Below are 56703 nucleotides of genomic sequence, written 5' to 3' on the forward strand. Positions count from 1 at the left end.
CACGCAGGATGCGAAAAGTCGATCCCGCCAGTGCAATCACCAACAGCAGCAGCGCGGCAAAACCCAGTTGCAGGCCCATGGTTATTCTCCATCCGGCGCCGCGTCAGCCGCGGCCACTTTCAGCACTAATCCCTTGCGTGCCACCACCCGGACCTGTTGCCCGGGTTGCAGTGGCGTGGCGCTGAGTACTTGCCACTTTTCGCCTTGCAGGTGCACCCAGCCGTTGCAGGCATTGCCGGGCTGCAACGACATCACCGGGGCCACGCTGCCCACCAGTCCGGCATCGCCACTGACGGTTTGGCGCGGTCGGGTTTTCAGGGCGTGGATCACCAGGAATATCAACAACAACGCGCTGATCAGCCCCAGGCCGATCATCAGCGGCACAGGCACTTCGGTGTTGCTCAGGATCACCGCGCCGATGACGAACATCACAATCCCGCCCAACCCGATCACGCCGTAATTGGGCAAGGCGGCTTCGGCGATCAGGAACGCGATGCCGAATGTGATCAGCCAGATTCCGATGGGGTTGGGAATCAGCACGATTGTGTCCGTCGCGAACGCCGACCCGCTCAGGGCCAGCAGTAGTGCGACTGCACAGCAACGAATGTTCACTTGACCCTCCTTGTAGGCGCGAGCCTGTTCCGGGCGGCGTTCCGACGATGAACCTGAGAGCGCCTCGCGATCCGTTCAGTCCGCGTTCCCGCTGACGCCCATCGCTAAATACAGTCTAGTCGAGTGGTGGGTTGTACGAATTTTGTACAGTTGTCGACGGTGTTCCGGTGGGCAGATTTCCCACGCGAAGACGCCAGCGGGCCTAGACTTTTCAATGGTGAGAACAGGTTTATTCATTGTCCGTGAACGTTGTTGCGGACACCGAGGTGCATCATGCGTATGGCAAGAACCATGCAGCGCAGCCTGGAAAAGGCGCACTGCGAATTTGACATCGTTACCCACCCACACTCGGCCAGCAGCCTTGAAACGGCGCGGGTCGCGGGCATTCCTGCCGAACGGGTGGCCAAGTCGGTGATCCTCGACGACCACCACGGTCATTTCCTGATGGCCGTGCTGCCGGCGAGTCGTCACCTGGACCTGAGCAAAGTGCGCAGCAGCGGCGAGTGGCAGATCACCCGGGAAAGCACCCTGGCGCATCTGTTCGAAGACTGCGAACGCGGCGCGGTGCCGGCGTTGGGTGAGTCCTATGGCCTGGACATGGTCATCGACCCCTTGCTGACCCGGCAGAACGACATCTATCTGGAGGCAGGCAACCACAACAACCTGCTGCACATGAGCGTGCCGGAGTTCCTGAAAATGGTGCCGCATGCCGAGGTGCGGGAGTTGAGTAGTTGAGTAATGTGTCGTCTGTGACACCGCCATCGCGAGCAGGCTCGCTCCCACAGGAGTATCGAAAATCCTGTGGGAGCGAGCCTGCTCGCGATTGACCGCGTAGCGGTCACCAAATCATCAGCCATTTCCAAGGAGCTAGACATGGAATCCCCAACCCACAGCCTTCCCTCCCTGTTCAAACAACTCGGCCTGCCCGATGACGCCGAAAGCATCGATAAATTCATCGCCACCCATTCACCGCTCAAGCCTGAACTGCATTTGGCCGACGCCTTTTTCTGGAGCCCGAGCCAGGCGCAGTTTTTGCGCGACGACATTCTGGATGACGCGGATTGGGCGGAGGTGGTGGATCAACTGGATGTGCTGCTGAGGAAAGGACGAGGCGGTTAAAAACCGATCATCTTCCTAAAAATTGTTTCAAAACTTGACCAACTTTCCCCTCAAATGACATATTGATAGTTAGCAAACTAACAGTGTGTCTTTCCGCTCGTGCCAAAAAACCTCGACGCTCTCCAGATGAACATCAGCAGCTCCATGGTGGTAGCCGCCCGGCATTGGCGGAAGATCTGCCAGACCACGCTGGTCAACTATGGAATCTCCGAAGCCTGCGCCGTTCCGTTGTTGATGATCGGGCGGTTGGGCGAGGGTGTGCGGCAGGTGACCGTGGCGCAGGCGGCCGGGATGGAGAGCCCTTCGCTGGTGCGGCTGCTCGATCAGTTGTGTCATGCCGGCTACGTTCGTCGCACCGAAGATGCCCATGACCGCCGCGCCAAATGCCTGAGCCTGACCGACACCGGTCGGGAGTTGGTGCAGGCCGTCGAAATCGAGTTGGTGCGCTTGCGTAATGAAGTGCTGGAAGGCATCGCCCCGAGTGATCTGGAGGCAGCTTTGCGGGTATTGAAAGCGTTTGAGGCGGCCAACGCTCCGTCGGTGGTGAACCCTTGAGCGGATTTTTTACCGGCGTTCCCCCGGCGCGGGACTGGTTCTACGGCGTGCGCACTTTCGCGGCGTCGATGATCGCGCTGTACATCGCCATGCTCATGCAAATGCCGCGTCCGTATTGGGCGATGGCCACGGTTTACATCGTTTCCAGTCCGTTTGTCGGCCCTACCAGTTCCAAGGCGTTGTACCGCGCGGTCGGTACGTTTCTCGGTGCGGCGGCGGCAGTTTTTTTCGTGCCGATGTTTGTTCAGAGCCCCTATGTGCTGGTGGTCGTTATCGCGCTGTGGACCGGGGTTCTGCTGTTCCTGTCGTTGCACCTGCGTACCGCCAACAGCTACGCGTTGATGCTTGCCGGTTACACCCTGCCGCTGATCGCCTTGCCGGTGGTGGATAACCCGTTGGCGGTGTGGGATGTCGCTGAAGCGCGGACTGAAGAGATCTTCCTCGGCATCGCCGTCGCGGCGGTGGTCGGCGCGATGTTCTGGCCGCGGCGGCTGGCGCCGGTGTTCAACGATTCGGTGAACAAATGGTTTGCCGATGCCTCGACCTACAGCCTGCGATTCCTCAGCCGCAACGTGCAGCCGGACGAAGTCAGCGCGCTGCGCTCGTCGATGGTCGCGACCTTTAACACTCTGGAATTGATGATCGGCCAGTTGCCCCACGAAGGCGCGCGCCCGCAAACCGTGCGCAATACCAAGGAACTGCGCGGCCGAATGATTCATCTGCTGCCGGTGATCGACGCGCTCGATGACGCGCTTTACGCCCTTGAGCGGCGCACGCCGGAGCTTGTGGATAAGTTCGCGCCATTACTGGCCGCCACCACCGAATGGCTCAACCACAAAGACGCCGACCTCGGTCGCTGGCAAGCGCTGAAAGATCAACTCGAAGCGCTGCAACCCACTGCCGAAGCGCTGGATGACCGCAAGCAATTGCTGTTCTCCAACGCGCTGTACCGTCTCGGCGAATGGGTCGATTTGTGGCAGGACTGCCGCAGCCTGCAATACGCCATACAGTGCGAAAGCCAGGACAGTTGGCGCGCGGTGTACCGGCATTGGCGCCTCGGTCGCCTGTCACCGTTTCTCGACCGTGGGCTGATGTTTTATTCGGCGGCGTCCACGGTCACCGCGATCATTGTCGCCTCGGTGTTGTGGATTCTGCTCGGCTGGACCGACGGCGGCAGCGCGGTGATTCTGGCGGCGGTGGCGTGCAGCTTCTTCGCGTCGATGGACGACCCGGCGCCGCAGATTTACCGGTTCTTTTTCTGGACGGCGATGTCGGTGCTGTTCGCCAGTCTTTACCTGTTCCTGGTGCTGCCTAACCTGCATGATTTCCCGATGCTGGTGCTGGCGTTCGCCGTGCCGTTCATTTGCATCGGCACCCTGACGGTCAAGCCGCAGTTTTACCTGGGCATGCTGCTGACGCTGGTCAACACCTCGTCCTTCATCAGCATCCAGGGCGCTTACGACGCGGACTTCCTCAGCTTCGCCAACTCCAACCTGGCCGGCCCGGTCGGTTTGCTGTTTGCGTTTGTCTGGACCCTGATCGCCCGGCCGTTCGGCGCAGAACTGGCGGCCAAGCGCCTGACCCGTTTCAGCTGGCGCGACATCGTCAGCCTCACCGAGCCGGCCTCCCTGGCCGAGCATCGCCGCTTGGGTGTGCAGGTGCTCGACCGTTTGATGCAGCATTTGCCGCGCCTGGCCATGACCGGCCAGGACACCGGCATCGCATTACGCGAAGTGCGCGTGGCGCTGAACTTGCTCGACTTGCTGGCCTACACGCCGCGTGTGTTCGGCGTACCGCAAACATTGCTGCACCAAGTGGTGGCCGAGGTCGGCGAGTATTTCAAAGCCTGCCTCAAGGCTGGCGAACGTTTGCCGGCGCCCAGTGCGTTGTTGATGACCATGGACCGCGCGCGCCGTGCCCTGAACCGCGAATGCGATGACGGCGCCCGTCTGCACCTGCTGCACGCCCTAAGCGGCTTGCGTCTGGCCTTGCTGCCCGGTGTGGAATTCCTCGGCACCGGTGACCTCGAAGAACCGCTTCCCCATGGCATCGATGGAGCGCCTTTATGATCGGTGATCTGGATATCAGCGGGGTGTTCCTGCCCACGCTGCTGGTGCTGATGGGCATTACCTATGTGATTTACCTGCTGGTGCACGGGTTGCTGACGCGCCTGCACTTTTACCGTCTGGTCTGGCACCGGGCATTGTTCAACGTGGCTCTCTACGCCTTGCTGCTCGGCGCCGTGGACTCACTCAGTCGATACCTGATGACATGAAAAAACCTTTTCTGACCCTTGGTCGCGTGGTCCTGACCCTGCTGATCGTGACCTTCGCCGTTGTCGTGGTCTGGCGCATGGTGATGTATTACATGTTCGCGCCGTGGACTCGCGACGGGCACATTCGCGCCGACATCGTGCAGATCGCCCCGGACGTGTCCGGGCTGATTCAGCAAGTGGACGTGCGCGACAACCAGTTGGTCAAACGCGGCCAGGTGCTGTTCAGCATCGATCAGGACCGTTTCAAACTCGCCCTGCGCCAAGCCAAAGCAGCGGTCGCCGACCGTCAGGAAACCCTGGCGCAAGCGCAACGCGAAGCCAAGCGTAACCGTGGCCTCGGCAATCTGGTGCCGGGCGAGCAACTGGAAGAAAGCCAATCACGAGTCGCCCGCGCCGAAGTGGCGCTGATGGAAGCGCAAGTGGCAGTGGACAGCGCCCAGCTCAACCTCGACCGCTCGACCATCCGCAGCCCGGTGGATGGCTACGTCAACGACCGTGCGCCGCGTGCGCAGGAATTCGTCACCGCCGGGCGCCCGGTGTTGTCGGTGGTGGACAGCAATTCCTTTCACATCGACGGCTATTTCGAAGAAACCAAACTCGACGGCATCCACGTTGGCCAGAGCGTCGACATTCGCGTGATCGGCGACCGCGCCCGCCTGCGCGGCCATGTGGAAAGCATCGTCGCGGGCATCGAAGACCGTGACCGCAGCAGCGGCAGCAACCTGCTGCCGAACGTCAACCCGGCGTTCAGCTGGGTGCGGCTGGCGCAGCGGATTCCGGTGCGGATCGCCTTCGATGACGTGCCGGCGGATTTCCGCATGATTGCCGGGCGCACCGCGACGGTGTCGATCATCGGCGACCAGCAGCAGGAGTCGGCCAAATGAGCAGGGCCTCGGGTTTGGCGATTGCCGGATTGAGTTTGCTGTTGTCGGCGTGCCAGACGGTCGGGCCGGATTATCAACTGCCGGAAGAGGCCGCTGTTCACCGCGAAGATTTTCAGGGCGAACTGGCCGTGGACGGCAAACCGGTGGTCTCGGCGCCGGTGCCGGCCGATTGGTGGCGGCTGTATCAGGATCCACGGCTCAATCAACTGGTCCAGCAAGCGTTGGCGTCCAACACCGATCTGCGTGTGGCGGCCGCCAGCCTGCTGCGGGCTCGCGCGCAGGTCGATGAAGCCGAGGCCGCCGGAGGCTGGAGCGGTGGCATAAAAATGGGCGCCGAGCGTTTGCAGGAGTCCGGCGAAGCGTTCCTGTTGCCTGAGAAAGTGCCGGTGGCCAACATCGGTGATATCGGCATCAGCGCTTCATACCAGTTCGATCTGTTCGGCACGCTCAAGCGCGGCATCGAAGCCGCCAAGGCCAATGCCGATGCGACCCAGGCCGCCGCCGATACCGCACGTATCACGTTGGTGGCCGATGTGGTGCGCGCCTACACCCAGGTGTGTGCGGCTAATGAAGAACGGGAAATTGCCCAGCACTCCCTCGACCTGCAATCGCAGAGCACCACATTGATCCAGCGCCTGCGCGACGCCGGTCGAGGTGATGAAACCCAGGTCACCCGTTCGCAAACCCAATTCAAGTCCCTGCGCGCCGAGATGCCGCGCTACGAGGCTGCGCGTCAGGCCGGGCTGTTCCGCCTGTCGATGCTGCTGGCCAAACCGGTCGATCAATTGCCGGCCGGCACCGCCAGTTGCGCGCAGCTGCCGAAAATCGCGCAATTGGTGCCGGTGGGCGATGGCGCCTCACTGCTCAAACGTCGCCCCGATATCCGCCAGGCTGAGCGTCGGCTGGCCGCTGCGACGGCCGGTATCGGTGTCGCCACCGGTGAGCTGTACCCGGACATCCGCATCGGCGCGACCATCGGCACCGTCGGCATTCTGGAAAACCTCGGCGAACCCTCCACCAATCGCTGGGGCTTCGGCCCATCGCTGAGCTGGAGCGTGCCGACCAACGGGGCCCGGGCGCGAATCCGCGAAGCTGAGGCCGTGACCCAGGCGACGCTGGCGCACTTTGATGGTGTCGTTCTCAACGCCATACGTGAAACCCAGACCAGCCTGGCGCAGTACTCGGCGTTGCTGCAGCGTCGAGAAGCCCTGGCGGACGCCGAACAATCGGCGAAGCTGGCCGCCGACCAGACGCACCGTTTCTTCCAGGCCGGCCGCGAGTCGTTCCTGGCCGACCTGCAAGCGACCCGCACCTACACCGACGTCACGGCACAACTGGCCGCCGCCAACACTCAGGTTGCGTTGAGCCAGATCGATCTGTTCCTGGCGCTGGGCGGCGGCTGGGAAAGCGGACGAACGCAAGGCTCGAATACCGGCAAACCCTGAGGCCGTTGCTATGCTTTGACTTGATGAGGTCGCGCGTCGAACTCATCAATCAAGGCTCGCGTTGGTCATGGGGATTCCAACAATGAAAAACCCTTATGCTCCCGGCTTCTGGTGCGCTATTGCGGCGTTGGTATTGCTGTCGGCCACCTATTTCTACGGCATCATGCTGGCCCACCAGATCGACAAGGCGCTGGTGTTTCTCGATAGCGCGGCGGCGCTGATCGCGGTGATGGCGATCGTGGTGGTGGCCTGGGCTTCGTTCCAGGGTCAGCGCATCAAAAAAAGACAACTCGAACAAGGCAAGACCCTGGTGCTGATCTGGGACACCAAGGTCGCTTTGCGCCGGGTCGAAACGGTGTTCGATCGTTACTTCTGGGGCAGTTACTGGCAACCGGGGCGCACGTTCCAGGAAGTCATGGGCGAACTCACCGGCACACCGCTGGAAAAAAGCCTCGAAACCTTGAAGAAGCAATGCCTGGCCCTCGACAAACAAGTGTCCGAGGACGACTGGCACTGGTTGAATAACGCCCGTGAACTCTCCGATGTCGCCGCCGCCATGGCACGCGAACGCTATCAGCTGGATTTCTGCGACCCGCGCGCGGACGTGACGGGCGGGGCGGTGATCAATCGGGATTTTGAAGTGCTGGTTTATACGTGGACGGCGCGGCTGAAAAGCTTTGATCATCAGCTGGATGAGATGGAAGTGCAGTATTCCTGAATTGATGCTGGCTGGACTGACGCCATCGCCGGCAAGCCGGCTCCTACAGGTTTCGCGTCGTGCGCGATATTCGTGAACGACACAAACCCTGTAGGAGCCAGCTTGCTGGCGATGGCGATTTCATTTCCGCCGAAACCCTCAAACCCTCCGCGCGGTCCATAGACACTCTTTAACCTTTAAACATTGGGCCGCCCGGTGCGCCTGATGCTAATCTCCTTCGCACTTTTCGCGCAGTCGTGACCGCAACCCGAAATGGGTTCAGGGAAGACGACCACACTCAAACAACGGACATTGAACGGGTCATTCATGAATAAATCAGCAGGCGTGCTTCTTGGAATCGTCGTGGCCATCGGTGCAATCAGCGCCGGCGGTGCCTGGTTCACCGGCACCAAACTCGAAGGGGTGCTGAACACCTCGATCGCCGACGCCAACAAAGAGCTGCAAGCCGCGCTGGTCGGTTCCAACGGCACCGCGTCGCTGGAACTGGTATCGCTTGAACGCCACGTATTCAGCAGCACCGCGCACTACCGCCTCAAGGGCGAGGGCGAGATGTTCGGCGAAGCACCGGTCGAACTGCTTTTCGCCGACCGCATCGAACACGGTCCGCTGCCGCTCTCGCGCCTGATGTCGCTGAAATTGCTGCCGGTCATGGCCACCAGTCACTACGAACTGGAAAAGACCCCGGTCACCGAGAAGTGGTTCGCCGCTGCCAAGGACAAATCGCCGCTCACCGGCGTGGTCAACATCGGCTATGACAACGCCACCAACGGCACCCTCGAACTGCTGCCGCTGGATGTCGCGCTGGACGACAAGTCCCACCTGAAATTTTCCGGCCTGAACCTCGAGGTCGCCGCCAACGCCCAGGCGCAGAAAGTCAAAGCCAGCGGCTACATGGACAACTTCACACTGACCACCGTGGCTGAAGACCAGACACCGGTGAAAGTCGAATTGAACGGCCTGACCCTGGCCAGCAATCTCGTCAAAAGTACCTACGGCTTTTACACCGGCGAGAACACCGTCGAGCTGACCGACAGCAAGACCACGTTTGGCGCGCAGCAGTCGGTGCTGGGCATCAAGAAATTTGAAATGAAGAACCAGACCGAAGAGTCGGGCACCAGCGCTTCCGGGCGTGCCGATTACAAGATCGGTGAAGTGTCCCTGAACGGCAAGACGGTCGGCTCCGCACAGATGGCCATGAGCCTGAAGAACCTCGACATTCCATCCACGATGTCGTTGATGCAGATCTACCAGACCAAACTGCAACCGTACGAGAAGGCCGCCGCCGAAGCGGTTGCAGCTGGCGAACCTGCCCCCGAACTGGTCTTGACCCCGGAAGAAGAGGCTCAGGTGAAAACCGGTCTGGAGAAACTGCTGGCAGCCGGCCCGCAAGTGGCTCTGGAAAACCTGTCGTTCACCACCGCCAACGGTGAAAGTCGCGCCAACCTGGTGCTCGACCTGACCAAGCCACAATCTTTGGACCTGACGCCGGATCAACTGATCAAACAGTTGATTGCCCTGCTGGACGTCAATATCCAGGTGTCCAAACCGATGCTGGTTGATTTGCTCAGCGTCCAGAGCCAGATCGACGGCCAGGCCGACGTCAAGGTCGTTGCCGATCAAGCCACGGCCACCGCCGACATGTTCGGCGCCATGGCGGTCGGTACGCAGTTCGCCACGCTGGACGGCACTAACATCGTCAGCAAACTGCACTACGCCAACAACCAGGTGGAGTTCAACGGCCAGAAAATGACCCTCGAAGAGTTTATCGGCTTTGTGATGAGCAAACTCGGTGGTGCAGGCGTTGTTCAGTAACACCTAGACGTCCCGAATCAGCCGCCATGCCTCGTCAACCGGCAGCGGCTGCTTCATCTGCTCGGCCAGCATTGCCATCGCCCGCTCTTCATCGCAGGCGATGGCGGCGGTTACCACACCATTCTTGCCGAACAGGCCGATAAAGGGTGGATGGTACGGATCACCCTTGAACTCGACTTCGTCCCAGGCTTCGGCGTGACCGAGGTAGTCGTAGTTCTTGCCGAAGTGCCAGGTCCAGAAATACGGCACATCCAGGTAATGCTCATCACCGCCCAGCATGTTCATCGCTGCGATCCGCGCCTGTTGTTGCGCCAGGCGCCAATGTTCGATTCGTTGCGGTTGGCCATTGAGCGGGAAGGTGGCGATATCGCCAGCCGCCCAAAGCCCTTCGGTCACGCGCATCCCGCCGTCGACCTTCAGTGACTGATCCTTTTCCGTTGGCAAATCCTTGAACGGCCCGGTGGCCGGGCTGACGCCAATGCCGACCAATACCAAATCCGCCGGAAAGCGCTGACCGTTATCCAGGCGCACCGCTTCGACCTTGTTCGTGCCTTCGATCTGCGCGGCTTCGCCCTCCGTATGAAACACCACGCCGTGGGCCACGTGGTGGGCAAGAATCGCCTTGCCGACCGTTTCGCCGAACTGTTTGGCGAAGGGCACCGCGTGGCGGGCCAGGACGGTGACGTCCAGGCCGTATTCGCGTAGCGCCGCAGCGGATTCCATCGCGATAAAACTGTCGCCGATGATCACTGCCCGCTGGCCGGGTTTGGCGGTGCTCAGAATCCGTTGGGCCTGGTCTTTCGAGCGCAGCAAGAACACCTGAGGCAGGTCGGCGCCGGGAATGTCGAGAGCGTTCGGTGTGCCGCCCGTGGCGATCAGCGCGGCGTCATAGATCAATGTCTGGCCGTCCTTGAGCTGCACCGTCCGGTTTTGTGCATCCAGCCTCGCCACTTCACCGTTTATGCGATCGATGCGTTGCTCGCGATAGAAGTTTTCATCGCGCAGGGGCGGGACTTCTTCCGGCGGCATTTCCCCGGCGATCACGAATTTGCTCAACACCGTACGGTCGTAACCGGCGCCAGGCTCGCGGTCGATCAGCAGCACACGGCCGCCGAAACCCTTTTCGCGCAGCGCCGCCGCACCCGCCGTGCCAGCGGCGCCGGCACCGATGATCACAAACGTACGTTCGTCATCGGCCGGCGGGGTGTGAGCATCGTCCAGCGGCTGATCGTCGACCCAGACTTCGTCGTCGCGCACCTCCAGGGGATAGCGCTTGAGGCTGTCCAGCGACGGCGGTTCACACAGCGCGCCGTCCTCGATCCGGTAAGCGGCCTTGTGCCACGGGCAAATCAGACGCCCATGACACAGCGCACCTTCGGCCAGAGGCGCCCCGGCATGCGGGCATTCGCCCTGATAGGCGCGCAATTGGGCGCCGACCCGCAGCAAGACGATCTTGGTGTCGCCAATCCGGACTTCCAGGCCTCGGTTTTCGGACACATCGGCAAAACGGGCGACGCGGTGCAGTGCCATGATCGTTCTCCAGGCAAGCGTTTCACTTATGAGTTTGGCGCTTATCCCGAGGTTCAGCCAATTCCCACTGCCACCGCGCGAACGGTCCGGCTATAGTTTGCACGCCGACCACGGCCCCACCCGCACAAGGTGCTCCGGTATGACCCGATTGACCTCTCTGAACCCTTGGCTGGCGGCCGTTGCCGTCGCCCTTTGCGTGCAGTTTCCGGCGCAGGCCGCAGAACGCTTCACCGTCAGCATTCCCGGTGTCACCGACAACCGCCTGTTCACTTCGGCGGCGGCCAGCGATGCGGCCGGTTGTGGCGGCAAGAACCAGTCCCCGGCCCTGAGCTGGACCGCAGGCCCTGCGGGCACCCAGAGTTACGCCATCGTCATGCACGACCCGGACGGTCAGAAAGGCTTGGGTTCAGACCACTGGATTCATTACGGCATCAAATCCGCGACCCGCCAGATTCCGGCCGGTGTTGGCGCCAAGTCTGCGTTTGAAGGCGTGGGCGGCAGCAACAGCAAAGGCACCATCGGCTACATCGGTCCTTGCCCGCCGGTCGGCGACAGTTCCCACCACTACATCATCCAGCTCTACGCCCTGGACCTTGCTCCAGACGCGTTGCCGGCCGGTCTGACCCGTGCGCAGTTGCTGGAAAAAATCAAAGGTCATGTGCTGAAAAACAGCAGCGTGGTGCGGCGTTATCACCGCTGAAGTTTTTTTCAGCGGGTTTAACCCGAACCGGTGAGGCTGCCCGTCTCAGAGGATGAATGGATCAATTTCCTCCTGAGGTCAGCCCCCATGTCCCTCCCTCTGCATTTCCTCCGCCCGGCCGCCCAGGGTTTCACCGTCGGGTTGCTGCTGGCCGTTGCCGGTTGCGGTGTTTCGTCCAAGCCTGAATCCCCTTCAGTTGCGTCTCCTGCACAACATGAGCTGGTGCGCAGTGAGGCGATCATGGCCGATGCGACCCTGGCCAAACGCAGCATGAGTCCGGCACCGATGGCGAGTTTCGCGCCAGAATCTGCGCCGCCGGGTTATCAGGATGAGCAGCGCGAGCAGTATCAGGCGCTGGCGGATAACCCGATTCACAGCGTCGCCGAGGCGCCGGTCTCGACCTTCAGCGCCGACGTCGACACCGGCGCTTATGCCAATGTCCGCCGCCTGCTCAATCAAGGTCGACTGCCACCCGAAGGTGCGGTGCGCCTGGAGGAGATGGTCAATTACTTCCCCTACGACTACGCGTTGCCCACCGATGGCTCGCCGTTTGGCGTGACCACTGAACTGGCGCCGTCGCCGTGGAACCCGCACACCCGCTTGCTGCGTATTGGCATCAAGGCATCGGACCGTGCGGTGGCTGAACTGGCCTCGGCGAATCTGGTGTTTCTGGTGGACGTGTCCGGCTCGATGGACCGTCGCGAGGGGCTGCCGCTGGTCAAAAGCACGCTGAAATTGCTGGTCGATCAATTGCGGGCGCAGGACCGGGTGTCGCTGGTGGTCTACGCCAGCGATTCGCGCGTGGTGCTGGAGCCTACTTCCGGACGGGAAAAAGCGAAAATTCGCACAGCCATCGATCAATTGACGGCGGGCGGCTCCACCGCCGGGGCGTCGGGCATCGAGCTGGCCTATCAAATGGCGCAGCAAGCGTTTATCCCCAAAGGCATCAACCGCATCCTGCTGGCCACCGACGGTGACTTCAACGTCGGCATCAGCGACTTCGACAGCCTCAAGCAAATGGCTGTGGATAAGCGCAAGACTGGCGTTTCCCTGACCACCCTGGGTTTTGGTGTGGATAACTACAATGAACACCTGATGGAACAACTGGCCGATGCCGGCGATGGCAACTATGCGTACATCGACAACCTGCGCGAGGCGCGCAAAGTGCTGGTGGATCAGCTCGGTTCGACCCTCGCGGTGGTGGCGAAGAACGTGAAACTGCAAGTGGAGTTCAACCCGGCGCAGGTCAGCGAGTATCGGTTGCTGGGCTATGAGAATCGCGCGTTGAAGCGTGAGGATTTCAGCAACGATAAAGTCGATGCCGGTGAAATCGGTGCAGGGCATACGGTCACGGCGTTGTACGAAATTGTTCCGAAGGGTGAGAAGGGCTGGTTGGAGCCATTGCGCTATGGCAACGCTGAGTCAGCCACCTCTGCAAATTCTGGAGAATTGGCGATGCTGCGTGTGCGTTATCAGCTGCCGGAAGGTGGGAACAGTCGCTTGATCGAACGGCCGATTGCCGCTGGTTCGGAAGGCAAGGCCAGTGATGACCTCAGATTTGCGGCGGCCGTGGCAGCGTTTTCCCAACAGCTCAAGGATGGGCGTTATACCGGCGATTTCAGCTTGAAGGACACGCAGACGTTGGCTCGCGGTGCGCGGGGTGATGATCCATTCGGTCTGCGTTCTGAGTTCGTGCAATTGGTGGAACTGGCGCAAAGCCTGCGAACCACCACTGCATCCAACAGCGAACCGGTTAAAGGAGGCTACAACTGACATGTCTGCTCTTGAACCGAGCGACGAATCACTGCTGGCCCGTTACCGAAAAGGCGACGGGCCGGCGTTCGAGATTCTGTACGCCCGTCACCGGCAAGGTCTTTATCGTTTCCTGCTAGGCCTCAGCGGCAAATCCGAACTCGCCGAGGAGGTCTACCAGGAAACCTGGCTGAGCCTGATCCGCAGCACCAGTCAGCCACAAGGCCGGGCGAATTTTCGTACCTGGCTTTACCAGATCGCCCGCAATCGCCTGATCGATCACTGGCGCAAACACGGAATCCACAACCCCTTGCACGACAGCTATGACGAACAAACCCACGCCCTGGTCGATGACGCCGCCGATCCCGAACAACTGCTGAGCCTGAGCCGCGACAACCAGCGCCTTGAATCCGCCCTGCAAACCTTGCCCACCGACCAGCGCGAAGTGTTCCTGCTGCGTGCCCATGGCGATCTCGACCTGCCGCAGATCGCCACCCTCACCGAAACACCGCTGGAAACCGTCAAGAGCCGCTTGCGCTACGCCCAGCAAAAACTGCGTCGGCTGCTGGCCGAGGAGGTACTGACATGACTGACGCCCGTAAAACACCAGACGATGAAATGCTTCAGCATTTCCGCGAGCATTCGACCGGCGAGCCGCCGAGCCATCTTGATGCGTTCATCCTGGCCGCCGCACAGCGTGAAGTCCCCGCACCGAAACCGAATCTGTGGCAGCGCTGGGTTCAGGCTTGCCATAAGCCTCGTTGGCAAGTGGCGTTTGCCAGCCTTGTCGGTGTCGCGCTGATGCTGGCGCTGGTGCAACGCACGCCGGAGCAAGTACCGAGTTACGACTTCGCCCCCAAAGCATCTGCCCCGGTGGCCAAAAAAGAGGCAGCGCAAGCACCGTCGTCAGTTGCGCGCTCGCTGGCTGCCCCCGCCGCGCCGATGGCCGATTTTGCCGCCCCCGCGCAGAGCGAATCGATCAGTGTCGAAATGGCTGATGAAGCAAAAGTCAGCAAACGCGCCGCCGCGCCGGTGAAAACCCTGGATGAGCAATTGCGTGAAGTGGTTCGCCTGCAAAACGCCGGTCAGGCACGTGAGGCGGATGAATTGTTGGCGACATTGCACAAACGCTTTCCCAAGGAAAATCTCGCGGCCCGGCTTAAGGAATTGAAGAAAAACTGAGGACGGCGGTGCTCTGCGATTTGGCATCCACCCCCGAAAGCGCGCACTATCGGCCTATAGCCGATGCGTTGGAGGATGCCGTGGCAAAAAAAATCGACCGCATCGCCCAAATGCTCAACTGCCCGGTCAAGGGTGAGGAACTGCGGCGAGCAGTGACCGAGAGTCGTAAGGAATTTCTTCTGGCCAAGCAGGCAGAAGAAGCTCTGGAGGAGGACGTCCTTGATGAAGAAGAGTTTGAGGACGACGAAGACGATGATTACGACGAGTTTGACTGGACGACTGAATGAAAAAACCGCTTGGGCGGTTTTTCATGGCCCACAAAAAAGCCCCAGACCCTAAGGCCTGAGGCTTTCTCGTTTCTACTATATGGTGCACCAGGCGGGATTCGAACCCACGACCCCTGCCTTCGGAGGGCAGTACTCTATCCAGCTGAGCTACTGGTGCAAGCGGGCGCCATGATACTCATATGCACTGCGGGCGTCCATGCTGCTGAATCGACTGCGCTTTTTCAAAGCGTAACCTGCGTTTGCTACGTTGATCAGAAAAATTGAGCAAATGCGGCGTTTTCGTTCTTTTTTTCGAACAGCCTATTGTCCTTTACCCCCTTTGATCCTAGGATTCGTTTGAGATTTCAAACGCTCTTGTCTGGGTGCTGAACCGCACGAGTACATTCCGTGCGCTATTTATGTGCTTCAGCCCGGTGAATGATTTCCCTGACGGCAGCCTTTGAGGCGCCTTTCTACAATCATAATTTGCTCCGCGCGTGCCGCGGTGCTGTTAAGGAAAGCCGACATGCAGCTTAAAGACACCCAGTTGTTCCGCCAGCAAGCCTTCATCGATGGCGCTTGGGTTGATGCGGACAATGGTCAGACGATCAAGGTCAACAACCCGGCAACGGGCGAAATTCTGGGCACCGTGCCGAAAATGGGCGCTGCCGAAACCCGCCGTGCGATCGAAGCTGCTGACAAAGCGCTGCCGGCCTGGCGTGCACTGACCGCCAAGGACCGCGCCAACAAGCTGCGTCGCTGGTTCGAGCTGATCATCGAGAACCAGGACGACCTGGCTCGCCTGATGACCCTGGAGCAGGGCAAGCCATTGGCCGAAGCCAAGGGCGAAATCGTTTACGCCGCTTCCTTTATCGAGTGGTTCGCCGAAGAAGCCAAGCGCGTCTACGGTGATGTGATTCCGGGCCACCAGCCAGACAAGCGCCTGATCGTGATCAAGCAGCCTATCGGCGTGACCGCTGCAATCACCCCGTGGAACTTCCCGGCTGCGATGATCACCCGTAAAGCCGGCCCGGCCCTGGCCGCCGGTTGCACCATGGTGCTCAAGCCTGCTTCGCAAACTCCGTTTTCCGCTTTCGCTCTGGCTGAACTGGCTCAGCGTGCCGGCATTCCTGCGGGCGTGTTCAGCGTTGTTTCCGGCAGCGCCGGCGACATCGGCAGCGAGCTGACCAGCAACCCGATCGTTCGCAAACTGTCCTTCACTGGCTCGACCGAAATCGGTCGTCAGTTGATGGCTGAATGCGCCAAGGACATCAAGAAAGTGTCCCTGGAGCTGGGCGGCAACGCGCCGTTCATCGTGTTCGACGACGCGGACCTGGATAAGGCCGTCGAAGGCGCGATCATCTCCAAATACCGCAACAACGGCCAGACCTGCGTCTGCGCCAACCGCCTGTACATTCAGGATTCGGTCTACGATGCGTTCGCTGAAAAACTGAAAGTGGCTGTGGCCAAACTCAAGATCGGCAACGGTCTGGAAGTGGGCACCACCACTGGCCCGCTGATCGACGAAAAAGCCGTGGCCAAGGTGCAAGAGCACATCGCTGACGCCATTTCCAAAGGCGCAACTGTTCTGGCTGGCGGCAAGTCGATGGAAGGCAACTTCTTCGAGCCGACCATCCTGACCAACGTGCCGAACAACGCAGCCGTGGCCAAGGAAGAAACCTTCGGTCCATTGGCGCCGCTGTTCCGTTTCAAAGACGAAGCCGACGTGATCGCGATGTCCAACGACACCGAATTCGGCCTGGCCTCGTACTTCTATGCTCGCGACCTGGGTCGTGTGTTCCGTGTGGCGGAAGCCCTGGAATACGGCATGGTTGGCGTCAACACCGGGTTGATCTCCAACGAAGTCGCGCCGTTCGGCGGCATCAAGGCGTCGGGCCTGGGCCGTGAAGGCTCCAAGTACGGCATCGAAGATTACCTGGAAATCAAATACCTCTGCCTGGGCATCTAAGCTCGAGGGCATAAGCCCGGCAAGGCATTGCTTCAAACGCAAAGGGCACGAGAGCGCTGACCCTTTGCGTGCTTCAACCGGAATTTTCTCTGTGGCCGGGAACGCTGTGGCAGTCGATCATCGCATGCTGCCTCAGTTGCCTCCCCGCTGCATTTTCCTTGAACCACGCCGCCCGATGAGCGGTGAATGAGGACTTTATGAGCAAGACTAACGCTTCCCTGATGAAACGCCGCGAAGCCGCTGTACCACGCGGTGTTGGCCAGATTCACCCGATCTTCGCCGAGTCCGCGAAGAACGCCACCGTGACCGACGTTGAAGGTCGCGAGTTCATCGACTTCGCCGGCGGTATCGCCGTGCTGAACACCGGCCACGTGCACCCGAAAATCATCGCCGCCGTGACCGAGCAGCTGAACAAGCTGACCCACACCTGCTTCCAGGTACTGGCCTACGAGCCGTACGTAGAAGTGTGCGAAAAAATCAACGCCAAGGTGCCAGGTGATTTCGCCAAGAAAACCCTGCTGGTGACCACCGGTTCCGAAGCCGTTGAAAACTCCATCAAGATCGCCCGTGCCGCCACTGGCCGTGCCGGCGTGATCGCCTTCACCGGCGCTTACCACGGTCGCACCATGATGACCCTGGGCCTGACCGGTAAAGTCGTGCCTTACTCGGCCGGCATGGGCCTGATGCCAGGCGGCATCTTCCGCGCGCTGTACCCGAACGAACTGCACGGTGTGAGCATCGACGATTCGATCGCCAGCATCGAACGCATCTTCAAGAACGACGCCGAGCCGCGTGACATCGCTGCCATCATCATCGAGCCGGTTCAGGGTGAAGGCGGTTTCTACGTCGCGCCTAAAGAGTTCATGAAGCGCCTGCGCGCTCTGTGCGACCAGCACGGCATCCTGCTGATCGCTGACGAAGTGCAGACTGGCGCTGGCCGTACCGGCACCTTCTTCGCCATGGAACAGATGGGCGTTGCCGCCGACCTGACCACCTTCGCCAAATCCATCGCTGGCGGTTTCCCGCTGGCCGGTGTGTGCGGCAAGGCCGAATACATGGACGCCATCGCTCCAGGCGGCCTGGGCGGCACCTACGCCGGTAGCCCGATCGCTTGCGCCGCGGCCCTGGCCGTGATGGAAGTGTTCGAAGAAGAGCACCTGCTGGACCGCTGCAAGGCAGTCGGCGAGCGTCTGGTCACTGGCCTCAAGGCCATCCAGGCCAAGTACCCGGTGATCGGCGAAGTCCGTGCCCTGGGCGCGATGATCGCAGTCGAGCTGTTCGTCGATGGCGACAGCCACAAGCCGAACGCTCCAGCGGTCGCTGCTGTCGTGGCCAAGGCTCGTGAAAAAGGCCTGATCCTGCTGTCCTGCGGCACCTACGGCAACGTTCTGCGCGTCCTGGTACCGCTGACCTCGCCGGACGAGCAACTGGACAAAGGCCTGGCGATCATCGAAGAGTGCTTCGCCGAGCTCTGATCACCGAGTGTGACCTGATCGACAAAAAACCCGCTTCGGCGGGTTTTTTCGTGACTGCAGAACCTGCCGCACTTTTTCAAATGGCCCGCATTGACTAAGGTGCAAGCAGTGCAAATGGAGTATGCAGATGACCGCTGTAGTTTTGCCCGCCGTACCGCGTGTGCTGATTGCCGAAGCTGACCCCTGGTCCCGCGACTTGCTCAAGCAGGTGCTGTTGAAAGTGCGCTGTGACGCGCGGCTGGATCTTTGTGCCGACGGTCAACAGGCGTTGGAGCTGCTGGCGGAAAATCCGTATGACCTGGTGATCGTCGACTGGGAATTGCCCGGTGTCGATGGTTTGAATGTCTTGCGCAATGTCCGCCAGCGCAAACGCAATCCGCCGTTGCCTTTTATTCTGATGAGCACCCGCAACGACAGCGCCAGCGTGCGCGAAGCCTTGCCCCTGGCGCCCTCGGCGTACCTGACCAAACCCCTGAACATGGAAAGCCTGACCCACCGTCTGCAGGATCTGCTGCTGAACGCCGGGGAACAGGTGTCGTGTGAGGTGCCGGCGTTGGCGCCGGGCATGAGCTTGTCGGCGTACCTGGAGTGTCGTCGTGAGTTTACCGACGGTGCGCCGCTGATGACCGACGTGGAACTGGCGGTCAAGCGCAGCCTTAATCCCAACGGTCTTGACCTGAAGTTGCTGGAAGATGAAATCCGCATTGATCCACAGATCACTGCCGTCCTGATCGCCGCCGCCAACAGTGCAGCCCAGCATCACGGCGCTGCGGTACAAACCCTGTCCCAAGCGCTGCATCGGCTGGGCACCGGGCAGAGCATGAATCTGATTTTGGGGTTGGCGCTCAAGCGCAGTGCGCGGCTCAGCGATCCGCTGCTGGCCGATTATGCTGAGCGTTACAGGAACCTCTCGCTGCACACCGCTGAATACGCCCGGACATTGGCGCGCTTGCTGGATCTGGATCAGGAGCGCTGCTACTGCGCAGGCATGCTGCATCGCTTGGGTGACCTTGCGTTGCTGCGGTGTTTGCAGGAATGGAAGCAGTCCGGTGGAGAGCTGGATGAATGGGAGGAGGTCGGTGATGCACTGGCCGAGTTCGGTGCAGCCTATGGTTCGGCGCTGCGTACGCGCTGGCGCCTGCCTCTGGAGCTGCGAGAACTGATTGCGGCGGTCTATCAGCTCGGTGGCGGGGTTTACTCGCGCGAAGCGCTGGTGATGAACATGGCGGCGCAGTTGGCGCGATTGAATGAGCATGAGGGCATTGAGGAACTGGCCAAGAGCCGGACGGCGCGGTTGCTCAAGATTGGCTTGCCGGAATTGATACGTTTGCGCAAAAAATAAACCTGTCTCCAAACCCTGTAGGAGCCGGCTTGCTGGCGATCCGGACAACGCGGTGTGGCTGATTAACTGCGGTGATGCCATCGCCAGCAAGCCGGCTCCTACAGGGATCTGTGTTGGGGTTGTCAGCCGGAGATGATCCGGTTCTTGCCCTGGCGCTTCGCTTCGTACATCGCCGCGTCCGCGCGGGCGAACAGGCTATCCAGGTTTAAATCTTCGGCCGTCAGGCTGGTCAATCCCTGGCTGACGGTGATGCCGAACGTCTGGTCGTCATGGCTGAAGCTCAACCGCTGAATCTCCCGTTGCAGGCGCTCGGCCACTTGCATGGCCATATCCGGTGCGCAACCGGGGAACACCGCCGCAAACTCCTCACCACCAATGCGTCCGAACACGTCACCGCGCCGTAAAGCCGCTTGCCCGCATTCGGCGATCCGTTGCAGCACGTTGTCGCCTTCCGGATGGCCGTAGGTGTCGTTGATCAATTTGAAGTCATCGATGTCCAGCAACAGAAACGCCAACGGCGTGCCTTTTTTTCTTGCCTGTTCGAATTCAAGGTGGGCGCAGTCGAAGAAGTGGCGGCGGTTGCTGCTCTGGGTCAGGACATCGGTGGTAGCCAGGCGATGCAACTCGCTTTCCATCTGCTTCTTGTCGGTGATGTCTTCGGCAATGCCGACGATGATCAGCGGTTGACCCGGTTCGGCTTGCCGGTTGATGAAGCACTTGTCGCTGAGCCAGCGCACCTGGCCGTCGGCGGTAATGATGCGGTACTCACGGTCTTCGACGGCGCCTTTGACCAGCACTTCGGCGAGGCTGCGCTCGGCGTACTCCAGATCGTCGGGGTAGATGCTGTCGCGCCACTGGTTGGCGTCGGCCAGCAACAGGCCGGCGGGGCGACCGAAAATCCGTTCGTAGGCGGGGCTCACGTAGAGCACCTGGCGGGTTTCCCAATTGAACGCCCAAAGCACCGCGTTAACGCTCACCAGCAGCGAGCTGAACAGCTGTTCGCGTTCGCTCAGGCGCGCGACTTCGCCTTGGGCATGCATCAGCGCCATCAGGGTTTGCGCGGCTTCCGGCCACTGGGGTAGGGATGAGTCTTGCAGGTTCTTATTGACCATCGACACAAATCTCAAGGACGTGCCGCGTGTTCGACAGCGGCCACAACAAAGCCCGCCGTAGTGGCGAAGTGTCTTTGAGATAGGGGATTTGGAGCTAAGTTCCGAAGGGTGCGCCCGCAAACGGGGCGCACCGATCAACGGTGTCAGGCGGTAGCGGCAGGGCGCAGGGAATAGGTCTTCAATTGGTCGGCGAAGTCGCGCAGGGATTGAATTCCGCTGGCTTCGGCTTCGTGTACCCAATCCTTGATGGCTGCCAGCATGTCGTGACCATTTGAGCTGGTCTTGACCCAGATCTGCTGCAAGGCCAGTCGTTTCTCGTAAATTACCTTCAGCGCCTGACTGTGCTCGAGCATGGTCTGGATGCGCAGGTGATGTTTGTCATCGAGCAGGCTGGTTTCCCGCGAGAGCAGGCGTTTGGCCCTGTGGAATTGGTGACGGACCGAGTGATCGACCTTTTCCAGCTCTTGTTTGACCAGCGGCGCGATCACCAATTTGCGGTACTGGGCCATGATCTGGAAGCGGTTGTTGAGGATGGCCATGGCGGTGTCCATGTCCAGGTTGCCTTTGCCTTCGACCCGGTGGGCAATCGGCGCAACTCGTTGAACCTTGGCCAGGCGCAGGAAACTGAAGACCTGGATCCAGGCCCAGCCGAGGTCGAATTCCCACTTCTTCACCGACAGTTTTGCCGAATTAGGATAGGTGTGATGGTTGTTATGCAGTTCTTCACCGCCGATCAGGATGCCCCAGGGCACCAGATTGGTCGCCGCATCGCGGCATTCGAAGTTGCGGTAGCCGACGGCGTGGCCCAGGCCATTGACCACACCGGCGGCCCAGACCGGGATCCACATCATCTGGATAGCCCAGATGGTGATGCCGATGGTGCCGAACAGCAGCAGGTCGATGACGGCCATGATCGCCACGCCCAACAGCGGGTAACGGCTGTAGAGGTTGCGTTCGATCCAGTCTTCGGGGCAATTCTTGCCGTAGATGCGCAGGGTCTCGGGGTTTTCCGCTTCGGCTCGGTACAGCTCGGCACCTTTGCGCAGAACGGTGGACAAGCCCTTGATGACCGGACTGTGCGGGTCATCGACGGTTTCGCATTTGGCGTGATGCTTGCGGTGGATGGCGGTCCACTCGCGGGTGTTCTGCGCCGTGGTCAGCCACAGCCAGAAGCGGAAGAAATGTTTCAGGCCGGCATTGAGCTCAAGCGAGCGATGGGCTGAATAGCGATGCAGATAGACCGTCACGCCGATAATCGTGACGTGGGTCATCAGCAGGGTGACTGCCACCAGTGACCAGGGCGACAAGCCGAGAAAACCTTCGTACCACATAGGCTATAGCGCCCTCGATAAAGAAAAAAACAGCCGTTGCATTATCACTAAGCCCACAGATAAAACCAGTCGCCCTTTCAGATAAGAGTGGCTTGATGTTTCATTAACCTATAATTCCAACCCTTTTGTAGGGACATGGACGGCCGAATGTCTGCCACCTATCGCGATGCCATGCGTGCATCGCTGCTTTACCTGCTGCTTTCCGTCGTCTGGCTGGAGCTCAGTGGTTATTTATTGAACAGTTTCTTCGATAGCTCCGATGAGTTACTGCGATGGCAACTGATCAACGGTTACGTTTGGGTGGTGCTCAGCGCCGGGCTGATCTTCCTCGCCCGGGCGCGATTGTTCCGTTGCCTGGGGATCGGCGCCAAATTGCGTGAGCGCAATGAAGACCGGGAGCGTTTGCGTCAGGCCGCCGCCGTGTTCGATTGCACCCGCGAAGGCGTGCTGGTCACCGACCGTAATGGGGTCATCGTCCATGTGAACCGCGCCTTCATGGAGATTACCGGCTACCAGTGCGAAGAAGTGTTGGGCCAGCAACCCAGCCTGTTCAAGTCCGGCCACCACCCGGCGAGTTTCTACCAGACGATGTTCGCCACGCTCAACCGTTGCGGCGAGTGGAGCGGCGAGATCTGGAACCGTCGCAAAAACGGCGGGATCTACCCGCAATGGCAGACGATCCGCCTGATTCATGACGACCACGGCAAGCTCAGCCACTACGTCGCGGTGTTTTCCGACATCAGCGCGATCAAGGATTCCGAGCACGAACTCAAGTACCTGGCGCATCACGATCCACTGACCGATCTGCCCAACCGCCTGCTGTTCACCGACCGTGCCGAGCAGGCATTGGCGTCGGCGCAAATCCAAAAGCGCGGCTGTGCGTTGCTGATGATCGATCTGGATCATTTCAAGATGATCAATGACAGCCTCGGGCACACGGTCGGTGACCAATTGCTCAAGGCCGTGGCCGAACGCTTGAAGGCCATGTTCGGCCCGGGCATCACGCTGGCGCGGCTGGGCGGCGATGAGTTCGCCGTACTGGCTGAAAGTTGCCCGCAGCTGGTGCATGCCGCGGCACTGGCCCAGCGGATCGTCGACGGTCTCAAGGAGCCGTTCCACATTGACGGTCATCGGCTGTTTATCAACGCCAGCATCGGCATCAGCCTGTTCCCCGGCGATGCCTTGAGCGCTGAACAGCTGCTGCGCAACGCCGACTCGGCCTTGTTCAAGGCCAAAAGCGCTGGTCGCGACGGTTACGCGCTCTACACCGAAGAATTGACTGCTCATGCGCAACAGCGGGTCGAGACGGCATCCGAATTGCGCCGCGCGCTGGAGCAGCAGGAATTGCGTGTGTATTACCAGCCGGTTCACGACCTCAAGACTCGTCGCCTGGTCGGTGTCGAGGCGCTGGTGCGCTGGGAGCATCCGCAGCGAGGGTTGGTGTCGCCGGCGGAGTTCATCCCCATCGCCGAGCGCACCGGATTGATCGCCGAGATCGATGCCTGGGTCATGCAGCAGGCTTGCCGGCAGATGTGCCACTGGCAGCAGGCCGGGGTGGCGTTGTCGTTTGTCGCGGTGAATGTTTCATCGCGCTTGTTCGCGCGCCGTGAGCTGTATCAGCAGGTGGCGCAGGTGCTGCGCGACACCGGGCTGGATCCCGCGTATCTGGAGCTGGAAGTCACCGAGAGTGCGGTGATGGATGACCCGGAAGTGGCCCTGGAGCAGATGCATCGTTTGCGCGAGCTCGGCGTACGGCTGGCCATCGATGATTTCGGTACCGGCTATTCGTCACTGTTGCGACTCAAGCGTTTGCCGGTGCAGAAACTCAAGATCGACCAGGGCTTCGTCGCCGGATTGCCCTGGGATGACGACGACGCGGCCATCGTGCGCGTGATCATCGCTTTGGCGCAAAGCATGGGCATGCAGGTGCATGCCGAAGGGATCGAGCAGGTCGAGCAGGCGGGTTTCCTGCTGGAGCAGGGTTGCGATCTTGGCCAGGGCTACTGGTTCGGCCGACCGGTGCCGGCGGGGCAACTGGACTGGATGCACGCCCCCGAGATCCACTGACCACACAAAAATTACCGCCACACGCAGACCTCTGTAGGAGCATGGCTTGCCAGCGAAGGCGGTCTCGATAGTTAGGTGAGTTTCAAGGGCCTCTTCGCTGGCAAGCCATGCTCCTACAAGGATCGTGTAGGGGCTGATTTTTGGATCCTTGATCCGTCGCGCAGACGTAAACCCTCGTCCCGGCAAATAATTTCTTTTGGTTATATAAACATTCTTAAATAGTCTTTTTAAGAATATCCGCACCTATCTACTATTGGCCTCACGCCGCAAGCAGTGCCGCCCACTGCCAGGCAACCTCTCAGTTGAAGGAGCAGCACCATGAGCGCATCCCTACGTAGCGTTGACGGTCAAGACGAAGCCACCATCTTGCGTGAGATCCAGAGCGCCCTGCGCGATCTGCGATTTGGCGCCGTGGAAATTACCGTACACAACGCTCAAGTGGTCCAGATCGAGCGTAAAGAGAAATTCCGTTTGCAGAACCCGAGCACCAAGTCGAGCTAAGCAACCGGCAACCGATTCCAGCACTTCATAAAAAAAGCCAACACACCAAGAATTCCAGGAGCTTTCACCATGTCGTCGATTCGTCATTTCGCTTTGGCCGCACTGGCCAGTGCCCTTTTTGCTGGTTCTGCGGTTGCCAAGGATTATGAGCTGCTCAACGTGTCGTACGACCCGACTCGTGAGCTGTATCAGGATTACAACGCCGAGTTCGTCAAGTATTGGCAGAAAGACCATGCTGGCGACACCGTGAAAATCCAGCAGTCCCACGGTGGCTCGGGCAAGCAGGGCCGTGCGGTGATCGACGGTCTGCGTGCCGACGTAGTGACCCTGGCCCTGGCCGGTGACATCGATGAAATCGCCAAGCTCGGCAAGACCCTGCCGGCGGACTGGCAGACGCGTCTGCCGGAAGCGAGCACGCCGTACACTTCGACCATCGTGTTCCTGGTGCGTAAAGGCAACCCTAAAGGCATCAAGGACTGGGGCGACCTGATCAAGAACGACGTGTCGGTCATCACTCCGAACCCTAAAACCTCCGGCGGCGCACGCTGGAACTTCCTCGCGGCCTGGGCCTACGGCCTGAAAGCCAACGGTGGCAACGAAGCCAAGGCCAAGGAATACGTACAAACCCTGTTCAAGCACGTACCTGTGCTGGACACCGGTGCTCGCGGTTCGACCATCACTTTCGTCAACAACGGTCAGGGCGACGTGTTGTTGGCCTGGGAAAACGAAGCCTTCCTGGCGCTGAAAGAAGACGGCGGCGCCGACAAGTTCGAGATCGTCGTGCCTTCGCTGTCGATCCTGGCCGAGCCTCCAGTGGCGGTCGTCGACAAAAACGCCGAGAAAAAGGGCAACGAGCAGATCGCCGAGGCGTACCTCAAGCACCTGTACAGCCCGGCCGGTCAGGAAATTGCCGCGAAAAACTTCTATCGTCCACGTGACAAGGAAGTCTCTGCCAAGTACGCCCAGCAGTTCCCGAAACTGGAACTGGTGACCATCGACAAAGACTTCGGCGGCTGGAAAACCGCGCAACCGAAATTCTTTAATGACGGTGGCGTGTTCGACCAGATTTACTCGGCGCAGTAACCTGACTCAAGCCACACAACGAGCCTGATGCTTAGGCGCGTACCAAGTGGGAGCGGGCTTGCTCGCGAAGGCGGTGTGTCAGGCGACGTAACTGTTGACTGATATGCCCTCTTCGCGAGCAAGCCCGCTCCCACAGGTGCGTTTAGCAGATTGCTTTCAACCAAGGACTTTTATGTCGCGTCGTATCTCCCCCGTCATACCCGGCTTCGGGCTGACGCTGGGCTACACCTTGGTGTACCTCAGCCTGATTGTGCTCATACCACTGGCGGCGATGTTCGTGCATGCCGCTCAACTCACCTGGGATCAGTTCTGGGCGATCATCTCGGCGCCCCGCGTGCTGGCGGCGTTGAAGCTGAGCTTCGGCACCGCGCTGTACGCCGCGATCATCAACGGCATCATCGGCACGCTGCTGGCCTGGGTGTTGGTGCGCTATACCTTCCCGGGTCGCAAGGTCATCGATGCGATGATCGATTTGCCCTTCGCATTGCCCACGGCCGTGGCCGGTATCGCGCTGACTGCGCTGTACGCGCCGAATGGTTGGGTGGGTCAGTTTGCTGCGGACTTGGGTTTCAAGATCGCGTATACCCCCCTCGGCATCACGCTGGCGCTGACTTTTGTAACGCTTCCATTCGTAGTACGTACGGTACAGCCAGTATTGGCCGATATCCCGCGTGAAGTGGAAGAAGCGGCGGCGTGCCTCGGTGCAAAACCACTGCAGGTTTTCCGCCATATCCTGGTGCCCGCGCTGCTGCCTGCCTGGTTGACCGGTTTCGCGTTGGCCTTTGCCCGCGGGGTCGGCGAGTACGGTTCGGTGATTTTCATCGCCGGCAACATGCCGATGAAAACCGAGATCCTGCCGCTGCTGATCATGGTCAAGCTCGACCAGTACGATTACACCGGCGCTACCTCCATTGGTGTACTGATGCTGGTGGTTTCCTTCGTCCTGTTGCTGCTGATCAACTTGCTGCAACGCCGTATTGAAACCCCATAAGGAGGCGCAGAAATGTCCCAATCATCTATTGCTGCTGCTTCCTCGAACGCTGCCCGCCGTGGCAGTGCCACGTCACGGCGAATCCTGATCGGCCTCGGCTGGCTGGTGTTTGCCCTTTTCCTGTTGCTGCCGCTAGTGATCGTGGTGTCCCAGGGTTTGAAGAATGGTCTGGGTTCGTTCTTCACCGCGATCCTTGAACCCGACGCGCTGTCGGCGCTGAAACTCACGGTCATCGCCGTGTTGATTTCGGTCCCGCTGAACCTCGTGTTCGGCGTCAGCGCCGCGTGGTGCGTGAGCAAATACTCGTTCCGCGGTAAAAGCATTCTGGTGACCCTGATCGACCTGCCGTTTTCGGTATCGCCGGTGATCGCCGGTCTGGTCTACGTGCTGATGTTCGGTGCGCAGGGGCTGTTCGGCCCGTGGTTGCAGGATCACGATATCCAGATCGTCTTCGCCTTGCCGGGCATCGTGCTGGCGACGATTTTCGTCACCGTGCCGTTCGTGGCGCGTGAACTGATCCCGCTGATGCAGGAACAAGGCACGCAGGAAGAAGAAGCCGCGCGCCTGCTGGGCGCCAATGGCTGGCAGATGTTCTGGCACGTCACCGTGCCCAATATCAAATGGGGCCTGATCTACGGCGTGGTGCTGTGTACCGCGCGGGCGATGGGTGAGTTCGGGGCGGTGTCGGTGGTTTCCGGGCACATTCGCGGGGTGACCAACACCTTGCCGTTGCACGTTGAGATCCTCTACAACGAATACAACCACGTGGCCGCGTTCGCTGTGGCGAGCCTGTTGCTGATCCTGGCGCTCTTCATCCTGCTGCTCAAGCAGTGGAGCGAAAACCGTATTAACCGCCTGCGCGCCAGCGCCGCGGAGGAATAATTCATGTCGATCGAAGTGCGTAACGTCAGCAAGAATTTCAATGCGTTCAAGGCCCTCAATGACATCAGCCTGGACATTCAAAGCGGCGAACTCGTGGCGCTGCTCGGCCCGTCGGGTTGCGGCAAGACCACGCTGCTGCGGATCATCGCCGGTCTGGAAACCCCGGATCAGGGCAACATCGTGTTCCACGGTGAAGACGTTTCCGGCCACGACGTGCGTGATCGCAACGTCGGGTTCGTGTTCCAGCACTACGCGTTGTTCCGCCACATGACGGTGTTCGACAACGTCGCGTTCGGCCTGCGCATGAAACCGAAAAACCAGCGCCCGACTGAAAGCCAGATCGCGGCGAAGGTCCACGAATTGCTGAACATGGTGCAACTGGACTGGTTGTCGGATCGCTACCCGGAACAACTCTCCGGCGGCCAGCGTCAGCGTATCGCGCTGGCTCGGGCCTTGGCGGTCGAACCGAAAGTGCTGCTGCTCGACGAACCGTTCGGTGCCCTCGACGCCAAGGTCCGCAAGGAGCTGCGTCGCTGGCTGGCACGGCTGCACGAAGACATCAACCTGACTTCCGTGTTCGTGACCCACGACCAGGAAGAGGCGATGGAAGTGGCCGACCGTATCGTGGTGATGAACAAAGGCGTGATCGAGCAGATCGGTTCACCGGGCGACGTCTACGAAAACCCGGCCAGCGATTTCGTTTATCACTTCCTCGGCGATTCGAACCGTCTGCATCTGGGCGAAGACAAACACGTGCTGTTCCGTCCGCATGAAGTGTCGCTGTCGCGGCATGAACTGGAGGATCATCACGCGGCCGAAGTGCGCGATATCCGTCCATTGGGCGCGACGACCCGGGTGACGTTGAAGGTCGAAGGGCAGAGTGATTTGATCGAAGCGGAAGTGGTGAAGGATCACGACAGCCTGATCGGTCTGGCGAAGGGCGAGACGTTGTTCTTCAAGCCGAAGGTCTGGCAGAAAGTCGCCAACATCTAAAGCAAAAACTTCGCGGGCAAGCCCGCTCCCACAGTGGTTGGGGTTGTACACAAATTATGTGATCGACCCAGAACCCTGTAGGAGCGAGGCTTGCCCGCGAAGGCGTCCTACGCAGCAGCGCGCTTCGGATTGACCCGAACACCCCCTACCCGCGCCTCGATCTGCTCTTTCAAATCCCGCCGCATCCCCAACAAAAACGCCAACTCAACCACCACAAACAACGGCCCGACAATCAACCCCGTCACATCATCGACAAACGCCGGTTTGCGTCCTTCGTAATGATGCCCGACAAACTGAATCGCCCAGCCGATCACAAACATCCCGACGCCGCTCGCCAGCCACACCAGTGTGCTTTGCTGTGCCAGCACATGACCCGCCCAAACGCACAGTCCGAGCAGCACCGTCATCAGCACGCCTAAACGCAGTTCCAGGCGCAGGTAGAACCACGCCGATGCCAGCGAGACCAGCACCGCCGGCGAAAGCCAGCCTGCGGCCCATTGCGGCCGCGACAGCAACACCGCGACAGCGACCACGATCAGCGGAATACCGATAAAGTGGCTGGCAATATTGCGCGGATCACGGTGGTAGGCGGCGTATTGACTGAGATGGTCAACGAGGCTTTTCATTGTTATTCCTCCTGTAGGGTGATTGATCATGCCCCGGGTTCACCGCTCGCTCTGTCAGCCAGGCGACAATCTCCAGGAGTTTTCATGGACATGCAGGTTTGGCGTTCGCGCCTGGAAACGGGGCAGTGGTTCAGTCATCTACCTGTTCCTCTACAGAATAGTCTGTTGGCCAGCGCCAAGGTACGGCGGCTGGCGTCGGGGCAGCGGCTGTTCAAGCGCGGCGATCCGCCGTGCGGCTTGTACGCGGTGCTCGAAGGTTCCGTTCGAATCGGCGCTGTCAGCGAGCAGGGCAAGGAAGCGTTGTTGAGCCTGGTGGAGTCACCGCACTGGTTTGGCGAAATCTGTCTGTTCGACGGCCAGCCGCGCACCCACGATGCGTTCGGCGTCGGCCAGTGCATCCTGTTGCACATCCCGCAAACCGCGCTGCTGGCCTTGCTTGATGAGCAACCGGTGTACTGGCGGCAACTGGCGTTGCTGATGAGCCAGAAACTGCGCCTGACCTTCATCAACCTCGAACAGTTGAGCCTGATGCCGGCGCCTGCACGGTTGGCGCATCGCTTGCTGATGATCGCTGACGGTTACGGCGAAATCGCCCCGCCGCGGCGTGTGCTGCAACTGCCGCAGGAACAGCTGGCCTCAATGCTGTCGCTGTCACGCCAGACCACCAATCAGCTGCTCAAGGAATTGCAGGGGCAGGGGATTTTGAATTTGAAGTACGGTGAGATTGAGATTCTGGATGCTGAGCGGTTGCGGGCGTTGGCGATTTTTTAAGGTTGCCTGGTGTTTGGGGGTGTATCCGTTATTTTTGGTATGGCGGCTATTGGTTTCGCCCTTACGGCGAGTCACTTTGGAAAAGCCCCAAAGTAACCAAAAGGCTCTTGCCCCTTTCGTTCGGTGCCTCGCTAATGCTCGCCATGCCCTCGCTCCGGTCCTGCTCCGTGGGCCCGCCGCGATCGGCCATCCTTGGCCGTGCGCGGCTAACCCGGCATCCATGCCGGGTTGCCCACTGCGCAGAACCTCCACTCAGCCTCTCGAGGGGGCGACCACCGCCACAGCCGCCGAGGCGGCCTGAAAGCCGACCTGGCTCTTCGGTCGTGTGCACACTCCTGCACTGTGGTGGCCGCACTAATTTTGGTTTTTTGCACATTCCCCTGTAGGAGCCGGCTTGCTGGCGATGGCGTCCTTTCAGGCGATAGATGTCTCGACTGACCCACCGCTATCGTCGGAACGCCGCCCGCAGCAAGCCGGCTCCTACAGTTGATCGTATTTATCCAAACGCATATGCATTTCCACTGTAGGAGCCAGCTTGCTGGCGATGGACGTCAACGATAACGCGGGCTGTCTGAATGAACGCGTTGCCCGGTCGTTTTTCGCGGGCAAGCCTCGCTCCTACAGGGAATCGCGTTTGCTTTTGCTTCTCACCACTCATCAGGCCGAGCGTTAGCTCGCCTTCAGCTTTTGATCTGGACGCAGCGCCCCCTCGAGAGGCCGAGTGGAGGTTCTGCGCAGTGGGCAACCCGGCATGGATGCCGGGTTAGCCGCCCCCGGCCATGGATGGCCGATGGCGGCGGGCCCACGGAGCAGGACCGGAGCGAGGGTATGCCGAGCCTAGGCGAGGCACCGAACGAAAGGGGCAAGAGCGCTTTGGTTACTTTCGCGCTTTTCGAAAGTGACTCGCCGTAAGGGCGAAACCAATAGCCGCCCTCACCGCAGAAACGGATATGTACCCCAACCCACAAACCCAACCCGCCGGTCACAGTAAAGGTGGGCTTTGTCCGCGAAGGCGCCTAGCCTGTGACGACGACAATCGAGGTGTGCCATGCGTGTGCTGTTAGTGGAAGACGAACCGGAGACCGCCAAACTCCTGGCCAACGGCCTGAGCGAAGCGAGTTACTCGGTGGATGTGGCGCTCAACGGCATGGACGGCCGTCGCTTCATCGAGACCGGTGAATACGAGCTGATCATTCTTGACGTCATGCTACCGGGGTTGAACGGCTGGCAATTGCAGCAACAGATCCGCAAGCTCGGCGAGACGCCGGTGCTGTTTCTCACCACCAAGGATGGCATTGAAGATCGCCTGCGCGGGTTGGAGCTGCATGAGGACGATTATCTGCTCAAACCGTTTGCCGTGAGCGAACTGGTGGCACGGGTGCGCAAGTTGGTGCGGCGTAATCGTTGATGGGGATGTGGTGAATTGACGGACGCCTTCGCGGGCAAGCCTCGCTCCTACCCGGCCCAAGCCCTAACTTGTAGGAGCGAGGCTTGCCCGCGAAGAGGCCGAAACAGGCAGCACAAATTCACATCACCGCAACCCATCCCGAAACTGCCCCGGCGTCATCCCCGTCCAGCGCTTGAACGCGCGGCTGAAACTGCTCGTATCCGCAAACCCCAACAGATAACTGATCTCGCTCAACGAACATTGCGGGTCGCGCAGGTGCAGCAGCGCAAGGTTTTCACGGCTTTCATTGAGCAGCGTGTCAAACCGGCAACCCTCGTCTGCCAAATGCCGTTGCAGGCTGCGCAAGCTCAAGTGCAAGGCCTTGGCGATGTGTTCTGCGCTGGGCTCGCCCTCGGGCAGTTGCTCTTCAATGGCGTCGCGGACCTTGCGCTCCCAGGTCAGCGGTTTGAGCTGCGCCAGCGTGCGTTTGAGTACGGTTTCGTTGTGTTCGGCCAGTTCCGGGTTGGCGTCGTCCAAGTGACTGTCGAAGTCCACCAGCGCAAACTCCAGCCGGTCTTCGTCGGCCGAAAAGTGCACCGGTGAGCGGAAGACTTTGTGCCATTGATGCGCGTCGGCCGGTTCCGGGCGACGCAGGTACACCGCGAGCGGCGCGTAGTCGCGGCCCAGTCGGTTGCGGCAGGTGCGCACGTAAATCGCGGTGAAAGCGTCGATGGCTTCGAACGCTGGCGCCGGGTTGCCTGGCGGGATTTTCAGGCGGAAGCGATAGCGATCCTCGGTGCGGCTCAATTCAAGATCCAGGGCATCGCTGACCACCTGGTGATAACGCACGATGCGCTCGAACACTTCGCGCAAACTGCCGCTGGCCACCAGCGCATAGCCGAGTGCGTGAAAGGTGGTCGGGCTGACGAATCGCGATACCCGCAAGCCGATCGCCGGATCGCCGCTGACCTGCACCGCGATTTCCCACAGCCGCGTAGTGCCGGACAACGGGTAACGGGCGTTCGGGTCGTCCATCAATTGCGGGTCGAGCCCCGCCTGGTGGCACAGCGCGGTGCTGTCGAGGCCCAGCGCATCGAGTTGCTTGCGCAGGGCGCGGGTCCAGCTGGCGAGGGAGGTCGGTTCAGTCATGCTGATTGGCGCTTCCAGTCAACAGGTTGGCGTCCAGGGCTACCGCCTTGTGAAGGTTCACACGGCAGGATGCGAACATCAATAACCAGAGGATGGAAGCATGGACGGTACTTCTGCAAGTCCCCAGCGACTGAATGCAGCTCAGCGATCTGCGCATATTCGCGAAGTGGTGTTGGCCAAAGGCGTCGAACTGCGTAAACGCTACCCGATTCTCAACCATCAGGACGCCTTGGGCGCGGGCATTCTGGCCTTTGCTTTGGCGGGAATGATCGGTTCGGCAGCGCTGTACATCAGCGGATACATGGCCTGGTGGGCATGTCTGCTGCTCAACGCGTTCTTTGCGTCGCTGACCCACGAGCTGGAACACGACCTGATTCATAGCATGTACTTCCGTAAACAACGCGTGCCGCACAACCTGATGATGGGCCTGGTGTGGTTGGCGCGGCCGAGCACGATCAACCCGTGGATTCGCCGGCATCTGCACCTCAATCACCACAAGGTGTCCGGCACTGAAGCCGACATGGAAGAGCGCGCGATCACCAACGGCGAACCCTGGGGTTTTGCGCGGCTATTGATGGTCGGCGACAACGTGATGTCGGCGTTCATCCGCATGCTGCGGGCCAAGACCTGGACTCACAAGTTCAGCATCATCAAGCGTGCGCTGAAGGTCTATGCGCCGCTCGCGCTGGTGCATTGGGGCGCCTGGTACGTGTTTCTCGGCTTCCATGCCGCCAACGGTATCGCTCATCTGCTGGGAGCACCGATTGAATGGTCGGCAACCACGCTCTCGGTGATGCAGGTGATCGATATCGCGGCAGTGGTAATCATCGGCCCGAACGTGCTGCGCACGTTTTGCCTGCACTTTGTCAGCTCGAACATGCATTACTACGGCGATGTGGAGCCGGGGAACGTGATCCAGCAAACCCAGGTACTGAACCCGTGGTGGATGTGGCCGTTGCAGGCGTTCTGCTTCAATTTCGGCAGCAGCCACGGGATCCATCACTTTGTGGTGAAGGAACCGTTTTACATCCGCCAGTTGACCGTGCCGGTGGCGCACAAGGTGATGCGTGAGATGGGTGTGCGGTTTAATGATTTCGGGACGTTCGGGCGGGCGAACCGGTTTGTTCGTAAAGAGGAAATTGAGGCGCAAGCTGTAGAGGGGGTTCGTGTCTGAGGGCCTCTTCGCTGGCAAGCCAGCTCCTACAGGGGGCTTGCTTGCCGGCGAAAGCGGTCGTTCTGTTCAAACCGCGACGCTGACATCCTGCTTATCCACCGCCACCAACGTCTCGATCATCGCCCGCGCAGCCGGTGACAACCGGAACCCCGTGCGGCTGACAATCCCGCACCGCACGCTCATGCTCTCGATGTGCGGCGGCAGGTTTCGCCAGTGCAGCAGCACCAGTGAACCGTCGGCAATGTCGTCGACAAACGCTTCTTCCGTGCCTACTCCGATGGCGTTCGATTGCAGCACGATCCTGGCCAGCGCCGGAAAATGCTCGGTCTCGATGGTCGGTGAAAAATCGATCCGGCCGCTGAGGTTCGCCAGCAGTTTGCGAATACCCGGCGGGATCTGCGTGGTCGCCAGCGGGTAATCGAACATGTCGTTGGTCGACAGGCTTTCCTTGGCCAGCAGCGGATGCCCCGGACGGCAGAAAAACACGCCGCGTTTGGGAGTCAACGCTCGGGTCTGAAAGTTCGGATCCGCTTCGAAATGGCGGATGTCGGCGATGAAAAATTCGATCTCTTCACGGCTCAGGGCGCGGCTGAGTTTTTCCCAGTTATCCACCTGAAAACAGGTGCGTATTTTCGGGTGGGCACTGATGAATTGCGCCACCGCATCCGGCACCAGTTTTACCGCCGGTGCCGGGCCGCAGCCGAACCGCAGTTCACCGGCGTCGAGCTTGGTCATTTGCGTGACTTCGGCGTTGAGCAGTGCGGCGCCCTGTACCAGCGTCAGCGCATGTTGCAGCACCACCTGACCTTCCGGCGTGGGGCGCAAGTCCTTGTTGCCACGGTCCACCAATGCACAGCCGAATTCCTGTTCAAGCCCTTGAATACTGCGACTGAATGCCGGCTGAGTAATGCCCATGGCGTCGGCTGCCCGTACGAAACTTCGGTGTTCGGTGAGGGCAATGAAGTAACGCAGCTGACGAAGATCCATAGGTTTTTCCCGGCATCCTGAAACGACCTCGATGGCATGTGCGACGAGCGTGGTTGAGGTTTTTTAAAGGTAATCGCTTATTCCGTCAACGAAGCAATCAAATAACTATTAGATGATAAAAGAATATCAATAGAGCGTTGTCCCTGTCGCCCGATTGCCGGCGCCAAGGCCTCGTGGCCGTGAAAATGGTCCCGAAATCATGCCTTTGGTGAATATTTTCGATGCCTTAAAAGCATGTGATTTCCGCCTGTTGCCCGCAGCCCTTGCCGGGCAAGGCCTGGAGTCGATGGGTGGTCTTTTATATTCGTTTTTGGTCTATGCATAACTTTAAAGATTACTTTCTGAGATAAGCGTCTGCCTCAATGATTCACCCATCGATACGTCGTCGGGGGATGTCTGGCACGACGTTTCGGTTATCCGCAAAGAGACCGCAGGGAGTTAAGCAATGGGCAATGTCCAGACCGCCGCCAGCGCACACGAGGTGCTGTGGCGCCAGGCGCCGGGTGGCGAGTTGGTCGACCTCGGCCGGGTGCACCGAGTGCCCTTGGGGCAGCTGCGTTTGCAGCGTGCGCCCAAGGGCATTCTGAGTCGCCGGGAAACGATTCTGCTCGGTGTGCTGGCGCTGCTGGTGCATGGCGCAGTCATCTATTGGGTCAATCAGCAGCCGACCAAGGCATTGCCGATCGTGCCGCCGGAAATTCCGCCGATGACGATTGAATTCTCGCGTCCGGCGCCGCCCGTGGTCGAGCCGCCGCCACCGCAGCCGGTGCAACCCGTGGTCGAGCCACCGCCGCCGGTGGAAGACGAACTGGCCGTGAAGCCGCCGCCACCGAAACCGATTCCCAAGCCAAAACCGATCGCCAAGCCCGTACCGAAACCGGTGCAAAAAGTCGCCCCGCAACCGCCTGCGCCGCCACAACCGGCAGCCCCTGTCGCGGCCCCGGCGCCACCTGCACCACCGGCGCCCGCGCCGGTGACGCCTGCCTCGGCCAATGCCGCGTACCTGAAAAACCCGGCGCCGGAATACCCGTCGCAAGCCGTGCGTCGCGGTTGGGAAGGCACGGTGTTATTGCGGGTGCATGTGTTGGCCAACGGCAAGCCTGGCGAGATTCAGATCCAGAAAGGCAGTGGTCGCGATTCCCTCGATGAGGCGGCGATCAATGCCGTGAAACGTTGGAGTTTCGTGCCGGCCAAGCAGGGTGAAGTCGCCCAGGACGGCTGGGTCAGCGTGCCCATCGATTTCAAGCTTCATTAAACCGCAACCAAATTCGCGCGAAACGTTTACACGAGGAACTCATCATGACGTTACTGGCATCTCCACTTGAATCCATCGAAAGCGCGGTGATCTGGCTGCTGGTGGTTTTTTCCGTTGCCACTTGGGGCCTGGCGTTGCTCAAAGGCGTGCAGTTCGGCCGTCTCAAGGTGCAGGACCGAAAGTTTCATAAGCAGTTCTGGGCGGCGTCGAGCCTTGATTCGGCGGCGGAGCTGGCCGAGACCCAGCCCGGCGCGGCGGCCCGAGTGGCCCAGGCCGGCTATGCGGCAATACAGGTAGGGGAGGCGCCACAAGCGGCGGATTTGAGCCAGGCGATCAACCATCAGGATCGTCTTGAGCGCGCCTTGCGTCAGCAGATCGTGCGTGAGCGCCGCTCGCTGGAAACAGGTTTGGCAGTGGTCGCAAGTATTGGCAGTACATCGCCGTTCATTGGTTTGTTCGGCACCGTGTGGGGAATCATGGAGGCGTTGAAAGGAATCAGCGCAGCAGGTTCAGCCAGCCTGGAAACCGTGGCCGGGCCGATTGGCGCGGCACTGGTGGCGACCGGTGTGGGGATCGCCGTCGCGGTACCGGCGGTGCTGGTTTACAACTACTTTTTGCGTCGTCTGAAACTGACGGCGGCGGACCTGGATGACTTCGCCCATGACTTCTACAGCCTGGCGCAGAAGAGTTCGTTCCGTGTGCTGATTCATCCGACGGCGCATAAAACCGCTGCATCGGGCAGCGCGCAGAAAGTGAAGGAGGCGTCCTGAGATGGCTTTCTCCACGCAAGACAGCGATGAGGTGCTGAGCGAGATCAACGTGACACCGCTGGTGGATGTGATGCTGGTGCTGCTGGTGGTGTTTATCGTCACCGCGCCGCTGCTGACCAACGCGATCCCGATCAACCTGCCCAAGACCGAGGCCGTGGCGCCGGTGGAGCAGAAGGACCCGCTGGTCGTGAGCATCGACGGTGCCGGGAAGTTGTTTATCAACAAGGACGAAATTCAGCCGGACTTGCTGGAGTTCAACCTCAAGTCGGCGAAGGCCAAGGATCCCGAAGTGCGTGTGCAATTGCAGGCGGACGACGGGGTGAATTACGGCGAAGTGGCGCGAGCCATGGCGTCGATTGAGCGGGCAGGGATTACCAAGTTGTCGGTGATTACCGCACGCTGACCGATTTTCGATTTTCCGGGGCCGTCTCCTTGGCAGGGTGCGGCCCCTTTTTTATGCCTCAAGAAAACCCGTGACCTTGTAGGAGCCGGCTTGCCGGCGATGGCGTTCGTCCAGCCAATGGAAATGTTGTCTGACACACCGCCATCGCCAGCAAGCTGGCTCCTACAGGTTGTGTGTGTTTCTTATATTCTTTATGGATCTTAATAAATAGCTTCTTATTCCTTAACGAATATAACTCTCCTCCCTATACTCGATCAGGAACAGACACGCAGCAGGAGAGTTCCCCCATGCGCAACGAATCAATTCGCTATCTGATTGTGCCGGGCTGGCAAGGATCGCCAGATGATCATTGGCAAAGCCACTGGCAGAACAGCTTGCCGAACAGCGCGCGGGTGGAGCAGGCCGATTGGCTGACGCCCCGTCGTGAAGACTGGGTGGCGGCATTGGCCGAGGCGATTGCCGCTGACAGCACGCCGGTGATTTTGATTGCCCATAGCCTGGGTTGCATCACGGTCGCGCATTGGGCGGCCACTGCCCCGCTGAATTTTTTGCGCCAGGTGCGCGGTGCCTTGCTGGTTGCACCGGCAGACGTCGAGCGCCCGGCCTGCGCGCCAGCCTTGCGCAACTTCGCACCGATTCCGACGAACCTTTTACCGTTCCCGAGCCAGGTGGTCAGCTCCGACAACGACGCCGCTGTCAGCGCACCGCGTGCGCTGGAACTGGCACGTAACTGGGGCGCCGAGGCAGGAATACTGTCGGGTGCCGGACACATCAACGTGAAGTCCGGTCATCAGCGCTGGGAGCAGGGTTTTGCTTATCTGTATCGCCTGCAAAACCGCATGGAACATCACGCCCTGCGCCGCGCTTGAACCTTTTCTTTTTTTAACATCGCCCCCCGTCTCCCGGCGGTTTTGGGCGGGAGTCTGCCATGAGTTTTGAAGCCTTCGGTCAGCCGCTGCTGACCTTTCCCGACGCAGAAAAAAGTCCGCTGAGCATCCGCGCCAAGGCGCTGGTGTTCGTCGATCCGCGCTCGCGTCAATTGCGCGCCGAGCTGGAGCAACTGGCACCACGTTCGATCTCCGTGTTGATCCGTGGCGAAACCGGTAGTGGTAAAGAACTGCTGGCGCGGCACATCCATCGCGCCAGTGATCGTGGTGGGTTGTTCGTGTCGGTCAATTGCGGCGCTATCAGCCCGACCTACGCCGACGCCGAATTGTTCGGTTATGCCGCAGGCAGTTACACCGGTTCGGCGAGCAGTCGTGCTGGCTGGTTCGGTTCGGCCAATGGCGGCACGCTGTACCTGGACGAGATCGGCGACTTGCCGCTGCCGATCCAGATCAAGTTGCTCGCCGCACTGGAAAACCACGAAGTCACCCGCGTCGGCGCGCATCAACCGAGCCCGGTGGACGTGCGTCTCGTGGCCGCGACCAGCATTGATCTGGCGCAAGCCGTGGCCGCCGGGAAATTCCATGAGCGGCTTTATCACTACCTCAGCGAAGGTCAGCTGGAACTGCCGGCGTTGCGTGAGCGGGTGGGCGATATCCTGTCGTTGTCCGAGTACTTCCTGGGCATCTACAGCCAGCGCCTGGACCTGCCGGTGCCGCTGATCAGCGAAGCTGCGCAGCAGTTGCTGGAACAGCACAGCTGGCCGGGCAACACCCGGGAGCTGGAAAACGTCATCCACTTTGCATTGCTGGTCAGCACTGGCGACGAGATCCTGCCCGAACATTTGAACCTGCCCGAAGCACCAGCGCCGCTGACGCAGATCGAGCAGCAGCTCCGGCACATCCTCACCAAAGGCACTGCCACCGAACAAGCCGCCCTCAAACAACTCCTCAAAAACACCGCACTCTTGTAGGAGCGAAGCTTGCTCGCGAACCAGGCGACACGGATTTTCTGGAAGGACGCCTTCGCGGGCAAGCCTCGCTCCTACAGATCACGAACACACCGAGCTCTTGTAGGAGCGAAGCTTGCTCGCGAACCAGACGACACGGATTTTCTGGAAGGACGCCTTCGCGGGCAAGCCTCGCTCCTACAGGTGGGTGCGGCGAAATGCAGCCAACACGTGAGTTAGAGCTGTATGAACAAAATGGAATATGAAAGTGAATAAAAGATATTGTTCGGGAATAAAAAATCCCGGTATTGTCCGCTTCACGCCAGCGATAGCACTTCACTGGCACTCGTACTAAACAAGCCGTCGTCGATGACGACCGTGATTTTCGATAAGGACACTGCATGAAAAAGGTTCTGTTGTTCACCGCATTGGCGGCTGCCCTGACCGCGGGCCTGGCCCAGGCCGGCGAGAAACTGGTAATTGCGGCGACCCCGGTCCCACACGCCGAGATTCTGGAGCTGATCAAGCCAACCCTCGCCAAAGAAGGCGTGGACCTGGAAATCAAAGTGTTCACCGACTACGTTCAGCCGAACGTACAAGTTGACCAGAAGCGTCTGGACGCCAACTACTTCCAGACCCTGCCGTACCTGAAAAACTTCAACGAAGGCAAAGGCACCAACCTGGTGACCGTGATCGGCGTTCACGTTGAACCGTTCGGTGGCTACTCGAAGAAGTACAAAAAACTGGCTGACCTGCCGAATGGCGCGACCATCGCTCTGCCGAACGAAGGCAGCAACAGCGGTCGTGCTCTGCTGCTGTTGCAGAAGGCTGGCCTGATCGAGTTGAAAGACCCGAAAAACGCTTTGGCTACTCCGAAAGACATCGCCAAGAACCCGCACAACTTCAAGTTCAAGGAACTGGAATCGGCCATGTTGCCGCGCGTTCTGGACCAGGTTGACCTGGACCTGATCAACACCAACTACGCGCTGGAAGCAGGTCTGAACCCGGCTAAAGATGCGCTGGTGATCGAAGGTGCTGATTCGCCTTACGTGAACTTCCTGGTGGCTCGTCCAGACAACAAGGACAGCGTAGCCATCCAGAAACTGGCCAAGGCGTTGACCAGCCCGGAAGTGAAAGCCTTCATCGCCAAGAAATACAGCGGCGCCGTACTGCCGGCGTTCTGATTGGACGCAGCATCAAACCCCTTCAAGGTTTCGAACGCCGACGGCTAGCAATAGCGTCGGCGTTTTTTATTGCGCGTGCACATTCCAAATGTAGGAACGAGCCTCTTGTAGGAGCCGGCTTGCTGGCGAATCAGACAACGCGGTGTATCAGGCCGGACGCCTTCGCGGGCAAGCCTCGCTCCTACAGATCACGGACACACCGCACTTTTGTAGGAGCCGGCTTGCTGGCGAATCAGACAACGCGGTGTATCAGGCCGGACGCCTTCGCGGGCAAGCCTCGCTCCTACAGATCACGGACACACCGAGCTCTTGTAGGAGCGAAGCTTGCTCGCGAACCAGACGACACGGATTTTCTGGAAGGACGCCTTCGCGGGCGAGCCTCGCTCCTACAGGGGATAGGCGTGTGCCGGAGGCTTAGGCCGCCCTGGCCTTCAACGCTCTGCGCAACGCCACCAGCAGCTTCACGATGTCTTGCGGATCAAGCCGTTGCGGTACTTTTACGTCAGCCATGTTCTCTTCCTTGTGATGGTTCGGCCGGGAGTCTGGCCAAAAGCTGTGCGTCCTTGGAGGGCTATTTCGAAAAAAAGATCCTTCCTACAGCGAAAAGGAAAATAGTCGTCTTCCTCCTTCTCGGCAAATTCACCGGATAGTTTTTTGCGTGATATCAATATTCTTTAACGGTATTTAAATTCCAGTTCTTATACCTTTAAAGTCGGTGCCTGCCGGGAGGTTATCCACCGCCCATGGACTGCGCCACCGTCGCTTACCGAGCGGCGTCCAGGATGTTCAATGAACTTCGATTACGCTTTTATCCTCAGCACCCTGCCGGCGTTTCTCAAGGCCGTGGGCGTGACGCTGCAGGTCGGCTTCATCGCCATCGGCACCTCGTTGCTGGTGGCCTTGATCAACGCGACGATCCTGGTGTTCCGCACGCCTTACCTGCAACGCCTGGTCGGGTTGTACGTAGAACTGGCGCGCAACACGCCGCTGCTCATTCAACTGTTCTTCGTGTATTTCGCCTTGCCGGCGCTGGGCATCAAGGTGTCAGGCTTCACAGCGGCGATTATCACCATGACGTTCCTGGGCGGCGCTTACCTCACGGAAGTGCTGCGCGCCGGGGTGGACGCGGTGCCCCAGGCGCAGCTCGAATCCGGCCGCTCCATCGGCTTGTCCCACGGGCAATTGCTGCGCTACGTGATCCTGCCGCAGGCCGGCATCCTCAGCCTGCCGTCGCTGTTCGCCAATTTCATTTTCTTGCTGAAAGAGACCACCGTGGTCTCGGCCGTAGCGGTCCCGGAAATTCTCTACACCACCAAAAGCTACATCGCGCTCTACTACAAAACCTACGAAATGCTCGCCGTGCTGACGCTGATTTGCGTGCTGCTGTTTTTGCCGCTGTCGCTGCTGCTCAGCCGTCTGGAAAGGAGGCTCCAGCATGGCCAGTTCGGGTCTTGAATTGTTGTGGGTGTCGTTGCCGCAATTGGGCAAGGGCGCTGCGCAAACCCTGTCGATCTCTTTCCTGAGCATCGTCATCAGCACCGTTGGCGGTGTGTTTTACGGCGTTTTGCGTACGCTGAATTCGAAATGGCTGAACGCGATTTTGCGCGTGTATCTGGAGCTGTTCCGGGCGATCCCGGTGCTGGTCTGGTTGTATCTGCTGTTCTTCGGTCTGCCGATTTTCTTCGGCCTGAGCATTCCGAGCTTCTGGTGCGCGGTGCTGGTGCTGTCGCTGTGGGGCGCCAGCGAGGTCGGTGAAGTGGTGCGCGGCGCCTTGCATTCGTTGCCACGCGGCCAGCGTGAAGCGGGCCTGTCGATCGGCTTGAACGGCCCGCAACTCTACGGCTACGTGCTGTTGCCCCAGGCGCTGAAACGCATGACCCCGCCGACCATCAACGTCTACACGCGGATCATCAAGACCAGCTCCCTGGCGGTGCTGATCGGCGTGGTGGACGTGATCAAGGTCGGCCAGCAGATCATCGAACGCACCTACGAATCCGTGCTGATCTACGGCGCGCTGTTTCTGTTTTTCTTTTTCATCTGCTACCCGCTCTCGGCCGCCTCGCGCGTGCTGGAGCGGCGCTGGACGCAAGCATGAGCGCATTGATCGAGTTCAAGGGTTTCAACAAGTTTTTCGGCGAGCAGCAGGTGCTCGACGGCATCGACCTGAAGGTGAAGTCCGGCGAAGTGATCGTCATCCTCGGCCCCAGCGGCTGCGGTAAAAGTACCCTGTTGCGTTGCCTCAACGGGTTGGAAGTCGCGCACAGCGGCAGCCTGACATTTGCCGGCCGAGAGTTGCTGGACAAAGGCACCGACTGGCGCGAAGTGCGCCAGCAGATCGGCATGGTGTTCCAGAGCTATCACCTGTTCCCGCACATGAGAGTGCTCGACAACCTGCTGCTCGGCCCGGTCAAGGTGCAAAACCGCGAGCGTCGCGAAGCCCGGGATCAGGCCGAAGCCTTGCTGGCGCGCGTGGGCCTCTCGGACAAGCGCGACGCCTTTCCTCGCCAGCTCTCCGGCGGCCAGCAGCAACGCATCGCCATCGTCCGTTCGTTGTGCATGAACCCCAAAGTTATGTTGTTCGATGAAGTCACCGCCGCCCTCGACCCGGAAATGGTCAAGGAAGTGCTGGAAGTCATTCAGGGCCTGGCCCGCGAAGGCATGACGCTGTTGATCGTCACCCACGAAATGGCGTTCGCCCGCGCCGTGGCTGACCGCATCGTGTTCATGGATGCCGGGCGAATCCTTGAGCAAAACCCTCCCGAGATTTTCTTTACGAACCCGCAAACCGCACGAGCGCAGCAGTTCCTGGAGAAGTTCTCCTACGTCGCCGCACTACCCAAAACGACTCAAACAAAGGAACTGGAACTGCCATGAAAACTGCCAAGTCTTCTCTACTGCTATTGCCACTGCTCGGCCTCGCGTTGCTGGCCGGCTGCAACAAAACCGAAGAACCCGCGAAGCCGAAAGTCGCCAGCGAAAGCACTGCGCCGGCCAGCTACCTGGACAAAATCAAGGCGCGGGACAAGTTGATCGTCGGCGTTTTCACTGACAAACCGCCGTTTGGTTTCGTCAATGAAGCGGGGCGTTACGTTGGTTTCGATACTGACATCGGCCGCCAATTTGCCAAGGATCTGCTCGGCGATGAAAACAAGGTCGAGTTCGTCGCGGTGGAACCGGCGAGCCGGATTCCGTTCCTGCAAAGTGACAAGGTCGACCTGATCCTGGCCAACATGACCGTGACCCCGGAGCGCAAGGAAGCGGTGGACTTCACCAATCCAAACCTGAAAGTCGCAGTACAGGCATTGGTGCCACAGGCCAGCGAAGTGAAAAACCTCGATGACCTGGCGACCCGCACCACCATCGTCACCACCGGCACCACGGCGGATATCTGGCTGACCAAGAATCACCCGGACTGGAAACTGCTGAAGTTCGAGAAAAACTCCGAGTCCCTGCAAGCCCTGGCCAACGGTCGCGGCGATGCCTATGCGCAGGACAATCTGGTGCTGTTCAGCTGGGCCAAGCAGAACCCTGGCTACCGCGTGCTGGATCAGAAACTCGGTGCAGAAGCGCCGATTGCGCCGGCGGTGAAGAAGGGCAACATCGAGCTGCGTGACTGGGTGAACGCCGAGTTGGCGAAGCTGGGTGAAGAGAAGTATCTGCTCAAGCTGTACGACCAGTATGTGCGCAAGGAATTGAGCGATGACACCAAGCCTGAGAGCGTGATTGTCGAGGGTGGGAAGTGGCAGGGGTGATTCTTTAACTTTTGCGGCGGTCTCACCGCCGCCATCGCGAGCAGGCTCGCTCCCACATTGGACCGCGTCCGTCGGGACACCTCGGTCAACTGTGGGAGCGAGCCTGCTCGCGATTCGGTTTATCGGACGCCGCTCAATCCGGCCAGTACCACGCCGGTTCATCCAGCATCCGCTGCCCGACAATCCCGGTCTGGCCCAGATTTTTCTCCAGCACGATGCAGTTGCACTCGGGATCTTCCTGTAGCGCCGAAATCAACCGCCGGGCATGGGACACCACCCACACCTGACACTGCTCCGACGCGCGGATAATCAAGCGCGCCAACGCCGGCAACAGGTCCGGGTGCAGGCTGGTTTCCGGTTCGTTCAGCACCATCAGCGTCGGTGGGCGCGGTGTCAGCAGCGCCGCCACCAACAGCAAATAGCGCAACGTCCCATCGGACAACTCCGCCGCCGACAACGGCCGCAATAACCCTTCCTGATAAAACTCGATGGCGAACCGGCCGCCCGCCAGCGGCTCGATATGCAGACGCGCACCGGGAAATGCATCGCTGATGGCGTTGCGCAAAGCTTCGGGGTCGCCAATCTCGATAATGGTCTGCAACGCCGCCGCCAGGTCTCTGCCGTCGTGGTGCAGCACCGGGGTGCGGGTGCCCAGTTGTGGCTGACGCACCGGCGCGTCGGCGTCGCTGCGAAAGTGATCGTAGAAGCGCCAGCGGCGGATGAACTCACGCATCTCCAGCACCTCCGGCGAGGTCCGCAAGCTGCCCACCTGATCGAACAGGCTGTCGAAAGTCGGCGTGTGCTGAGCCAGCACGTCCCAGCTGCGGTTGGCTCGGGTGCGGATCATCGGGCCGTCGCGATCCACCAGCAGGCTCGCCGGACGATAATGCGCCCCGGCCCACAGGCATTCACGCTTGATTTGCGGATCGAGGCTGAACCGTGACGCAATGGGTGTGCTGTGCCCGGGCAACATGAAATGACCGTTGGAATCGGGCAGCCCCAGGCTGATCGAGTAGCCGAAGTCGTCCCCGGCAAACCCCAGGCGCAAGCGTTTGACGCCGTGGCGAACGGTCGCCTCGATCGGCACTTCGCCGTTGCGCATGCGCCGGGTGATGGTTTCAGGTCCCGCCCAGAAGGTCGAATCCAGGCCGCCTTCGCGGGCCAACGCATTGACCACGCCACCCTGAGCGGTTTCCGCCAACAGGCGCAACGCCCGGTAGAGGTTGGATTTGCCACTGCCGTTCGGCCCGGTGATCAGGTTCAGACGACCCAGTGGAATCACCAATTTATTGATCGAGCGGTAATTGGCCACCGCGAGGGTTTTGAGCATGGGAAGCTTCCTGCTGCACTGCGTGGTCCGTCAGTTTGCCTCATTATCGAAAACACTGAGATCCCCCTGTAGGAGCGAGCCTGCTCGCGAAGGCGGTGTGTCAGAAAAAGAGAAATTGAATGTTGATCCGCTTCGCGAGCAGGCTCGCTCCTACAGAGAGTGCAGCAAACCTGTGCACCTGTTGAACCCTGTTCTAAGCTCACAGTCGTATCGCCATTGGCACGTTCGTACGACGCAAAGGAGTCTGCATGGCTGGTCCCGGATTGAAAAGAGTGGTTGGCCTGAGTCTTCTTGTCCTGCTGGGGGCCTGCGGGGAAAAACCCCAGGTCGAAAAGGATCGTCCGCGGGTGTTCGTGCAAGTCGTCAACGCCGCGAATTACGCCGCGTCCGTGACCCTCACCGGTGATGTTCAGGCGCGCGTCCAGACAGAGCTGTCGTTCCGTGTCGGTGGCAAGATCATCCAGCGCTCGGTCGATGTCGGTGACCGGGTGTCGGCCAAGCAAGTGCTCGCCAGGCTCGACCCGAAAGACCTGCAAACCAATGTCGACTCGGCCCAGGCGCAGGTCGTCGCCGAGCAGGCGCGGGTCAAACAGGCCGCCGCCGCCTTCGTCCGCCAGCAAAAACTCCTGCCCAAGGGCTACACCAGTCAAAGCGAGTTCGACTCCGCCCAGGCCGCATTGCGCAGCAGCCAGAGCGCGCTGACGGCTGCCCAGGCGCAACTGGCCAACGCCCGCGAGCAACTGAGTTACACCGCGCTGATCGCCGACGCGCCGGGAGTGATCACTGCCCGGCAGGCCGAAGTCGGCCAGGTGGTGCAGGCCACGATGCCGATTTTCAGCCTGGCGCGCGACGGTGAGCGCGACGCGGTGTTCAACGTCTACGAGTCGCTGCTGACAGAGGATCCTGAGGGCAAAACGATTGTGGTGAGCTTGCTCGATAACCCGGCCATCAAGACCACAGGCACGGTTCGGGAAGTCACCCCGGCCGTTTCCGCGCAGACGGGTACGGTGCAGGTCAAGGTCACCCTTAACGGTCTGCCGGAAGGCATGCAGCTTGGCTCGGTGATCAGCGGCACGGCGAAGACGCCGAGCAAAGCCGCAATCGAACTGCCATGGTCGGCGCTGACCAAAAACCTCAGCGAACCGGCCGTGTGGCTGGTGGATGACGAGGGCAAGGCGCAATTGCATACGGTGACGGTGGGTCGTTACCTGACCGGCAAAGTCATTATCAGCGATGGCCTGAAGGGCGGCGAAAAAGTCGTCATTGCCGGCGGTCAGTTGCTGCACCCCGGCGTCAAAGTGGAAATCGCCGAAAACACCTACAAGGATTTAGCAGCGGGAGCCCAGCCATGAAGCGCGTGTTGCTGGTGTTCGCCGGAATGCTGCTGGTGGCCTGCTCGAAAGAAGAACCGCCGCCAGAGCCGGTGCGTCCGGTGCTGTCGATCAAGGTCCAGGCGTTGGGCGAGGAGAGTCTCGGCCGCTTCGCCGGCAGCATTCAGGCCCGATACGAAACCAATGTCGGCTTCCGCGTACCGGGGCGCATCGCCAGTCGCAACGTCGATGTCGGCGCCGAGGTCGAGAAGGGCGCCTTGCTCGCGACCCTTGATCCCACCGATCAGCAAAACCAGCTGCGCTCGGCTCAGGGCGATCTGGCGAAGGTTCAGGCACAACTGATCAACGCCCAGGCCAACGCCCGGCGTCAGCAGGAACTGTTCGATCGCGGGGTCGGTGCGCAGGCGCAACTGGACATCGCCCAGACCGATCTGAAAACCACTCAGGCCTCCCTCGATCAAGCGAAGGCGGCGGTCGATCAGGCCAAGGACCAACTCGATTATGTCGAGTTGCGCACCGACCACAAAGCCATCGTCACCGCGTGGAACGCCGAAGCCGGGCAAGTGGTGACCGCCGGCCAGCAAGTGGTGACCCTGGCGCAGCCGGACATCAAGGAAGCGGTAATCGACCTGCCCGACACGCTGGTGGATCAGTTGCCCGCGGATGTGGTGTTTCAGGTCGCCGTGCAACTGGAACCGAACATCACCACCACCGCCATCGTCCGCGAAATCGAACCCCAGGCCCAGAGCGCCACCCGCACCCGTCGCGCCCGCCTGACCCTGACTGACACACCACCGGGGTTTCGCCTGGGCACGGCAATCAGCGTCACCCTCAGCTCTGCGATCAAGCCACGAATCGAGTTGCCCCTGACCGCGCTGCAAGAGGTCGATGGCAAATCGCGGATCTGGGTCATCGACCCTCAGACCCAAACCGTTTCCCCGCGTGACATCAGCCTGATCAGCCGCACCGATTCCACCATGGTCCTGGCCAGCGGCGTGAAGTCCGGTGAGCGTGTCGTAAGTGCCGGTGTGAACAGCCTGAAGCCTGGGCAGAAAGTGAAAATCGATGAGGACAGCCCACAATGAAAGGGAGTTTCAACTTATCCGAATGGGCCCTCAAGCATCAGTCGTTTGTCTGGTATTTGATGTTCATCGCGCTGCTGATGGGCGTGTTCTCGTACATGAACCTCGGCCGCGAGGAAGACCCCTCGTTCACCATCAAGACCATGGTCATCCAGTCCAGCTGGCCGGGTGCGACCCAGGAAGAAACCCTCAAGCAGGTCACCGACCGCATCGAGAAAAAGCTCGAAGAACTCGACTCCCTCGACTATGTGAAAAGCTATACACGGCCCGGTGAGTCCACGGTCTTCGTGAACCTGCGCGACACCACCAGCGCCAAGGACATCCCGGAAATCTGGTACCAGGTGCGCAAGAAGATCAACGACATTCGCGGCCAATTCCCCAAGGGCCTGCAAGGGCCTGGGTTCAACGACGAATTCGGTGATGTGTTCGGCTCGGTGTACGCCTTTACTGCTGACGGCTTGTCGATGCGCCAGTTGCGCGATTACGTCGAGCAGGTCCGCGCCGAGATCCGTGAAGTGCCGGGGCTGGGCAAGGTCGAGATGGTCGGCGAGCAGGATGAAGTGCTCTACCTGAACTTCTCCACCCGCAAACTGGCGGCGCTGGGCATTGATCAGCGTCAGGTCGTGGATAGCCTGCAATCGCAAAACGCGGTGACGCCGGCCGGGGTCATTGAAGCCGGTCCAGAGCGGATTTCCATTCGCACCACAGGTCAGTTCGCGTCCGAGAAAGACCTGGAAAACGTCAACCTGCGGCTCAACGATCGTTTCTATCGCCTGGCCGACATTGCCGACATCAGTCGGGGTTATGTCGACCCGGCGACCCCGGAGTTTCGCTACAACGGCCATCCGGCCATCGGCCTGGCCATTGCCATGAAGAAGGGCGGCAACATTCAGGATTTCGGCAAGGCGCTGCACCAGCGCATGATCGACCTGACCGCCGATTTGCCGGTGGGCGTCGGTGTGTACAACGTTTCCGACCAGGCCGCCGTGGTGGAAAAAGCCGTTGGCGGCTTCACCAGCGCGCTGTTCGAAGCGGTGGTGATCGTGCTGGTGGTCAGCTTCGTCAGCCTCGGCGTGCGCGCCGGGTTAGTGGTCGCGTGCTCGATTCCGCTGGTACTGGCGATGGTCTTCGTCTTCATGGAATACAGCGGCATCACCATGCAGCGGATTTCCCTCGGCGCGCTGATCATCGCCCTCGGCCTGCTGGTGGACGACGCGATGATCACGGTCGAGATGATGGTCACCCGGCTGGAGATGGGTGAAACCAAGGAGCAGGCGGCCACGTTCGCCTACACCTCGACCGCGTTCCCGATGCTCACCGGTACGCTGGTGACGGTGGCCGGTTTTGTACCGATTGGCCTGAACGCCAGTTCGGCGGGCGAGTACACCTTCACGCTGTTTGCGGTGATTGCCGTGGCGATGCTGGTGTCGTGGGTTGTCGCGGTGTTGTTCGCGCCGGTGATCGGCGTACACATCCTCAGCGCCAACGTGAAACCTCACGATGAAGAACCTGGTCGCATCGGTCGCGCCTTCAATTACGGCATGCTCTGGTCCATGCGCAATCGCTGGTGGGCCATCGGCATCACCATTGCCTTGTTCGTGGCGTCGGTGTTTTCCATGCAGTTTGTACAGAACCAGTTCTTTCCGTCCTCGGACCGGCCGGAAATTCTCGTCGACCTGAACCTGCCGCAAAACGCTTCGATTGCCGAAACCCGCAAAGCCGTGGACAAGCTCGAAGCAACGCTCAAGGACGACCCGGACATCGTGCGCTGGAGCACCTACATCGGCGAAGGCGCGATCCGTTTCTACCTGCCGCTCGACCAGCAATTGCAAAACCCGTACTACGCGCAATTGGTCATCGTCAGCAAGGGCCTGGAATCGCGAGAAGCCCTGAGTCAGCGTTTGCGCGAACGCTTGCGCAAGGATTTTGTCGGTATCGGTAGTTACGTCCAGGCGCTGGAAATGGGCCCGCCTGTCGGGCGGCCGATCCAGTACCGGGTCAGCGGCAAGGACATCGACCAGGTGCGCAAACATGCCATCGCCCTGGCCACCGAGCTGGACAAGAACTCGCACATCGGCGAGATCATTTACGACTGGAACGAGCCGGGCAAAGTCCTGCGCATCGACATCGCACAGGACAAGGTGCGGCAACTGGGATTGTCATCGGAAGACGTGGCCAACCTGATGAACAGCATCGTCGTCGGTGCGCCGGTGACGCAGGTCGATGACGATATCTACCTGATCAACGTCGTGGGCCGCGCGGTGGACGCGGAGCGCGGTACGCCGGAAACGTTGCAGAACCTGCAGATCGTCACGCCCAGCGGCACCTCGATTCCGCTGCTGGCTTTCGCCACCGTGCGCTATGAACTTGAGCAGCCGCTGGTGTGGCGTCGCGACCGCAAGCCGACCATCACCATCAAGGCTGCGGTGCGCGACGAGATTCAGCCGACCGATCTGGTCAAGCAACTGAAGCCGGAGATCGACAAATTCGCCGCCGCTTTGCCGGTGGGCTACAAGGTCGCCACGGGCGGTACGGTTGAGGAAAGCGGCAAGGCCCAAGGGCCGATTGCCAAGGTGGTGCCGTTGATGCTGTTCCTGATGGCGACCTTCCTGATGATTCAATTGCACAGCGTGCAGAAGCTGTTCCTGGTGGCGAGCGTCGCGCCGCTAGGCCTGATCGGCGTGGTGCTGGCGCTGATTCCCACCGGCACGCCGATGGGCTTCGTGGCGATCCTGGGGATTCTGGCGCTGATCGGCATCATCATCCGCAACTCGGTGATTCTGGTGACGCAGATCGACGCCCTGGAGAAAGAGGGGCTGTCACCGTGGGATGCGGTGGCGCAAGCCACGGAACACCGTCGCCGGCCGATTCTGCTGACGGCTGCGGCGGCGAGCCTGGGGATGATCCCGATTGCCCGGGAAGTGTTCTGGGGGCCGATGGCCTACGCGATGATCGGCGGCATCATCATCGCAACGTTGCTGACGCTGCTGTTTTTGCCGGCGCTGTATGTGGCCTGGTACAAGATTCGCGAGCCGAAAAAAGAGGCCCGGTAAAGCAGAGCGCTTCGCGCTCTAATCGCGAGCAGGCTCGCTCCCACAGGGAAATGCGGTCTCCTGTGGGAGCGAGCCCGCTCGCGATGGCGTCCGACCTGACTACTCAGATTTACGCCAGACACTCGCCAACCAAGGCTGCTGCTCCCGCGGCAGCCCCGCCGGCCGGTAGTAATGCTCCAACTCCACAAACCCCGCCGCGGTCAGCAAATCCTGCCACGCCTGAAGATCGTGATAAGCCCCATACCGCGGCCCATTCCACCCCTCCTGATTCTCACCACGCGGATTGGAACTGAACAACACCCCACCGGGCCTCAACGCCCCGCGCAATTCCTTCAACACCCGTGGCAATTCCTGACGCGGAATATGAAACAGCACCGCGTTGGCAAAAATCCCGTCAAAGCGTTCAGCCGGCAAATCAAGCTTCAGAAAATCCTGCTGCCACACCTCGCAACCACTGTCTTCACGCGCCATTTGCGCAAACTTTTCCGAACCGTCGAGGCCGACCGCGGTGTGGCCCATGCGCGTGAACGTCTGCAAATCCCGACCCGGCCCGCAGCCAAAGTCGAGGATGTCGAACGGCGGCTCACCCTGGATATGCCGCAGCAATGCGTCGATGTTCTGGCTGACATCGTGATCACGCGTCCCTTCGCGAAAACCTTCGGCCACCGAGTTGTAATGACCGAGGGTGGTGGAGGTGATTTTCTCAAGGTCGTCTGGGGTTTGTTTCATGGCGGGCTGCGCAGGCAATTGGGATTCGCCGAATATACGCCATCAGGTCCGGGGCTGCTTCGCAGCCCATCGCGAGCAGGCTCGCTCCTACAGGTTTCGCGTGATCTTCTGGATGGTTAGAAACCTGTAGGAGCGAGGCTTGCCCGCGAAGGCGATTTAACTGCCGGCCGATTATTCAGGCCGGTTTCCGGTGTGCTTCATCCCCAGACATTCAATGGACCGGTAATTTCCAGCAAATGCCAAATAGAGAACACCATGGCCCTGTCGGCACCTTTTAGTTGATCGCCACACCGATAAGCGGTGACCGAGGCGCAGCGCAGAAGGTCGGCGACATAGAGTTGCGTGTCTTCGAAGTTCACGTCCTGGCTGACGTTGTAGAAGCGCAGTTCGTCCGGCGCGCCGGTATGTTCGCGGGTGAGGTAAAAATCGATCGCGTGGTAAAGCGCTGAGCGACCTTTAAGCGGATCGTCGTTGTCTTTGCTTGAGGATTCGGGAGGTGGATCGGGGACTGGTTTTTTCACTTGTGTTGCTCCTATTGATACATGGGAGCCGCCACTTTTCGCCTACTAAAACGATGGGTGGCGGCTGCGCGCAGGTTAGTAGACCGGTCAATAGGCAAACCGGCGCACCCAAAGGTGCCCCACGCACAGCCACCATATTCAGCATCCGGCAAATTGCCAGACATGATCATGAACACACTATGCACCTATCGATCCGGGCTACTAATCCCGATCACTGATGAGCAGTGACGGACCGAGACTAGCCAGCGGATTTGCCAGGCGCAAGCGTGCGGAATCATCTAGGAAACGTCCTGCAAATGAAAGGGATTGGCCTTGTAGGAGTGCTGATTTCTCTGTGGGAAAACTTCCCGATTTGTAGTGAATTTCCTACCGCTAACCTTGATTCAGCGCTTGTTCAACCTCCGCCCCCCCCAACAGTCTCGGTGCGGCTACCTGTTACTTCTTACAGTATCGGCCCGACCAAAAAAGGCTCAGTCTTATCTCCACTCGAGCGAAGGACCGTCGATACCGTGAACGCTCACCCACACACACCGACGCTGTCGGTCATGGACCCGCGAGCCTTGGCAATTCGCGGCGTGGGCTATTGCCGGCACCCGGACGAGAGCGTCATTACTTCGCGCATCACCCGGCAAGGCTTCGATGCTGCGGGGCGTTTGGTCGAGTCGTGGGATCCCCGTTTATGGGCGTCTGCGCAGAAGCCGAATCTGACGACAATCCATGGGTTGAGCGGCCAGTCGTTGCAGACGGACAGCGTCGATGCCGGCTGGCAACTGAGCCTGTTGAATCAGGCCGGTTCGCTGCGATCGTTCTGGGACGCCAGAGGCAGTCAGCGTCACATCGCCTATGACGATCAGCAACGTCCGATAGCCGTCACTGAACAGGCCGCTGACGCACTATCGCGCATAGTCGAGCGATTGACCTACGGCAGCGCTGCCCCGGCATTCGCTGTGCATAACCAATGTGCAGCGGTGATCCGCCACGACAATCCAGCCAGTACCCTCTTCGTCACCGACTACGGTTTGGCCGGTTCGCAATTGAGTGAAAACCAATGCTTTCTGATCGACCTTGAACCACCCGATTGGCCCAGCGAGTTAGAGGCTCGGGACGCGTTGCTGGAAGATCAGTCGTTCGTCACGCGGCACGTCTTCTCTCCCTCGGGTGAGATTCAGCGTCAGACCGATGCCATGGGCAATCACCGTACCTTTACCTATGACGTGGCAGGCAAGCTGAGTGAAACCTGGCTGCTGATGGCTGGAGAGGGCAGACAACCGCAATGCCTGGTCAGCGACATTCGCTACAACGGCCACGACCAGGTCGAAAGCGAAATCGCTGGCAACGGTGTGAAAACGCAAGCCGAGTACGGTGCCGATGACGGTCGGTTGATTCGGTTGGTGGCCGCCGTCGGAAGTCAGAAGATGTTGCAGGACCTGAATTACACCTACGATCCGGCGGGCAACATCATCAAGCTGGAAGACAAGGCCCAAGCCGTTACCTGGTTCAACAACCAACGCATCGAACCGATCAATCGTTACCGCTACGACAGCCTGTCCCAACTTGTCGAAGCCAGCGGCTGGGAAGTCGCCAACTCAAGCCACGGACCCGCATTGCCGGACTTGCTGCCCACACCACTGGACCCCAATCAGCGACGTAATTACACCCAACGCTTCGAGTACGACGCGGCGGGTAATCTGATCACCCGCCACCATAGCGGTGCGCCCGGTTTCTCGATGTTCACCTCCGCCCGAAGCAACCGAAGTCTGGCACAGCGGGACGATGGTTCATTGCCCGGTGAGTCGGAAATCGAGTCAGGCTTCGATGCCTGCGGCAATCAGCTGGAGTTGCAGCGCGGCCAAACCATGACGTGGGACATCCGCAACCAGTTAAGCCGGGTGACCTTGGTCAAGCGCGGCGATGAACCCGACGATTACGAAGGCTACGCCTACGACCGCCCCGGCCATCGGCTGCGCAAAGTGCATTTCAACCGGACCAGTGGCCGCACAGGGCGTTCTGAAGTCCGTTACCTGCCCAACCTGGAAATCCACCGCCAGGCCGATGGCGAAGAGCGCCATGTCATCAGCGCCGAAGCAGGACGTTGCAGTGTTCGGGCCTTGCACTGGCCCGGCGGTGCCCATGCCGATCAACTGCGTTACAGCCTCTGCGACCACCTTGGTTCCAGCACATTGGAGCTGGATAACGAAGCAGGCGTGCTGACTCAGGAACACTATTACGCCTTCGGCGGCACCGCATGCTGGGCTGGTAAAAATGCGTTGGTGGCGAAGTACAAAACGATTCGCTATTCCGGCAAAGAGCGGGATGCGACAGGGCTCTATTACTACGGATTCCGGTATTACGCGCCGTGGTTGCAGCGTTGGATGTGCCCAGACCCGGCAGGAGACAAGGATGGGCTGAATCGCTATGCGATGGTGAGGAACAACCCGATTAATTTCTACGACTGGCAAGGCACGATATCGATTCCAGTCGATATTTTTATCGCCGATATCGTCAACCCAAGCAGTAAAACCATTTATAGCGGATGGTTCGAGGAGCTGATATGGAATCAAGAGAAAAACACGTTCATGAGAACCGACGCGGTTTATACCCGAGGAATGGACGTGATCAAGGGGGCGGATCCCGAGTGGGAGCCTTCTTCGAGCTGGCATGCCATTGCTGCATTTCGTGATCAGGGCGGCAAGCTGCATCTGTTTGCCAATATGTATTTTCAGCACATGGGCATCCAGCCCGAGATGGGCCTTCCAGTTTTTGCCGGACGGTTGAAAATCGACGAACACGATTCATCAAAATTCATCTTCGACAATCATTCCGGCCACTACAAACCCGAATCCTCAATTGACGTTGAGGCGATGATTCGCGAGATTGCTCCGCAGCAACAGTCAGTGAGCTATGCCCCGATTCCCGAGAGCTCGTCGTTTGATTCAACACTTCGAATCAATTCTATTGACTCGCCCGAAACGTATGAGCGCCTGGTGAACATGTACAAGCGAGATTTCAATGGCTTGATCACCTACCTGAAAGAACAAGGTGTCTGGGAAGCCGCCAAAGCGAAATTTGGCGAAAGTGAAGGCCTGAACATCATTTTCAAGATGGAGGCTGAAGGGAAGACTGCCCAGCAGATCTACAATGAAAAATCTATGTTGGGACTTGCCAAACCATTGGCTGAGCCCGTGCAACCGTCCATTGGCACCAGCCGAGTCACACGTCCACTCGTTCAGAATAAGACCAAAAAAACTTCATTTTTCCGATCTCTTGGCCACCGATTGGGTCAGTTATATGCGAAGTGACAGCTAGTTATTTATTGCTTGAACGGGAGGGGCAGGTGTTTGCGAACTGCTCCCCTCGTTGAGGTCCTTCATTTGCTTCAGCGCTTGTTCAACCCCCGAGCCAACCGATCCCCACCCAACTGAATCACCGCCACCAACACCACCAGCAACACAATCACCGTCAACATGATCTGGCTATCAAACCGCTGATATCCATACCGATAAGCAATGTCCCCCAACCCACCCGCCCCAATCGCACCGGCCATGGCCGACGAGTTGATCATGGTCACCAAGGTGATCGTGAAACCACCGACAATCCCTGGCAGCGCTTCCGGCAACAACACATGCCAGACGATGTGCCAACGCCGGCACCCCATCGCCTGCGCTGCTTCGATCAAACCGTAATCCACCTCACGCAAACTGACTTCGGCGATACGCGCAAAGAACGGCGTGGCCGCAATCGTCAGCGGTACTACAGCGGCCCAGACACCATAAGTGGTGCCGACGATGAGCCGGGTAAACGGAATCAACGCCACCATCAAAATCAAAAACGGAATCGAGCGGAACAGGTTCACGAACCCACCCAAGGCGCGGTTCAGCGCCGGTGCTTCGTAGATCCCGCCCTTGGAGCTGGTGACCAGAATCACCGCCAGCGGAATCCCCGCCAGCAGCGCGATCAATGACGACACGCCAACCATCAAAAACGTGTCGATGAAGCCTTGCAGCAACCGATCAAACCACATAACCCAGCACCTCCACCTGTTGCGCCCAGTTGCCGGCGCGCTGGCGTAGTTCCTCGGCGCCGAGCGGCGAGCCGGTCACCGCCAGCAGCAATTGCCCCAGCGCATGGCCCTGAATCCGTTCCACGCCACCTTGCAGCAAACGTACGCGACCGCCGAGGGCTGTAAACAACGCGGCCAGATCCGGTTCGTCGGTGGCGCTGCCGGTGAATTGCAAACGCAGGACCACGGCGGCGTCGGACGACTGTGGTTGCGCCTGGAGACGACTTTGCAGCTCCTGCGGCAATGCGTGTTGCAACGGCGCCAGTAAGGTCTTGCTGACCTCATGCTGCGGGTTGCCGAAGACTTCCCACACCGGGCCTTGCTCGACGATGCGGCCATGCTCCAACACCACGACGCGGTCGCAGATGTCGCGGATCACCGCCATCTCGTGTGTGATCAGCACGATGGTCAGGCCCAGGCGCTGATTGATCTCGCGCAGCAGGCCGAGGATCGATTGCGTGGTCTCCGGGTCCAGCGCCGAGGTGGCCTCGTCGCACAACAGAATCTCCGGGTCGTGCACCAGCGCGCGGGCGATGCCGACGCGCTGTTTCTGACCGCCGGAAAGCTGCGCCGGGTAGGCCTTGTGCTTCTCTTGCAGGCCGACCAGTTCCAGCAGTTCACGAACTTTCTGCTCGCGTTTTTCCTTGGGCACGCCGGCGACTTTCAGCGGCAACTCGACGTTCTGCCAGACGGTCTTGGCCGACATCAG

General features: G+C 59.9%; 52 protein-coding genes, 1 tRNA gene and 1 pseudogene (2 of these 54 running past the window's edge). 40 read left to right on the forward strand and 14 right to left on the reverse strand.

The window, feature by feature from the left end; translation table 11 throughout:
- Together J4E42_RS15235 and J4E42_RS15240 are read right to left on the reverse strand one after the other, a co-directional pair.
- Positions 1-79 carry the beginning of a slipin family protein gene (locus J4E42_RS15235; protein WP_008034707.1) on the reverse strand. 677 nt of this gene lie to the left of the window's left edge, so the window shows 79 of its 756 coding nt (coding positions 1-79); the start codon lies at positions 77-79; its stop codon lies off the left edge, out of view.
- A 2-nt stretch (positions 80-81) separates the two neighbouring features.
- Complete coding sequence (locus tag J4E42_RS15240) at positions 82-612, reverse strand: NfeD family protein (protein ID WP_192417291.1); 531 nt, start codon at positions 610-612, stop codon at positions 82-84.
- A 273-nt stretch (positions 613-885) separates the two neighbouring features.
- On the opposite strand from J4E42_RS15240, the gene J4E42_RS15245 reads away from it, so the two are divergent.
- The 9 genes from J4E42_RS15245 (at position 886) to J4E42_RS15285 (ending at position 9420) form a co-directional block, all read left to right on the forward strand.
- On the forward strand, positions 886-1347 hold the full coding sequence (locus J4E42_RS15245; RefSeq protein WP_008039666.1) for an aminoacyl-tRNA deacylase: 462 nt from the start codon (positions 886-888) through the stop codon (positions 1345-1347).
- A 138-nt stretch (positions 1348-1485) separates the two neighbouring features.
- Positions 1486-1731 (forward strand): DUF2789 domain-containing protein, encoded by a 246-nt coding sequence (locus J4E42_RS15250; RefSeq protein ID WP_008039667.1) that lies wholly within the window; start codon positions 1486-1488, stop codon positions 1729-1731.
- 126 nt (positions 1732-1857) lie between these two features.
- The gene (locus J4E42_RS15255; RefSeq protein ID WP_008034693.1) at positions 1858-2286 is read left to right on the forward strand and encodes a MarR family winged helix-turn-helix transcriptional regulator; all 429 of its coding nucleotides are present in this window, start codon (positions 1858-1860) and stop codon (positions 2284-2286) included.
- A complete protein-coding gene (locus J4E42_RS15260; RefSeq protein ID WP_207285557.1) occupies positions 2283-4355 on the forward strand; it encodes an FUSC family protein in 2073 nt (690 codons plus the stop codon). The genes J4E42_RS15255 and J4E42_RS15260 overlap by 4 nt, the downstream gene beginning before the upstream one ends.
- A complete protein-coding gene (locus J4E42_RS15265) occupies positions 4352-4561 on the forward strand; it encodes a DUF1656 domain-containing protein (RefSeq protein WP_008034684.1) in 210 nt (69 codons plus the stop codon). Before J4E42_RS15260 ends, J4E42_RS15265 begins: the two co-directional genes overlap by 4 nt.
- Positions 4558-5445: an HlyD family secretion protein gene (locus J4E42_RS15270; protein WP_207285558.1), complete on the forward strand. Its 888-nt coding sequence runs from the start codon at positions 4558-4560 to the stop codon at positions 5443-5445. The genes J4E42_RS15265 and J4E42_RS15270 overlap by 4 nt, the downstream gene beginning before the upstream one ends.
- The gene (locus J4E42_RS15275; RefSeq protein WP_192226663.1) at positions 5442-6890 is read left to right on the forward strand and encodes an efflux transporter outer membrane subunit; all 1449 of its coding nucleotides are present in this window, start codon (positions 5442-5444) and stop codon (positions 6888-6890) included. The genes J4E42_RS15270 and J4E42_RS15275 overlap by 4 nt, the downstream gene beginning before the upstream one ends.
- A gap of 82 nt (positions 6891-6972) precedes the next feature.
- Positions 6973-7608: a hypothetical protein gene (locus J4E42_RS15280; protein ID WP_008034678.1), complete on the forward strand. Its 636-nt coding sequence runs from the start codon at positions 6973-6975 to the stop codon at positions 7606-7608.
- 306 nt (positions 7609-7914) lie between these two features.
- Complete coding sequence (locus tag J4E42_RS15285) at positions 7915-9420, forward strand: YdgA family protein (protein ID WP_207285559.1); 1506 nt, start codon at positions 7915-7917, stop codon at positions 9418-9420.
- A 3-nt stretch (positions 9421-9423) separates the two neighbouring features.
- Here J4E42_RS15285 and J4E42_RS15290 read toward each other — a convergent pair whose 3' ends face one another.
- Entirely contained in the window at positions 9424-10950 is a 1527-nt protein-coding gene (locus J4E42_RS15290) for an apoptosis inducing factor family protein (protein WP_207285560.1), read from the reverse strand.
- A gap of 139 nt (positions 10951-11089) precedes the next feature.
- Between J4E42_RS15290 and J4E42_RS15295 the strand changes: the two genes are divergently transcribed.
- From J4E42_RS15295 to J4E42_RS15315, 5 genes are all read left to right on the forward strand, one after another.
- Complete coding sequence (locus J4E42_RS15295; RefSeq protein WP_008034659.1) at positions 11090-11650, forward strand: YbhB/YbcL family Raf kinase inhibitor-like protein; 561 nt, start codon at positions 11090-11092, stop codon at positions 11648-11650.
- A gap of 87 nt (positions 11651-11737) precedes the next feature.
- A complete protein-coding gene (locus J4E42_RS15300) occupies positions 11738-13423 on the forward strand; it encodes a VWA domain-containing protein (RefSeq protein ID WP_207285561.1) in 1686 nt (561 codons plus the stop codon).
- Position 13424: 1 nt separating this feature from the next.
- Complete coding sequence (locus tag J4E42_RS15305) at positions 13425-13991, forward strand: RNA polymerase sigma factor (RefSeq protein ID WP_207285562.1); 567 nt, start codon at positions 13425-13427, stop codon at positions 13989-13991.
- On the forward strand, positions 13988-14584 hold the full coding sequence (locus J4E42_RS15310; RefSeq protein WP_207285563.1) for a hypothetical protein: 597 nt from the start codon (positions 13988-13990) through the stop codon (positions 14582-14584). The genes J4E42_RS15305 and J4E42_RS15310 overlap by 4 nt, the downstream gene beginning before the upstream one ends.
- A 20-nt stretch (positions 14585-14604) precedes the next feature.
- A complete protein-coding gene (locus tag J4E42_RS15315) occupies positions 14605-14871 on the forward strand; it encodes a hypothetical protein (RefSeq protein ID WP_008034655.1) in 267 nt (88 codons plus the stop codon).
- Positions 14872-14951: 80 nt separating this feature from the next.
- Here J4E42_RS15315 and J4E42_RS15320 read toward each other — a convergent pair.
- Positions 14952-15028: transfer RNA gene (locus J4E42_RS15320), tRNA-Arg, on the reverse strand.
- A 348-nt stretch (positions 15029-15376) separates the two neighbouring features.
- Here J4E42_RS15320 and gabD point away from each other — a divergent pair.
- The 3 genes from gabD to J4E42_RS15335 all read left to right on the forward strand — a co-directional run bounded on the left by gabD (position 15377) and on the right by J4E42_RS15335 (position 19636).
- Positions 15377-16819: an NADP-dependent succinate-semialdehyde dehydrogenase gene (gabD, locus tag J4E42_RS15325; RefSeq protein WP_008034642.1), complete on the forward strand. Its 1443-nt coding sequence runs from the start codon at positions 15377-15379 to the stop codon at positions 16817-16819.
- 197 nt (positions 16820-17016) lie between these two features.
- A complete protein-coding gene (gene gabT / locus J4E42_RS15330; protein WP_008039680.1) occupies positions 17017-18294 on the forward strand; it encodes a 4-aminobutyrate--2-oxoglutarate transaminase in 1278 nt (425 codons plus the stop codon).
- Positions 18295-18421: 127 nt separating this feature from the next.
- Positions 18422-19636: an HDOD domain-containing protein gene (locus J4E42_RS15335; protein ID WP_207285564.1), complete on the forward strand. Its 1215-nt coding sequence runs from the start codon at positions 18422-18424 to the stop codon at positions 19634-19636.
- Between the two features lie 122 nt (positions 19637-19758).
- Here J4E42_RS15335 and J4E42_RS15340 read toward each other — a convergent pair whose 3' ends face one another.
- Both J4E42_RS15340 and desA read right to left on the reverse strand, forming a co-directional pair.
- The gene (locus tag J4E42_RS15340) at positions 19759-20748 is read right to left on the reverse strand and encodes a sensor domain-containing diguanylate cyclase (protein ID WP_192226679.1); all 990 of its coding nucleotides are present in this window, start codon (positions 20746-20748) and stop codon (positions 19759-19761) included.
- A 143-nt stretch (positions 20749-20891) separates the two neighbouring features.
- On the reverse strand, positions 20892-22079 hold the full coding sequence (gene desA, locus J4E42_RS15345) for a delta-9 fatty acid desaturase DesA (protein WP_008034081.1): 1188 nt from the start codon (positions 22077-22079) through the stop codon (positions 20892-20894).
- A 147-nt stretch (positions 22080-22226) separates the two neighbouring features.
- Here desA and dibA point away from each other — a divergent pair, with 147 nt between their 5' ends.
- From dibA to J4E42_RS15375, 6 genes are all read left to right on the forward strand, one after another.
- Positions 22227-24146 (forward strand): phosphodiesterase DibA, encoded by a 1920-nt coding sequence (dibA, locus tag J4E42_RS15350; protein ID WP_192226681.1) that lies wholly within the window; start codon positions 22227-22229, stop codon positions 24144-24146.
- Positions 24147-24464: 318 nt separating this feature from the next.
- Complete coding sequence (gene oscA, locus J4E42_RS15355; protein ID WP_008034086.1) at positions 24465-24647, forward strand: sulfur starvation response protein OscA; 183 nt, start codon at positions 24465-24467, stop codon at positions 24645-24647.
- Between the two features lie 69 nt (positions 24648-24716).
- Positions 24717-25730 carry a sulfate ABC transporter substrate-binding protein gene (locus J4E42_RS15360; protein ID WP_207285565.1) on the forward strand — a complete coding sequence of 338 codons (1014 nt, stop codon included), beginning with the start codon at positions 24717-24719 and terminating at the stop codon, positions 25728-25730.
- A 172-nt stretch (positions 25731-25902) separates the two neighbouring features.
- Positions 25903-26721: a sulfate ABC transporter permease subunit CysT gene (cysT, locus tag J4E42_RS15365; protein WP_007899634.1), complete on the forward strand. Its 819-nt coding sequence runs from the start codon at positions 25903-25905 to the stop codon at positions 26719-26721.
- A 12-nt stretch (positions 26722-26733) separates the two neighbouring features.
- Positions 26734-27603 carry a sulfate ABC transporter permease subunit CysW gene (gene cysW / locus J4E42_RS15370; protein ID WP_008034093.1) on the forward strand — a complete coding sequence of 290 codons (870 nt, stop codon included), beginning with the start codon at positions 26734-26736 and terminating at the stop codon, positions 27601-27603.
- A 3-nt stretch (positions 27604-27606) separates the two neighbouring features.
- A complete protein-coding gene (locus J4E42_RS15375) occupies positions 27607-28596 on the forward strand; it encodes a sulfate/molybdate ABC transporter ATP-binding protein (RefSeq protein WP_008039689.1) in 990 nt (329 codons plus the stop codon).
- 107 nt (positions 28597-28703) lie between these two features.
- Here the strand turns inward: J4E42_RS15375 and J4E42_RS15380 are convergent, their stop codons facing one another.
- Positions 28704-29222: a DUF962 domain-containing protein gene (locus J4E42_RS15380; RefSeq protein ID WP_008039690.1), complete on the reverse strand. Its 519-nt coding sequence runs from the start codon at positions 29220-29222 to the stop codon at positions 28704-28706.
- 84 nt (positions 29223-29306) lie between these two features.
- On the opposite strand from J4E42_RS15380, the gene J4E42_RS15385 reads away from it, so the two are divergent.
- Positions 29307-29993 (forward strand): Crp/Fnr family transcriptional regulator, encoded by a 687-nt coding sequence (locus J4E42_RS15385; protein WP_207285566.1) that lies wholly within the window; start codon positions 29307-29309, stop codon positions 29991-29993.
- Positions 29994-31041: 1048 nt separating this feature from the next.
- Positions 31042-31401, forward strand: coding sequence for a response regulator (locus J4E42_RS15390; RefSeq protein ID WP_192226685.1), 360 nt, complete (start codon positions 31042-31044; stop codon positions 31399-31401).
- Between the two features lie 123 nt (positions 31402-31524).
- Here the strand turns inward: J4E42_RS15390 and J4E42_RS15395 are convergent, their stop codons facing one another.
- Positions 31525-32529, reverse strand: coding sequence for an AraC family transcriptional regulator (locus tag J4E42_RS15395; protein ID WP_008034389.1), 1005 nt, complete (start codon positions 32527-32529; stop codon positions 31525-31527).
- Between the two features lie 100 nt (positions 32530-32629).
- Between J4E42_RS15395 and J4E42_RS15400 the strand changes: the two genes are divergently transcribed.
- On the forward strand, positions 32630-33703 hold the full coding sequence (locus J4E42_RS15400) for a fatty acid desaturase (RefSeq protein WP_207285567.1): 1074 nt from the start codon (positions 32630-32632) through the stop codon (positions 33701-33703).
- Positions 33704-33769: 66 nt separating this feature from the next.
- Here J4E42_RS15400 and J4E42_RS15405 read toward each other — a convergent pair whose 3' ends face one another.
- Positions 33770-34690 (reverse strand): LysR family transcriptional regulator, encoded by a 921-nt coding sequence (locus J4E42_RS15405; RefSeq protein ID WP_207285568.1) that lies wholly within the window; start codon positions 34688-34690, stop codon positions 33770-33772.
- A 445-nt stretch (positions 34691-35135) separates the two neighbouring features.
- On the opposite strand from J4E42_RS15405, the gene J4E42_RS15410 reads away from it, so the two are divergent.
- From J4E42_RS15410 to J4E42_RS15455, 10 genes are all read left to right on the forward strand, one after another.
- Complete coding sequence (locus J4E42_RS15410) at positions 35136-35945, forward strand: energy transducer TonB (RefSeq protein ID WP_207285569.1); 810 nt, start codon at positions 35136-35138, stop codon at positions 35943-35945.
- Between the two features lie 44 nt (positions 35946-35989).
- The gene (locus J4E42_RS15415; RefSeq protein WP_008045247.1) at positions 35990-36715 is read left to right on the forward strand and encodes a MotA/TolQ/ExbB proton channel family protein; all 726 of its coding nucleotides are present in this window, start codon (positions 35990-35992) and stop codon (positions 36713-36715) included.
- Between the two features lies 1 nt (position 36716).
- Positions 36717-37118 (forward strand): biopolymer transporter ExbD, encoded by a 402-nt coding sequence (locus J4E42_RS15420; RefSeq protein ID WP_003220570.1) that lies wholly within the window; start codon positions 36717-36719, stop codon positions 37116-37118.
- Positions 37119-37405: 287 nt separating this feature from the next.
- Positions 37406-37987 (forward strand): alpha/beta hydrolase, encoded by a 582-nt coding sequence (locus J4E42_RS15425; protein WP_207285570.1) that lies wholly within the window; start codon positions 37406-37408, stop codon positions 37985-37987.
- A gap of 59 nt (positions 37988-38046) precedes the next feature.
- Positions 38047-38976 carry a sigma 54-interacting transcriptional regulator gene (locus J4E42_RS15430; RefSeq protein ID WP_192226693.1) on the forward strand — a complete coding sequence of 310 codons (930 nt, stop codon included), beginning with the start codon at positions 38047-38049 and terminating at the stop codon, positions 38974-38976.
- 377 nt (positions 38977-39353) lie between these two features.
- Positions 39354-40136: a MetQ/NlpA family ABC transporter substrate-binding protein gene (locus tag J4E42_RS15435; protein ID WP_008040224.1), complete on the forward strand. Its 783-nt coding sequence runs from the start codon at positions 39354-39356 to the stop codon at positions 40134-40136.
- Between the two features lie 789 nt (positions 40137-40925).
- Positions 40926-41591, forward strand: a complete 666-nt coding sequence (locus J4E42_RS15440) for an amino acid ABC transporter permease (RefSeq protein WP_008032519.1) — start codon at positions 40926-40928, stop codon at positions 41589-41591.
- Positions 41572-42231 carry an amino acid ABC transporter permease gene (locus J4E42_RS15445; RefSeq protein WP_207285571.1) on the forward strand — a complete coding sequence of 220 codons (660 nt, stop codon included), beginning with the start codon at positions 41572-41574 and terminating at the stop codon, positions 42229-42231. Before J4E42_RS15440 ends, J4E42_RS15445 begins: the two co-directional genes overlap by 20 nt.
- Complete coding sequence (locus J4E42_RS15450; RefSeq protein WP_207285572.1) at positions 42228-43010, forward strand: amino acid ABC transporter ATP-binding protein; 783 nt, start codon at positions 42228-42230, stop codon at positions 43008-43010. The genes J4E42_RS15445 and J4E42_RS15450 overlap by 4 nt, the downstream gene beginning before the upstream one ends.
- Positions 43007-43888: a transporter substrate-binding domain-containing protein gene (locus J4E42_RS15455; protein ID WP_008040217.1), complete on the forward strand. Its 882-nt coding sequence runs from the start codon at positions 43007-43009 to the stop codon at positions 43886-43888. Before J4E42_RS15450 ends, J4E42_RS15455 begins: the two co-directional genes overlap by 4 nt.
- A 133-nt stretch (positions 43889-44021) precedes the next feature.
- On the opposite strand, the gene J4E42_RS15460 is transcribed toward J4E42_RS15455, so the two are convergent.
- On the reverse strand, positions 44022-45218 hold the full coding sequence (locus tag J4E42_RS15460) for an AAA family ATPase (RefSeq protein WP_008032511.1): 1197 nt from the start codon (positions 45216-45218) through the stop codon (positions 44022-44024).
- A 248-nt stretch (positions 45219-45466) separates the two neighbouring features.
- On the opposite strand from J4E42_RS15460, the gene J4E42_RS15465 reads away from it, so the two are divergent.
- The 3 genes from J4E42_RS15465 to J4E42_RS15475 are packed head-to-tail and all read left to right on the forward strand — an operon-like array spanning position 45467 to position 50684.
- On the forward strand, positions 45467-46570 hold the full coding sequence (locus J4E42_RS15465) for an efflux RND transporter periplasmic adaptor subunit (RefSeq protein ID WP_207285573.1): 1104 nt from the start codon (positions 45467-45469) through the stop codon (positions 46568-46570).
- Complete coding sequence (locus tag J4E42_RS15470) at positions 46567-47634, forward strand: efflux RND transporter periplasmic adaptor subunit (protein ID WP_008032507.1); 1068 nt, start codon at positions 46567-46569, stop codon at positions 47632-47634. Before J4E42_RS15465 ends, J4E42_RS15470 begins: the two co-directional genes overlap by 4 nt.
- Positions 47631-50684, forward strand: coding sequence for an efflux RND transporter permease subunit (locus J4E42_RS15475; protein WP_008040210.1), 3054 nt, complete (start codon positions 47631-47633; stop codon positions 50682-50684). Before J4E42_RS15470 ends, J4E42_RS15475 begins: the two co-directional genes overlap by 4 nt.
- Positions 50685-50783: 99 nt before the next feature.
- On the opposite strand, the gene J4E42_RS15480 is transcribed toward J4E42_RS15475, so the two are convergent.
- Together J4E42_RS15480 and J4E42_RS15485 are read right to left on the reverse strand one after the other, a co-directional pair.
- On the reverse strand, positions 50784-51413 hold the full coding sequence (locus tag J4E42_RS15480) for a bifunctional 2-polyprenyl-6-hydroxyphenol methylase/3-demethylubiquinol 3-O-methyltransferase UbiG (protein ID WP_192226708.1): 630 nt from the start codon (positions 51411-51413) through the stop codon (positions 50784-50786).
- Between the two features lie 171 nt (positions 51414-51584).
- Positions 51585-51934: pseudogene (locus J4E42_RS15485) on the reverse strand (hypothetical protein).
- Between the two features lie 509 nt (positions 51935-52443).
- Here J4E42_RS15485 and J4E42_RS15490 point away from each other — a divergent pair.
- On the forward strand, positions 52444-55233 hold the full coding sequence (locus J4E42_RS15490; protein ID WP_207285574.1) for an RHS repeat protein: 2790 nt from the start codon (positions 52444-52446) through the stop codon (positions 55231-55233).
- 77 nt (positions 55234-55310) lie between these two features.
- Here the strand turns inward: J4E42_RS15490 and J4E42_RS15495 are convergent, their stop codons facing one another.
- Together J4E42_RS15495 and J4E42_RS15500 are read right to left on the reverse strand one after the other, a co-directional pair.
- Entirely contained in the window at positions 55311-55955 is a 645-nt protein-coding gene (locus J4E42_RS15495; RefSeq protein WP_008032501.1) for a methionine ABC transporter permease, read from the reverse strand.
- Positions 55945-56703 carry the 3' portion of a methionine ABC transporter ATP-binding protein gene (locus J4E42_RS15500; protein ID WP_207285575.1) on the reverse strand. 363 nt of this gene lie beyond the right edge of the window, so 759 of the gene's 1122 nt are visible here — the last part of the coding sequence; the start codon falls outside the window, past its right edge; its stop codon occupies positions 55945-55947. The genes J4E42_RS15495 and J4E42_RS15500 overlap by 11 nt, the downstream gene beginning before the upstream one ends.

The sequence above is a fragment of the Pseudomonas sp. FW300-N2A2 genome, from assembly GCF_017351735.1.
In the GTDB taxonomy this organism is placed as follows: Bacteria; Pseudomonadota; Gammaproteobacteria; order Pseudomonadales; family Pseudomonadaceae; genus Aquipseudomonas; species Aquipseudomonas migulae.

Bases quoted from the DNA above. Each gene is read 5' to 3' on its own strand.
- J4E42_RS15245 (WP_008039666.1), top strand. From the start codon at position 886: ATGCGTATGGCAAGAACCATGCAGCGCAGCCTGGAAAAGGCGCACTGC.
- J4E42_RS15250 (WP_008039667.1), top strand. From the start codon at position 1,486: ATGGAATCCCCAACCCACAGCCTTCCCTCCCTGTTCAAACAACTCGGC.
- J4E42_RS15255 (WP_008034693.1), top strand. From the start codon at position 1,858: ATGAACATCAGCAGCTCCATGGTGGTAGCCGCCCGGCATTGGCGGAAG.
- J4E42_RS15265 (WP_008034684.1), top strand. From the start codon at position 4,352: ATGATCGGTGATCTGGATATCAGCGGGGTGTTCCTGCCCACGCTGCTG.
- J4E42_RS15270 (WP_207285558.1), top strand. From the start codon at position 4,558: ATGAAAAAACCTTTTCTGACCCTTGGTCGCGTGGTCCTGACCCTGCTG.
- J4E42_RS15275 (WP_192226663.1), top strand. From the start codon at position 5,442: ATGAGCAGGGCCTCGGGTTTGGCGATTGCCGGATTGAGTTTGCTGTTG.
- J4E42_RS15280 (WP_008034678.1), top strand. From the start codon at position 6,973: ATGAAAAACCCTTATGCTCCCGGCTTCTGGTGCGCTATTGCGGCGTTG.
- J4E42_RS15285 (WP_207285559.1), top strand. From the start codon at position 7,915: ATGAATAAATCAGCAGGCGTGCTTCTTGGAATCGTCGTGGCCATCGGT.
- J4E42_RS15290 (WP_207285560.1), bottom strand. From the start codon at position 10,950: ATGGCACTGCACCGCGTCGCCCGTTTTGCCGATGTGTCCGAAAACCGA.
- J4E42_RS15295 (WP_008034659.1), top strand. From the start codon at position 11,090: ATGACCCGATTGACCTCTCTGAACCCTTGGCTGGCGGCCGTTGCCGTC.
- J4E42_RS15300 (WP_207285561.1), top strand. From the start codon at position 11,738: ATGTCCCTCCCTCTGCATTTCCTCCGCCCGGCCGCCCAGGGTTTCACC.
- J4E42_RS15305 (WP_207285562.1), top strand. From the start codon at position 13,425: ATGTCTGCTCTTGAACCGAGCGACGAATCACTGCTGGCCCGTTACCGA.
- J4E42_RS15310 (WP_207285563.1), top strand. From the start codon at position 13,988: ATGACTGACGCCCGTAAAACACCAGACGATGAAATGCTTCAGCATTTC.
- gabD (WP_008034642.1), top strand. From the start codon at position 15,377: ATGCAGCTTAAAGACACCCAGTTGTTCCGCCAGCAAGCCTTCATCGAT.
- gabT (WP_008039680.1), top strand. From the start codon at position 17,017: ATGAGCAAGACTAACGCTTCCCTGATGAAACGCCGCGAAGCCGCTGTA.
- J4E42_RS15335 (WP_207285564.1), top strand. From the start codon at position 18,422: ATGACCGCTGTAGTTTTGCCCGCCGTACCGCGTGTGCTGATTGCCGAA.
- J4E42_RS15340 (WP_192226679.1), bottom strand. From the start codon at position 20,748: ATGGTCAATAAGAACCTGCAAGACTCATCCCTACCCCAGTGGCCGGAA.
- desA (WP_008034081.1), bottom strand. From the start codon at position 22,079: ATGTGGTACGAAGGTTTTCTCGGCTTGTCGCCCTGGTCACTGGTGGCA.
- dibA (WP_192226681.1), top strand. From the start codon at position 22,227: ATGTCTGCCACCTATCGCGATGCCATGCGTGCATCGCTGCTTTACCTG.
- oscA (WP_008034086.1), top strand. From the start codon at position 24,465: ATGAGCGCATCCCTACGTAGCGTTGACGGTCAAGACGAAGCCACCATC.
- J4E42_RS15360 (WP_207285565.1), top strand. From the start codon at position 24,717: ATGTCGTCGATTCGTCATTTCGCTTTGGCCGCACTGGCCAGTGCCCTT.
- cysT (WP_007899634.1), top strand. From the start codon at position 25,903: ATGTCGCGTCGTATCTCCCCCGTCATACCCGGCTTCGGGCTGACGCTG.
- cysW (WP_008034093.1), top strand. From the start codon at position 26,734: ATGTCCCAATCATCTATTGCTGCTGCTTCCTCGAACGCTGCCCGCCGT.
- J4E42_RS15375 (WP_008039689.1), top strand. From the start codon at position 27,607: ATGTCGATCGAAGTGCGTAACGTCAGCAAGAATTTCAATGCGTTCAAG.
- J4E42_RS15380 (WP_008039690.1), bottom strand. From the start codon at position 29,222: ATGAAAAGCCTCGTTGACCATCTCAGTCAATACGCCGCCTACCACCGT.
- J4E42_RS15385 (WP_207285566.1), top strand. From the start codon at position 29,307: ATGGACATGCAGGTTTGGCGTTCGCGCCTGGAAACGGGGCAGTGGTTC.
- J4E42_RS15390 (WP_192226685.1), top strand. From the start codon at position 31,042: ATGCGTGTGCTGTTAGTGGAAGACGAACCGGAGACCGCCAAACTCCTG.
- J4E42_RS15395 (WP_008034389.1), bottom strand. From the start codon at position 32,529: ATGACTGAACCGACCTCCCTCGCCAGCTGGACCCGCGCCCTGCGCAAG.
- J4E42_RS15400 (WP_207285567.1), top strand. From the start codon at position 32,630: ATGGACGGTACTTCTGCAAGTCCCCAGCGACTGAATGCAGCTCAGCGA.
- J4E42_RS15405 (WP_207285568.1), bottom strand. From the start codon at position 34,690: ATGGATCTTCGTCAGCTGCGTTACTTCATTGCCCTCACCGAACACCGA.
- J4E42_RS15410 (WP_207285569.1), top strand. From the start codon at position 35,136: ATGGGCAATGTCCAGACCGCCGCCAGCGCACACGAGGTGCTGTGGCGC.
- J4E42_RS15415 (WP_008045247.1), top strand. From the start codon at position 35,990: ATGACGTTACTGGCATCTCCACTTGAATCCATCGAAAGCGCGGTGATC.
- J4E42_RS15420 (WP_003220570.1), top strand. From the start codon at position 36,717: ATGGCTTTCTCCACGCAAGACAGCGATGAGGTGCTGAGCGAGATCAAC.
- J4E42_RS15425 (WP_207285570.1), top strand. From the start codon at position 37,406: ATGCGCAACGAATCAATTCGCTATCTGATTGTGCCGGGCTGGCAAGGA.
- J4E42_RS15430 (WP_192226693.1), top strand. From the start codon at position 38,047: ATGAGTTTTGAAGCCTTCGGTCAGCCGCTGCTGACCTTTCCCGACGCA.
- J4E42_RS15435 (WP_008040224.1), top strand. From the start codon at position 39,354: ATGAAAAAGGTTCTGTTGTTCACCGCATTGGCGGCTGCCCTGACCGCG.
- J4E42_RS15440 (WP_008032519.1), top strand. From the start codon at position 40,926: ATGAACTTCGATTACGCTTTTATCCTCAGCACCCTGCCGGCGTTTCTC.
- J4E42_RS15445 (WP_207285571.1), top strand. From the start codon at position 41,572: ATGGCCAGTTCGGGTCTTGAATTGTTGTGGGTGTCGTTGCCGCAATTG.
- J4E42_RS15450 (WP_207285572.1), top strand. From the start codon at position 42,228: ATGAGCGCATTGATCGAGTTCAAGGGTTTCAACAAGTTTTTCGGCGAG.
- J4E42_RS15455 (WP_008040217.1), top strand. From the start codon at position 43,007: ATGAAAACTGCCAAGTCTTCTCTACTGCTATTGCCACTGCTCGGCCTC.
- J4E42_RS15460 (WP_008032511.1), bottom strand. From the start codon at position 45,218: ATGCTCAAAACCCTCGCGGTGGCCAATTACCGCTCGATCAATAAATTG.
- J4E42_RS15465 (WP_207285573.1), top strand. From the start codon at position 45,467: ATGGCTGGTCCCGGATTGAAAAGAGTGGTTGGCCTGAGTCTTCTTGTC.
- J4E42_RS15470 (WP_008032507.1), top strand. From the start codon at position 46,567: ATGAAGCGCGTGTTGCTGGTGTTCGCCGGAATGCTGCTGGTGGCCTGC.
- J4E42_RS15475 (WP_008040210.1), top strand. From the start codon at position 47,631: ATGAAAGGGAGTTTCAACTTATCCGAATGGGCCCTCAAGCATCAGTCG.
- J4E42_RS15480 (WP_192226708.1), bottom strand. From the start codon at position 51,413: ATGAAACAAACCCCAGACGACCTTGAGAAAATCACCTCCACCACCCTC.
- J4E42_RS15495 (WP_008032501.1), bottom strand. From the start codon at position 55,955: ATGTGGTTTGATCGGTTGCTGCAAGGCTTCATCGACACGTTTTTGATG.